The sequence below is a fragment of the Burkholderia sp. AU39826 genome, assembly GCF_020419965.1.
GTDB classification, from domain to species: Bacteria; Pseudomonadota; Gammaproteobacteria; order Burkholderiales; family Burkholderiaceae; genus Burkholderia; species Burkholderia semiarida.
Genome location: NZ_JAIZQG010000009.1, coordinates 1 through 57,671 on the forward strand (window position 1 = coordinate 1; position 57,671 = coordinate 57,671).

Genomic DNA, 57,671 nt, shown 5'->3' on the forward strand with positions numbered 1-57,671 from the left:
ATCAGTTCCGGGTCCAGGTTCAAGCCCTTGCCCGGTTCTACGGTCGCTTCTTCCTTACGTTTGCGTGGCATAACGTGGCTCCTTGGCCATCAGTTTATGCCTCACACACAAAGGTTCGGATAGGCTCCCCTACGCCCCTTGGCAACGAGGCAGCAACGAAAATACCAACGACCTGCCGCGCCAGTTTCTGCCCACGGGGGGACCTGTCAGGCGTCACCCAGATACAATTGAACGACATTACCAATTTGATGAACGGCCGCCCTCGCCAAGCCCTCGACCGGCAACCCCCTGAAGAGGCTATGGCGATGGAATTGGCTGTCGCCGGATTGGATAACCGTTGCATCTGATTCTTGAGACCGCCGTCTAGTTCGTGCCGTACGAGATCCTGGCGCCCCGAGTTGCCGAGGCCAGACTCCTTCACGCCCTTGTAGCGATATTCGCATTCATGGATGACTAGACTTGATTTCTTTAGATACATCATTGTAAACCGCAACTCCCCTCGCCCCGACCCCAAACAACATTAATGGCTAGTTTACTCCCGGCAAGAGCATTTTTGTGAGCGGAAGCAGCTTAACATTGTTGTACGCAGGAACGGTCAGCTAAAGAAGATGTTCTTCAACACCACGTACACGATGAAACCCATCAGGGCGACAAAGACGATAACCCCGACTATCTTTTGCGCACGTGTTTTAGGAGTCGAACCTGGAATTCCAACCATATTTACCACCTAATTCCCGTCTTACCTTGATCATTACTGAACCCGCCACCGACACCACCGACATTGGTGTTCTTCCCTGCGCTAACCCCACCGCCAACACCAATAATAGTCGCCGTTCCATTACCCGGTGAATTCATGATGCCTGCGCCAAATATTGCATAAGCACCAGTCATGCCACCGGCATAGCCTCCAGCGAAGTTATTCGTCTGGCCAGGAGCAACACTCGTTCGATTGAGCCAGCCCGCAGTAATACTTGCCGATGCCTGAACGGGATTGGGAAGCGCCATATTGACACCAGTTCCGAAAAACGCGTTCCCATCCCGCGTAAACGTCCCCCACACACTACCCACGAAATAATCAATCTGGAAGTTCACGAAGTCCGGAGCACGAGCCAAGCCCGGATTCTTGCCCGTCGTCGTCGCGTGATACGCGAACCCGCTACCCTGCGCTCCCTTCACAATATACGCCTGCAAATCCGGATCACCCGGCCCCAGCGATTGCGTCCACACCGTCTGACCGGCCTTGTTCACGCCGTACCGTGTCCACTCCGTCCCGTCTTGCGGCTGGTCGCCCGATGCAACGCGTACATTGCCCGGCAGCACACCACCATCGCTCATCACCAGATCCATTTGCGCCATCTGCTCTTGAATCTGCTGCTCCGTATATTTCCCGCCGCTCTCCGCCGCCAGTTTCTTCGCTAGCGTCTGTTCCTTCGCTTTGCTGTCCTCGTGTAACTGCCGATTAAACCGATCAGCACTCGCCCCAGTCAACGCTCCAGTCCCGCCACCGACCAATGTCCCAGCTCCACCAGCCAGCACATTCGATGTCAGATTTCCCAGCAGTTCGTCGACATTAGCGTTCCCAGTCGGCCCCGCATCCTTGATCGACTGCGCAATCTCATTCAGTTGCGGAGCGAGCTTCGCCGACACACCTGCACCGGCAGCCCCACCAACAGCACCCAAGCCTCCGCCGGTCAACCCACCCGTCAGCGCACCGCCGGCAATGTGTAGCGCAACACGATTGTCACCACCCTCGGCCCAACTATCAGCCTCCTGCTGGTACTGTGCCTTGAGCGTCGGATCAGTCGTGTTGTTTGCATGCGTCTGCGCCTCCTCGCGCTTCTTATCGGCGTAGCTCCCAATCTGCTTTGCAATCGTCTCCGCCGCCGCCTGCGCCGCGTTGATCAAATCCGACTGATTGCTCAACACCTGCTGCAAATCCGGCGTCTTGCCAACCGTCCCATTCAGATTCGACGTCTCACGATTGAGCGTCGCCACATCCTGCTTCTGGTTGGCCTGATCCGTAATCGTGATGGTACCGGCACTGATCGCACTCTTCGTACTCGCGCTGCTGCTGTCGCTCTCGCTCACATACAGCGGCTGACCGCCACCGGTATTCTTCCCGCTCGTCGGCCCGTGCGTCGCATAGTTGTTCCCCCCATCACCCACACCACCACCAGCACTGATCCCGAAGCTACTCGCGTTGTAGCTCGAACTGTTCTGAATATCCGAGAACGACAACGTCCCCGTCGTCAGCTGATTCTTGTCCGGCGTCGCCGTGCTGGCGATATACGCCCCCTTCAGGTCCGTATTGCCCTTCACGTTGATGTCAAAGCCACCGTCCCCGGCCCGAATCCCAGCCTGCTCGTTCACGCCCGCATAGTTACCGCTCGCATGGCCGTTCTGCATGCTGACGCTGGCGCTCGCACCGCCCTGACTGACGCTGAACCCGCCACCCGAACTGCTCTGGTGGGCTTCGCTGCGGCTCGTATCCTGCACCGACGCGAGATTCAGGTTGCCGCCCACATCCGCCATCACCTTGTTGGCGTTGACGTTTGCTCCAACGATATTGGTATCGCCGCCGCTGATGATCGTCGCCGTATTGCTCGCGCTGACGTGTGTATTGTTCTGCGTCGCCGCATCCGAATTCGCATCGCCGTGCGCACGCGACATCGACGCCGAGACACCGAATCCGCCGGTGCCATACGACACCCCCACGCTCGCGCTCTTCGATTCGTTCGTACTCCGCGTGCTGTCGGTATCCGTGCTGTTGACCAGATTGACCTTGTTCGTCGCCTGCAGCAGCACGTCCTTCGCGCTCACGTCCGATCCCTGGATCGTCACGTTCCCTTGGCCCGCGTTCTTGTCGCCCGTCGCGACGAACGCCGCCGTGCCGCCCGCCTTCACGCTGCTGCCGTTGTTCTGCCTGCTGTACTCGGTGAATGTCGTCTTGCTGTGCGAAGAACCGAAACTCAACTCGATCTTCGCCTCCGGCTTGCCGTTCGCATCGCTCAGCGCCTTGGTCATATTGCCCGTCGCGCCGACCAGATCAGCCATGCCGCCGGCCGCCGCAATCGTATGGAACGCGGCGGCACGTAGTCTTTCAACTTATCCTTCGCCCACTGTCGCTCGCCCTAATTCAACTGCCGATTGAAGCGATCCAAATTACGCCGCTAATTGCGCAACAAACGGCCACACGACGAGCACTTCTTCGCCACAAGATCAACATATGGAATCGGATCACCACGAGGAATAACATTGCAGTATGGACACCGATACCAGACACCAATCAATATGAGCAACGTCACAACAATCATCAATACGGTTACCGCAGACAACCATTGATATTGAACCGGCAACAATCCAAAAAAAGGAAACGAAATAAGTCCGCTAGCCAACAAAAAAATTATTACCCATCTAATTCTATTGAACCTTAGTAGAGCGACATCATTATTTTTCACAGAAATCACCTTTTCTTATAACTAAAATCAAAAATATTAAACTTAGCCTCTGCCCCAACGCCAATAGTTGGCGACACACCAATCCCGCCCTTAGATTGCCAATAGAAACCTGTTTCCGGAGTGCCGGTAATATTGGAATACAGCCCGGCGCCCACACCAACTTGCCCCGCAATGGGGCCGAGAACAAGACCAGCACTCGCTGAAGAACCCACTCGATAATCACCAGGGTTTGGATTTCTACCATAGCTGAACAGGTCCACGGAACCTCCCTGACTTGCGCCTTGAATCCATCCATGTGCGCCTACCCCGACACCGAACCCCATGCGCGCGTCCGTAGGTATTAAACCGTTGAACCCAATCTCTGCCTCCATTCCTACGCCATAGTAGACGCCTAAACCGACGGTATAACTCGGTGCCGGAGGCGCGGGTCGCCCGGCATTCAACGCTGTCTGTTCCGGCGTCAACGATCCATTCTTGTTCCCATACTTGAACGGATCGTTGTAGTACTGATCCTTCTGGAACAACCCTCCCGCGTTGCTGCTGATGTAAGCCACCGCAACCTGATCACCGCCCGGGCCCTTGCTAGCCGCCGCATCCACCAAACGATAACCATTCGCCAGCAACATATTCTGCGCTTGTTCAGCCGTTATTTTCTGACCGGTCTTGTCCCCGTAGAACTTCGCGAAGTCTTTCGACCTATCCTTCGCCCACTGTCGCTCGTCCTGATTCAACTGACGATTAAACCGATCAGCACTCCCCCCAGTCAACGCACCAGTCCCACCACCGGCCAACGCCCCAGCTCCACCAGCCAGCACATTCGATGTCAGATTTCCCAGCAGTTCGTCGACGTTAGCGTTCCCGGTCGGTCCCGCATCCTTGATCGACTGCGCGATCTCGCTCAGCTGCGGGGCAAGCTTAGCTGACACGCCCGCACCTGCCGCGCCACCAACCGCACCCAAGCCACCGCCGGTCAACCCACCCGTCAGCGCACCGCCGGCAATGTGCAGCACAACACGATTGTCACCACCCTCGGCCCAACTATCAGCCTCCTGTTGGTACTGTGCCTTGAGCGTCGGATCAGTCGTGTTGTTTGCATGCGTCTGCGCCTCCTTGCGCTTCTTATCGGCGTAGCTGCCAATCTGCTTTGCAATCGTCTCCGCCGCAGCCTGCGCCGCCCCGCTCAAATCCGACTGATTGCTCAACACCTGCTGCAAATCCGGCGTCTTGCTGACCGTGCCATTCAGATTCGACGTATCACGGTTGAGCGTCGCCACGTCCTGTTTCTGGTTCGCCTGATCCGTGATCGTGATGGCGCCTGCACTGATCGCGCTCTTCGTACTCGCGCTGCTGCTGTCGCTCTCGCTCACATACAGCGGCTGACCGCCACCGGTATTCTTCCCGCTCGTCGGCCCGTGCGTCGCATAGTTGTTCCCACCGTCACCCACACCGCCACCAGCACTGATCCCGAAGCTACTCGCGTTGTAACTCGAACTATTCTGAATATCCGAGAACGACAACGTCCCCGTCGTCAGCTGATTCTTGTCCGGCGTCGCCGTGCTCGCGATATACGCTCCCTTCAGGTCCGTATTGCCCTTCACGTTGATGTCAAAGCCACCGTCCCCGGCCCGAATCCCAGCCTGCTCGTTCACGCCCGCATAGTTACCGCTCGCATGGCCGTTCTGCATGCTGACGCTGGCGCTCGCACCGCCCTGACTGACGCTGAACCCGCCACCCGAACTGCTCTGGTGGGCTTCGCTGCGGCTCGTATCCTGCACCGACGCGAGATTCAGGTTGCCGCCCACATCCGCCATCACCTTGTTGGCGTTGACGTTTGCTCCAACGATATTGGTATCGCCGCCGCTGATGATCGTCGCGGTGTTGCTCGCGTTGATGTGTGTATTGTTCTGCGTCGCCGCATCCGAATTCGCGTCGCCGTGCGCACGCGACATCGACGCCGAGACACCGAATCCGCCGGTGCCATACGACACCCCCACGCTCGCGCTCTTCGATTCGTTCGTACTCCGCGTGCTGTCGGTATCCGTGCTGTTGACCAGATTGACCTTGTTCGTCGCCTGCAGCAGCACGTCCTTCGCGTTCACGTCCGATCCCTGGATCGTCACGTTCCCTTGGCCCGCGTTCTTGTCGCCCGTCGCGACGAACGCTGCCGTGCCGCCCGCCTTCACGCTGCTGCCGTTGTTCTGCCTGCTGTCCTCGGTGAATGTCGTCTTGCTGTGCGAAGAACCGAAACTCAACTCGATCTTCGCCTCCGGCTTGCCGTTCGGATCGCTCAGCGCCTTGGTCATATTGCCCGTCGCGCCGACCAGATCGGCCATGCCGCCGGCCGCGGCGATCGCATGCAGCGCGGCGGCACGTCCGTCCTGGCTGCCGCCCGCACCCTGCGCCTGCTGGTTCACGTTCTGAATTGCATCGATCACCGGCGACTTCACCGCCAGCGTGAAACCCGAACTCTTCACCTCGTGCGTTTCTTCGTGATGGCGATCCGTCTGCGACGCATCGATCGTCACTTCCTTCGCGATGCCCGTCACGTCCTTGCCCGCGACAATGTCGGAGCCCGTCACGTGGAGTTTGTTGCCCGCTACCATCGACACGCTGCCGTCGGTGCTGCCGATCAGGCTGCCCTGCGAACCCTTCACCGTGTCGCGGCTGGTATCGATGGTCTGGTTCGTGCCGTACGAAATCCCCGCGCCCGCACTGCCGAGGCCCGACTTCTTCACGTCCTTGTAGTGATATTCGCTCGAGGCCGTGTCCCCTGTCGTAACCGTCAGGTCGTGACCCGCAGAAAGACTCACATCGTCGGTTGCCGCAATCGTCGCGGCCTTCGCCGTCAGGTCATTGCCTGCCTGCACCGCGACGGTATTGCCCGACAACGTCGTGCCCACCGCATTGGTGTAACTACTCGAATCGATCGTGTGCGTCGATTTCGACGACAGGAAGCCGTTTTCCTTGTGATAGTGCTCGTCGTTCGCGCTCGCGCTTTGTTCACCGGCATTCAGATTCACATCATGCCCGGCGCTCACGCCAATCGCACCCTGCGCATTCGCATACGCGGCCGTCGCATTCACGTCATGGCCCGCCACGATCGCCAGATTGCCGCCCGTCGCGATCTGCGTGCCCGTGTCGATCGACGCTGAATGCTCGGCATGATTGCGCGCATCCCACTTCACCGCATCCTGGCTGCTCTGGCGAACCGCATTCAAATTGGCGTCGTGGTTCGCCGCGAGCACGGCATCGCCGGTCGTCGCAATCACCGCCGCATTGGCGTTCAGATCCCGGCCGGCGACGGCTTGAAGCGTACCCGCATTGACCGTCGATATACGGTCGATGCCGGTCGCGCTGCCATTCGCGGCCTTCGCCGAGCTGGTCGTGCTCGTCAGATTGAGGTCGCGGCCAGCCGACAGCGCTACAGTGTTGCCTTGAATCAACCCGCCGAGATTATTGAGGTCCTGGTTCGCGCTCGCGAGCACGGTTCCACCCGATACCGTGCCGCTGTTGTCGATCGAATCGGCATGAATGATCGTGACGTTGCGGCTGGCGATCGTGCCGGAGTTCTTGTACGCGCCATTGGCATCGACCGTGACGTTCTTGCCGGAGATGATCGTGCCTTCGCCAGTCACGTCCGCCGCGTTCGCGCGCAGATATACCTGCGGCACCAGCACCGTCTGCTGACTGCCGTTCGGCAATGTCACCGTCTGATTCACGAGCCACACGATGTCGCTCGTCAGCGCAGCCATCTGCGCGTCGGTCAGCGCCGTGCCGACATTCAGCCCGAACTGCTGCGACGCCTTCACCCCGTTCGCCATCAGTGCTTCGTATTCCTTCTCGTTTCTTCACTTGTTAGCCGCGTAATGATTGGTCTCTCGCGCCGCAATTTATCAAAACACTCGAAAGCACAGTGTCATAAATTGCAATGCCGTACCAATATTCTCAGCCGTGAATGTTCACCCGCCGTGGCTGCATGGTCGGCGATCGCGGCATACTCCAATCAAATATGCACAAGTCAATCCCTCTAAAAAGCAAACAATTTGACACTTCGAAAAGGTTATCCAATAAAAAATCACGTATCAAAAAACGAAGCAGTTCCCGTAGGGAGACCGTGAGGCAAGGAGGCGCCATTACCCTCACATCAGCTCAATAAATCATTGATTTATTTAGACCACTCGCAAATCAACAAGGAGTACCAGGTACATCTCCGTGGAATCGCCCTGCGAGACTTCATCGTTCTCACGAAGATCCAAAAAACCACCCTGAATACTGAGATAGGAAATATCAAAATCGAGCCGATTGACATTCCTCTCCTCCGTTAATCCACTGATCATCGACAAGTGACAGTAGACGTCCGTGCGATACTAAACGTCTCCAATTTGCAACACGATTTTCGCCACACGCCCTGTTTGGCTCCGGAATGTAGAATTTTTGAGACACATATCACTTTCCCGAACACGGCTAGCTGCGGCCGCTCCGCCGATGTACTGTTCAAGGCTGAGCGGGCCGAATCGGTTTTGGGTGTCCGACCTTCCGCAGCGATTACCGGAGAACGCCACGCATGGATCAAGACAACGCATCGGAAGTCGTCGCTTCTTCCCCCGTACACGCGCACAGCGGCGCATCCGCGTCGATCCCGGCCGTCGCGCCATCCAGAACCGCGCTGCTCGTCATGCATTACCAGACCGACATCCTCGGCCTCTTCCCGTCGGTCGCGGCCGAGTTGCTCTCCAATACGCGCAAGCTATGCGACGCCGCACGAGCGGCCGGCGTCGGCGTCTGGTTCGCGAACCTCCGCTTCAGCCCCGGCTATCCGGAAGTCAGCCCGCTGAACAAGAACGGCCAGGGCATCAAGCAACTCGGCCTGTTCATCGACGACGGCCCGTGTCCCGAACTGGCCCGGCAACCCGACGAACCGCTGATCATCGCCCACCGCGCGAGCGTCTTCTTCGGCACCGATCTGCAAGCGAGGCTGATCGCACGAGGCATCGATACGCTGATCATGGTCGGCATCGCGTCGACCGGCGTGATGCTGTCGTCGATCGCTCACGCGAGCGACGCCGATTTCCGCCTCTACACGGTCAAGGATTGCTGCTACGACCCGGACCCGATCGTCCACGAGCATCTGTTCACCACCGCGTTCGAATCGCGCACGACGGTGCTGTCGCTCGCGGATGCGCTGCGGCTGCTGGCGTAACGACGGACTCGTGGCACCGCCGTTCGGAACCGTCCGCCGGACGGCCGCTTACCGAGCCGCCGCCCCGATTCCCGCCAGAATGAGATCGATGCCAGCCAGGAACTGCGCGCGCTCGTCGTGCGCGGCCAATTGCGCCGCCACCTTGCGCACGAACGGGTACTGCGCCGGATCGAGCTGCCCCCACCGCTGGGCAACGGCCGCGACGATCTCCGGCTGACCCGTCTCACGCGGGTGCAGCCGCGCGCCGGCCGCGTACTGGCCGGCCAGCCCGAAGATGTAGTGCATCAGCGCGGACGCGGCGTCGAATTGCGCGGATTCCGGCACGCCCAGCGCCTGAAGCTGCCCGCCGACGTGCTCCAGGATCCGCAGCACCGCGTGCTGCCACGGTTCGCGGAACAACTGCGCCCCCACCCACGGATGCGCGCTGAACGCGTCGAACAGACGCAGCGCGATGCGCCGGAGCGCGTGCGCCGCATCGCCGTCATGCTCCGTCGGCACGTCCGTCAGCGCAGCCGCGATCACTTGATCCGCGGCCGCCGCGAGCAGGTCGTCCTTGTCGGCGACGTGCCAGTAGATCGCGCCGCTTCCGGTCGCCAGGTGTGCCGCGAGCGAGCGAAACGTCAGCGCGCCCTCGCCTGCATGGTCGAGTATCCCGATCGCGGCCTCGACGATCCGCTCTTTCGACAACGCATCCGCGCGCCGCTCGGTCCGGTTGCTGGTTTTCATGCGCGTCAGCTTGACACATCTGGAACATCGTTCCAATATCACACAGATGGAACACCGTTCCATTACTTTTCCGAAGCGGGCGCGATGCCGGGGTACCGCCTTCTCGATCACACCGGGCCGCCCTGGCCTGAAACCGAGCCACCGATGAATCCGCCCGTGACCCATGATGTCGTGATTGCCGGAGCCGGCCCTGTCGGCCTGTTTCTCGCATGCGAGCTGCGCCTCGCCGGTGTGTCCGTGCTGGTGGTCGAGCAGACGGACGATCCCGAATCTCCGCTGAAGCGTCTCCCGTTCGGCATGCGCGGCCTGTCCGCGCCGACCATCGACGCGCTCTACCGTCGCGGCCTGCTCGACGGCATCGCACTGCCGACCCACGCAAAGGACACCGCGCACTGGATGCAGCAAGCACGTCGTCCGGCCGGCCATTTCGCGGGCATCCAGTTCTTCCACGACGACATCGATGCGTCGCGGTGGCCGTATCACCTGCCCGGCCCGGCCGGCACGCACATGGCGACCGACATGGCGCGCGTCGAATCCGTGCTGACCGCCCGTGCGGGCGCAACGGGCGTCGAGATTCGGCGCGGTCTTGCCGTCGAGGGCTTCGATCAGTCGGACGATGGCGTCACGCTGTACGCAGGCGGCGAGACTTTCCGCGCACGCTGGCTCGTCGGTTGCGACGGCGGCCGCAGCGCGGTCCGCAAGGCCGGCGGCTTCGCGTTCACCGGCACCGACGCCGAGTTCACCGGTTATTCGATCGAAGCCGGGTTCGCCGATCCGCGCGCGCTGCCGCCGGGCCGTCACTACACGCCGGCGGGCATGTATACGTACACGCCGCCCGGTACCGTCGCGCTGGTGGAGTTCGACGGCGGTGCGTTCCATCGCAGCGCGCCGGTGACGCTCGAGCATGCGCAGGCCGTGCTGCGTCGCGTGTCCGGCGCCAGCGTCACGTTGAACACGCTTCGGCTCGCCGCCACGTGGACCGACCGCGCGTATCAGGCTGCGACGTATCGCAACGGACGCGTGCTGCTCGCGGGCGATGCCGCGCACATCCACTCGCCGCTCGGCGGCCAGGGGCTCAATCTCGGGCTCGGCGATGCGATGAATCTCGGCTGGAAACTCGCCGCGACGATCCGCGGCGACGCGCCGGCGGGCCTGCTCGACAGCTACACGGACGAACGGCATCCGGTGGGCGCGCGCGTGCTCGACTGGTCGCGTGCGCAGGTCGCGCTGATGCGGCCGTCCTCGGGTTCGCGCGCGCTCGCGGCGATCATGCGCGATCTCGTCGATACGCGCGACGGCGCGACGTACTTCGCCGAGCGCCTGTGGGGCGTGTCGCTCGCGTACGATCTCGGCGGCGGCCATCCGCTCGTGGGCCGCAGCGTTCCGGACTTCGAACTGACTGACGGCACGCGGCTCGGCGAACGCGCGAGGCATGGCAAGGGTGTGCTGCTGGACTTCAATGTCGGCCGGCCACTTCACGCGACGGCAAACCGCTGGCGCGACCGCATCGCCTATATCGCGAGCGACGCGAAAGACCGGTTCGGATTGCGTGCGGTGCTCGTGCGCCCCGATGGTTTCGTCGCCTGGGCATGCGATGACGACGTGGACGCGGACATCGACGCCGCCACGCATGCGCTCACACGATGGTTCGGCACGCCGCGCGCGGCACATTGAGCGCCGCCGCCCGACGCAGGAAGCTGCCGACCGACAAATCTCCATGCGCGCCATCGACGGCACGCCCGACATTCTCGAACGCCCACGCGATCCGCCCTGCCGCAGCCCGGACCGCCCGCGACGTGCGCGACATCGCGCACGTCGGCCGCGTCCGCCTCACTTCGCGATAAACACCCCCGACGTCGGGCACGTGCCCTGCGTATTGCCGTCCGTCACGAGCGACGCCGCGCTCGGAAACTGCGCGGTCGCATTCGTCTTCACGGCGATCCACGCTTCGGTGAAGTAGCTCACGCCGTTCGTCTTCGTGCACTTCAGCGACACCGCGCTGCGCGTGTTGCTGCCGAACGCGCCTTCGAACGCCGACAGCAGCTGGTTGCGCGTGACCGTCTTGCCCGCGTTCGCCTGCAGGAACGCGTTGAACGACGTGTTGCCCAACCGGCTGATCATGCCCGACGCCTGGTTCCAGTAAGCATCGGGCGTCGCCGAATTCGAACACGTGCCGTGCTTGAACCATTCGTGCTTGTCGAGACATGACGCAACGCCCGGCATGTACGTCGACAGCGTGTCGCGGGTCGCGCTGCTGATCGGGTACGTGTCCATGCTGCACCACTGGTGCGCGTTGTCGAGATCGATATCGTTCTGCGGCACGCCGCAGTAGAACGGCTGGTTGCCGTCATAGCGGTTCGGCCACAGCCCGTGCAGCGACAGGCTCGTCGCCGCATACGAGCCGGCGAGGTTCGTGCATTCCGGCGTGTCGTGCGACGCGCAGAAGCCGGGCTCCCACGAGGCGGCGAGCAACAGGTAGTCGTAGCTGGTCTGCGCGGCGGCGTGCAGTGAAACGGAAGCGACGGCGAGTGCGGCAGCGGCGCGGGCGAGCGTCTTCAGCATGGCGTGTTTCCTCGGAAAGGGCTTGCGGGCGCGAGATGCGCCGCAAGGTTGTCGAATGTCTGCTCGCGATTGTTGCTGCCGCAACGTGGCACGAATGTGAAGGTGCACGAAAGAATGCGGGGATCCCTCAGGCGCCGAGCTGCGTGCACGCCCGCGCCGATGCTTGCGGGCCTTCGAGCGCGAGAATCTGCCACACGCCGATGCTGACGCGCCGGCGCGCCGCCGTCGATGCGTCGGCCAGCAACGCCTCGACGCGCGGCGCGACATCGGGCGCCTTCTGCTTCAGCGCCGCATGGTGCCGCGCGCGCGACGCCGGTTCGGGCTCGTACACGTCGCACAGGCGCACCATGCCGGCGAGGCCGGCCAGATCGTCGTCCTTGTCGATCGCACCCGGCTGGACAGGCGCGAGCCCGTTGCGTTCTTCCAGCGGCAGCCTGTTGCGCGCGCCTTCGTCGATCGCCGCGGCGGAAGCCGGCGGCAGGCCGCCCATCGCCGCGACGATCCGGCTGCCCGCGGCGATCATGTCGCCCTGGCATGCGATCTTCTCGGCGGCCGCGACGTTCGAGCAGAACGACACCGACGTCCGGTACACGTCGTCGCTCATGCGCAGCACTTCGTCCGTGTCCGCCTGCGCGAGGCCCGCGCTCGCCAGCGCCAGCGCGGCCGGAATCAGGATGCGGAACGCCCTCGTCTCGTTCATGGTTGTGTCATCCGTGGGTGCTGATGGCGGACAATCTCGCCGGGCCGTGCGCAAGCGCCCCTTGTGATGCCGGGCCCGCGGCCGGCGCCACGCGTTTCACTTCATCGACGCCGCCTCCGATCCGCCAGGCGACAACGCCGCGCTGTCCTGCTCGCGCCACGCGCGGCGCGACGCCATGATCGCGCTCACCGCCGAGCGCGCGACCTTCCACCATGCGAACGGGCGCGGATCGGCGAGCATGCTGAGCGCGCGCGCATAGTCGAGCGTGAGGCCGGGCGTCCACGCCATCGTCACCGCGCGCTTGCGGATCTGCGCGGCCACCCACAGCTCGGGCGTGAGCAGCAGCCGCACGAACGCGCCCCACCCGGCCCGCTCGCCCTTCAGCCGCCACACCGCCCCGTCGAGCGCAGCCTCGAGCGCATTCGACACGGTACTCGAGCAGTTGCGGTGCGTGAGGTTGTACGTCGTGTTCTGCCGGTACGACGACCAGAACGCGTCGAGCTTGGCCGGATCGTAGTTGCGGATGCGCACGCGCACGGTCGACGGGCACCACGCTTTCGACTCGGTCGCATAGTCGGGCTGGAACAGGCCGGGCACGTCGTTCTCGCGCGTCGCACGCAGGATGCGCGTGAATTCGTCCGGAGAACGATCGATTTCGACGCCCGGATACAGGCTGATGTAGATGCCCTCCGGCGATTCCAGCGCCGCATGGCCGGTCGAGATCACGCCGTTGACGTCCACCGCCGCGATGTAGCGGTCGATCATCGGATAGCGCTGCGCTTCGGCCTTCGACGTGCCGGTCGGCGTCCATACATGCACGGTGAGCGCCCGCTCGCCGTCGGCCGGCGGGCCGTCCCATTCGGATTGCGCGAACTGCGGCAGGCCCTGCGCATCGTCGAGATCCGGCGCGGGCGACGTCGCGAACGCCGGGTTGCGCGTCAGCCGGCGCACGCGTGCGGCGAGGCTCAGCATGTGCATTCCACCGAACATCAGCAGCAGGCCGAGGCAGTACGGCACGGTGCCCGCGTAGTGCGTCGGGTACGGCTGGAAGAAGAAGATCGCCAGCAGGATCTCGACGACGCCCCACGCGAACGCGACGTGCCAGCGGCGATAGCGCACCATCCACGCGGACGTGCACTGCAGCAGCCCGTCGACGAGAAACAGCGTGCCGAAGATCATCGACAGCAGGAAGTGGCCGTGATGATGGCCGGCGAACACGAGCCCCGCGGCCACCACGACGGCGACGCCCTTCACGTAGCGCAGGATGCGCTGCCCGCCGACCCCGCTGCCGGCCACCGCGAGCGTCGCGAGCCCTTCGATCAGGAACAGCCACGCGAACAGCTCGATCGGGAAATGCAGCGCGCCGTCGAGCGCGTCGAGGAAAATGCCGACGCCCGCGGCCACCCACAGCCAGCCGAGCACGGTCAACCCGCGCCAGCGGGTTCGCAGATATTCGATGCCCAGCAGCAGCAACACCAGTCGTACCATTGCGCCCTCGTTTTTTCGGGATACGCGCGGCCTCGCGTTCCCGGTCGTTTCGGCCGCGCATGGTGCGACGCGCCTGCCGGATGGCGGTCATCGTTGCCGGCGCGTCATGCCGTCGACATGACCGATGGCGGCCGGCACGCGCCGCTCTGGCCGAATAATAAGATATGACGGAGCCGGGTGAAAGCGCCGCGAAAACGTTTTCGACGGGCGCGAACGCGCGCGGCCGCCCGCTGCCGCGGCAGACTTCCGGTTCGACAACGTGCGGCGGATACGCGAGAATCCGGCTTCCGAGGGCGAAAGCCACTGAACTGAAGCGAACCGCACGGACGGCGTAGCCGTCGCGACGTGCGCCGCGCGACGGCAGCATCGACCGGAGCACCACCATGCCCGCCTCCCCGCTTCATCCCCCGCCGCTCGGCCCGCAACTCAGGCGCTGGCGCGCGCTGCACCGCGTGAAGCAAAGCCACGCAGCCGAACTGTTCGGCGTCGCGCAATCGACGATCTCGCGCTGGGAGGCCGGCCTTCAGCAGATGTCGCCCGACGAGCGCGCAACGGCCGAACGGCTGCTCGCCGCGCGCCTCGACTCCGCGGGCGACCACGCGCTCGCGCGGCTGATCGCCGGCAGCGCGGGCCGCATGCATCTCGTGTGCGACCTCACGCACCGGCTGCTGGCCAGCTCGCCGGCGCGCGCGGCCGAATTCTCGCAGCCGCTTTCGGCACTGCTCGGCACGTCGCTGTGGCGCTACGCGACGCCGGAAATCGTCCGCATGGAAGCCGCGCTCGATCCGCTCGGCTGGCACGACCGCGCGGGGCCGCCGAGCGTCGAGTTCGACACCGGCGCGAATGCGTCGCGCGTCGTGCCGATTCGCGGCAGCCGGTGCCGGTGGACGCGGATGACGCTGTCGGACGGCTCGGCCGTGCGGCTCGTTGAAACGCTCGACGCGCGCTGACGCACGCGCATATTTCATGCGTGGACGAAGCGCGTCCGGCCGGCGTACGCTTGGCGGTTCATCGCAAGGACGCCGATCATGAATCCCGATACGATCCACGCGCGGCTCGCTTTCCTGCGCGAAGCCGAGCGCCTGAAGGACGTGCTGCGCAGCGGCCATACGTCGGCCGGCCGTGCGGAAAGCACGGCCGAGCACAGCTGGCGGCTGTGCCTGATGGCGCTCGTGTTCGCCGACGCGCTGCCCGGCGTCGACGCGCTGAGGCTGCTGAAACTGTGCGTCGTCCACGACCTCGGCGAGGCGCTGCATGGCGACATCCCGGCGATCGAGCAGGCCGCGCACCCCGACAAGAGCACGCACGAACGCGACGACCTGCTGACGCTAACCGCGTCGCTCGACCGCACGATGCGCGACGAGATCGTCGCACTGTGGGACGAATACGAGGCAGCCGCGTCGCCGGAAGCCCGCGCGGCGAAGGCGCTCGACAAGCTCGAAACGATCCTGCAACACAATCAGGGCCGCAATCCGCCCGATTTCGACTACGCGTTCAATCTCGGCTACGGGCGACGCTACACCGACGCGCAACCGCTGTTCAGCGCGATCCGCGCGATCGTCGACGCCGATACGCAACGCCGGATCGACGCGAGCGGCCAGCGCGCGTAAGCTCGCGGGATCGGGCAGCCGGCCGGCCCGCCCCCGCACGAAAGCCGCCGCATGACTCAGAACATCTACGACGACCCCGCCTTCTTCGAAGGCTACAGCCGCCTGAACCGCTCGATTCACGGGCTCGACGGCGCCCCCGAATGGCCGGCGCTGCGCGCGCTGCTGCCCGACCTGCGCGGCCGCCGCGTGCTCGATCTCGGCTGCGGCTACGGCTGGTTCAGCCGCTGGGCCGCCGACCAGGGCGCGGCGAGCGTGCTCGGCATCGACGTGTCCGAGCGGATGCTCGAACGCGCGGCATCGAGCGCCGCGCATCCGGCGATCGCGTACCGTCGCGCCGACCTCGAAACACTCGCGCTGCCCGATGCGGCGTTCGATCTCGCGTACAGTTCGCTCGCGTTCCACTACATCGTTCACCTCGACACGCTGCTGCGTACGATCCATCGCGCGCTCGTGCCGGGCGGCCGGCTCGTGTTCTCGATCGAGCATCCGATCCATACGGCGCCGCGCCGGCCCGGTTTCGTCGTCGATGCGCAGGGCCGCCGCTCGTGGCCGCTCGACGGCTATCAGCGCGAAGGCGAGCGCGTGACCGACTGGCTCGCGCCGGGCGTCGTCAAGCAGCATCGCACGCTCGGCACGCTCGTGAACCTGCTGATCGGCAGCGGCTTCGCGCTCACGCATCTGGACGAATGGGGGCCGACGCCCGAACAGGTCGTCGCACAGCCCGCGCTCGACGAGGAACGCGACCGGCCGATGATGGCGATCGTCGCCGCGCAGCGCTAGCACCGGGCGCCGCACGCGCGGCTGCCCCGTTCCGCAGATCGCGACAAACTCGCCGTTTCGCCCGCCCGATGGTGCGGCGTCCACACAATTCAGCACAATTTCCACACGATTTGGCGCGAATTCCTCGCTTACCATGAGCGCCTGATTCGATTCGGCCCGCCCGCGCGATGCGTACGCGGAACCCGTCGCGGGCAACACGCCCGGCACGAGATGCCTCCCGGATCGTTCCGCCCGGCCGCACGCATCGCCGGCGCCCGCTTCATCCTCGCTGCATGCTCATGACCCAGAAGACCCATCGCCGCCGGCGCATCGTGCTGGCCACCCTCGCCGTCGTCGCGATCGCCGCCGGCGTCACGCTGAAGGCCTGCGCGCCCGACAAGCATCCGCAGTACCTGTCCGCGCCGGTCACGCGCGGCAACCTCGAGAACGCGGTGCTCGCGACCGGCGCGCTGCAGGCGTTCAGGCAGGTCGACGTCGGCGCGCAGGTGTCGGGGCAGTTGAAGACGCTGAAGGTCAAGCTCGGCGACAAGGTCACGAAGGGCCAGTGGCTCGCCGAGATCGACCCGGTGATTTCGGAAAACGCGCTGCGCCAGGCGCGCGCCAGCGAAGAAAGCCTGCGCGCGCAGCAGCAGTCGACCGCCGCGCAGCTCACGCAGGCCGAACTCGCGTTTCGCCGCCAGCAGGCGATGCTGCCCGACGACGCGACGTCGCGCGAATCGTTCGAGGCCGCGCGCGCAACGCTGGACGTGCAGCGCGCGACGCTCGCGTCGCTCGCCGCGCAGATCCGTTCGGCCCGCATCCAGATCGAGACCGCGCAGGCCAACCTCGGCTACACGCGCATCGTCGCGCCGATCGACGGGGAAGTCGTCGCGATCGTCACGCAGGAAGGCCAGACCGTGATCGCGCAGCAGCAGGCGCCGGTGATCCTGAAGCTCGCGAATCTCGACACGATGACGGTCAAGGCGCAGGTGTCGGAAGCCGACGTGATCCGCGTGAGCGCCGGCCAGACCGCGTATTTCACGATCCTCGGCGAACCGGACAAGCGCCACTACGGCAAGCTGCGCGCGATCGAACCGGCGCCGCAGAACTACGCGGAAGCGCAGAGCGCGCTCGGCGGCGGGGGTAGCGGCGGCAGCACGAAGCCGAACAGCGCCGTGTTCTACAACGCGCTGTTCGACGTGCCGAATCCCGGGCATCGGCTGCGCATCGCGATGACCGCGCAGGTCAACATCGTGCTCGGCAACGCGCGCAACGCGCTCAGCATTCCGGCCGCCGCGCTCGGCGACAAGCGCAAGGACGGCACCTACGCGGTGCGCGTGCTGCGCGCCGACGGCGGCACGGAAACGCGCCACGTGCGCATCGGCATCAACAACAACGTGCGCGTCGAAGTGCTGGCCGGCCTGAAGGACGGCGAACGCGTGGTGATCGGCGAGGCGTCGCCGGACGAGCGCGCGCCGCTGGCGGACGCGGTATGACGATGAGAAGCCAGCCCCTGCTCAAACTCGCCGCCGTCACGCGACGCTTTCCGGCCGGCGACAAGGACGTCGTCGTCCTGAACAACGTGAACCTGTCGATCGACGCGGGCGAGATCGTCGCGATCGTCGGCGCGTCGGGCTCCGGCAAGTCGACGCTGATGAACATCCTCGGCTGCCTCGATCATCCGAGCGAAGGCACGTACACGGTCGGCGGGCGCGACACGCACATGCTCGACAGCGACGAGCTCGCGCAGTTGCGCCGCGAGCACTTCGGCTTCGTGTTCCAGCGCTATCACCTGCTGCCGCACGTCGACGCGGTGGCGAACCTCGAAATGCCGGCGATCTACGCGGGTACGCCGCGCGCCGAGCGGCACGCCCGCGCCCGCGCGTTGCTCGCGCGCCTCGGGCTCGCGGATCGCGCGCATCACCGGCCCGGGCAACTGTCCGGCGGCCAGCAGCAGCGCGTGAGCATCGCGCGGGCGCTGATGAACGGCGGCCAGGTGATCCTCGCGGACGAACCGACCGGCGCGCTCGACACGAAAAGCGGCCAGGACGTGATCCGCATCCTGCACGAGCTGAACGCGCTCGGCCATACGATCGTGATCGTCACGCACGACAAGGCCGTGGCGCGCCATGCGCGGCGCATCATCGAGATCAGCGACGGCGAGATCATCGCCGACCGGCCGAACCGCCACTACGCGGAAGCGCTTGCGGAAGCGCTTGCGGACGCGCCCGCCGAAGCGCTCGCGGAAGTGGGCGCCGACGCGGCCGCGAGTACGCCGTCCGCGCCCGCCGCTGACGATGCACGGCCACCCGTCGGCGCCGATCCCGTCGCCAATGCCGATCCCGCGCCACCCGCCCGCCGCTTCGCGGCAGGCACCGGCCGCTTCGCCGAGGCGTGCCGGATGGCGTGGATCGCGCTCGTGTCGCATCGGCTGCGCACGCTGCTGACGATGCTCGGCATCATCATCGGCATCACGTCGGTGGTATCGATCGTCGCGGTCGGCGAAGGCGCGAAGCGCTACATGCTCGAAGAGATCGGCAGCATCGGCACCAACACGATCAACATCTATCCGGGCACCGACCGGGGCGACAGCCGCGCGGACACGATCCAGACGCTCGTGCCCGCCGACGTCGCCGCGCTCGCGGAGCAGCCGTACGTCGACAGCGCGACGCCCGAAACGTCGCGCACGCTGCTGCTGCGCTACCGCAACATCGACGTCAACGCGCTCGTGAGCGGCGTCGGCGATCGCTACTTCCAGGCGCGCGGGATGCGCTTCGCGCTCGGCGTCGCGTTCGACGACGATGCCGTGCGCCGCCAGGCGCAGGTGGCCGTGATCGATCAGAACACGCGCCGCAAGCTGTTCGGCGCGACGCGCAATCCGGTCGGCGAAGTGATCCTGGTCGACAACGTGCCGTGCGTCGTGATCGGCGTGACCGCCGACAAGAAAAGCGCATTCGGCAGCGTGAAGAGCCTGAACGTGTGGGTGCCGTACACCACCGCGAGCGGGCGCCTGTTCGGCCAGCGCTATCTCGACAGCATCACCGTGCGCGTGCGCGACGGGCAGCCGAGCGCCGCGGCCGAGAAAAGCCTCGAGAAGCTGATGATCCAGCGCCACGGCCGCAAGGACTTCTTCACGTACAACATGGACAGCGTGGTCAAGACCGTCGAGAAGACCGGCCAGTCGCTGACGCTGCTGCTGTCGCTGATCGCGGTGATCTCGCTCGTCGTCGGCGGGATCGGCGTGATGAACATCATGCTGGTGTCGGTCACCGAGCGCACGCGCGAGATCGGCATCCGGATGGCGGTCGGCGCGCGCCAGTCGGACATCCTGCAGCAGTTCCTCGTCGAGGCCGTGCTCGTGTGCCTGCTCGGCGGCACGATCGGCATCGCGCTGTCGTTCGGGCTCGGCGCGCTGTTCTCGATGTTTGTCACGCAGTGGAAGATGGTGTTCTCGGCCGGCGCGATCGTGACCGCGTTCGTGTGCTCGACGCTCACCGGTGTGATTTTCGGGTTCATGCCCGCGCGCAACGCGTCGCGGCTCGACCCGATCGATGCGCTCGCGCGCGACTGACGAAACATGGCCATCATCACGCACGCCTCCCCGCTTCACCGTCTCGGCGCATTCGCGTGCGCGGCCGCGCTGCTCGCCGGCTGCGCGGGTGCGCGCCACGCACCGCCGCCGGCCGTCGCGATGCCCGCGAACTGGGCCGCGCCGGTCGCGGCCGACGCGCCGGCCGCCACGCGCGACTGGTGGCGCAGCTTCGGCGATCCGCAACTCGACGCGTTGATCGACGACGCGCTGCGCGCCAACAACGACCTCGCGATCGCGGCGATCCGCGTGTATCGCGCGCAGTTGCAGGCCGGGCTCGTCGATACGAACCTCACGCCCAGCGTGACGCTCGGCGCGAACGGCGCCGTGTCGCGCACGCTCGATACGCACCGGATGAGCCGCTCGAGCGGCCTCAACGGTTCGCTCAGCTACGAAATCGACCTGTGGGGCCGGCTCGCCGCGCTGCGCGATGCCGCGCGCTGGGAAGCCGACGCGACGGCCGCCGATCTGGAAGCCGCGCGGCTGTCGCTGATCGGCACGACCGCGGCGCTGTACTGGCAAATCGGCTATCTGAACCGGCAGATCGCGCTCGGCGACGCGAACATCGCGTATGCGCAGCGCACGCTCGCGCTCGTCCGGTCGCGGCACGCGGCCGGCGCCGTGTCGGGGCTCGATCTCGCGCAGGCAGAACAAAGCCTCGCCGCGCAACGCGCGGCGCAGACGCAACTGATCCAGCAGCGCACCGAGAACCGCCACGCGCTCGCGATCCTGTTCGACCGGCCGCCGCAGCAGCGCGCGGCCGAACCGTCGGCGCTACCCGACGCGGCGCCGCCCGAGGTCGCGGCCGGCCTGCCCGCGAGCCTGCTCGGCCGGCGCCCCGACCTGCGTGCGGCGGAATTCCGGCTGCGCGAGTCGCTCGCGCAGGTCGACGCGACGCGCACGAGCTTCTACCCGACCTTCACGCTGACCGGCAGCGCCGGCACGACGAGCACGAGCCTCGAGCGCGTGCTGACGAATCCGGTCGGCACGCTCGGGCTCGGCCTCGCGCTGCCGTTCATCCAGTGGAACACGATGCAGTTGCAGATCCGGGTGTCGAAGTCGCAGTACGAGGAAGCGGTGGTCGGGTTCCGCCAGCGGCTCTACACGGCGCTCGCGGAAGTCGAGAACGCGCTGTCGGCACGCGTGCAGCTCGAACGCGAAGCCGAACAGCGCGCGCTGTCGCTGGCCCAGGCGCAGCGTGCCGAACGGCTGGCCGCCGCGCGCTTCGCGGCCGGCGCGACCGCAGTGCAGCCGTGGCTCGACCAGCAGCAGGTGCTGAGGAGTGCGCAGAGCGCCGACGAACTGACGCGCCTGAACCGGCTCAACAACCAGATGAAGCTCTACCGCGCGCTCGGCGGCGGAACCTCCTGACCGGCCGTCACCCGTCATACGCCGCGCGCCGCCCGCGTCATTCGCACACGGCCGCCCCGCGCCGCACTGGCGCGAACGCCACCGCGCTCGCGGTCGCGAGCACGGCCACGCCCGCCGCGCCGTACAGCATCACCCAGCCGAAGCCGTGCACGAGCGCCGCATGCAGCGCCGCGCCGCTCGGATCGGCCTGCGCGAGCGCCGGCGCGATCGCCTGCAGCCCGTCGGTGCGGCCCGCTGCGATTTCCTGCGCGAGCCGGCGCAGCGCCGCGTCGCCGATCGCGCCGGCCGGCCCGCCCTGCAGGCTCGCGACGATCCCCGCCACCAGCACGAAGCCCATCGTCGCGATGTTCAGCGCGAGCGAGATCATCCGCGCGCTCATGTCGATGCCCGACGCCATGCCGGCGCGCGCACTCGGCACCGCGCCCGTCGTCGTGTTGGTGACGGGCGTGTTGGTCAGCCCGAGCCCGATGCCGGCGATCATGCAGCCCGGCAGCATCGTCAGCCAGCTTGCGTGAACGGCCGCGCTGCCGAGCCGCATCAGCACGAAACCGGCCGCGATCGTGAACAGGCCGCCCGGAATCACGACGCCAGGCCCGTACCGCAGCGCAAGCCGTTCGCCGAACGGCGGCGCGATCAGCGTCGGCAGCGTGTACGCGAGCAACGCGAGGCCGGCCGTCACGCTGTCGTAGCCGAGCGCGACCTGGAACCAGATCGGCAGGTAGATCATGAACGGCCAGAAGCTGAAATTCATCCCCATCGAGCCGAAGATCGCGCCGGTGAATGCGCGGATCCGGAACACCGAAAAGTCGAACATCGGCCGCGCGCTGGCGCGCTCCGCGATGAAGAAACCGATCAGCGCGAGCACGGTCGCGCCGAGCACGCCGAGGCCGGCCGCGCTCGCGAGCCCGAGTTCGGCGCTCTGGGTGATGTAGAAGGCAAGGCCGAGCACCGCGAACGACAGCGTGACGATGCCCGCGACGTCGAGCGTGCCCGCATGCGGATCGCGCGATTCCCGCACCGCGCCGCCGATCAGCACGAGCGCGACGGCCGCGAGCGGCGCATGAACGAGAAACACCCACGGCCAGCTCGCGAGCGCGACGATCGCGCCGCCGACGATCGGCCCGAAACCGAGCCCGATGCCGAACACGATCCCCCAGATCCCGAATGCGCGGCCGCGCTCGCGCCCTTCGCGGAACTGGTGCGACAGCACGGCGATCTGGCAGATCAGCATCGCGCCGCCGCTCGCGCCCTGCAGCAGCCGGCCCGCGACGAGCACCGGCACGTTCGGCGCGAGCCCGCACAGCAGCGACGTCGCGCCGAACAGCACGGTGCCGATCACGTACACGCGTTTGCGGCCGAACCGGTCCGCGAGCGTGCCGGCCGCCATCAGCACCGTCGTACAGGCGATCGTGTACGCGTTCATGATCCACTGCATGCCGTTGAAATCACCATGCAGCACGTGTTCGAGCGTCGGCAGGATCACCGGCACGCTCGAGATCTCGAGGCCGAACATCAGCGACGTAAGACAGACGGCCGCGAGCGCGACCGCATTCCTGCGGGAGTCGGATAGCGTCATGCGTATTTGCGCGGCGGCCCGGCAACGGGCCGCGCGCCTCCAGGTCAGTAGGATTCGCCGCGCGCGGCCGGCGACGCACGCTGGGCGGGAATCGGTACTATAGTGAGAATTCACCTCCCCATTGACGCACGCATTTCCACGCACTGGGGAATTTACGGACCCAATCGACGCAACGCGATGACCGACAGACTCGACGGCGTAACGACCTTCGTCCAGGTGGTGGAATCAGGCAGCTTCGCGCTGGCCGCGGAGCGGCTCGACATGACGCGCTCGGCGGTCGGCAAGGCGATCGCGCGGCTCGAGAAGCGGCTCGGCGCGCGGCTGCTGCAGCGCACGACGCGCAGCCAGAGCCTGACCGACGACGGCCAGGCATACTACGACCGCTGCGTGCGCGCGCTCGCGGAACTGGAAGCGGCGGAAGCCGATCTCGACTGCGGCCGCCACGAGGCACGCGGCAAGCTGCGGCTGAGCGTGCCGCTCGCATTCGGGCACCACTGCGTGACGCCGATCGTGCTCGATCTCGCGCGCAGCTATCCGCACCTGCGCATCGACGTGTCGATCACCGACCGATTCGTCGATCTCGTCGAGGAAGGGATTGACCTCGCGGTGCGGATCGGCACGCTCGCGGACAGCACGAGCCTCGCGGTGCGGCGGCTCGGCACGCAGTACGGCAGCCTCGGCGCGGCGCCGTCGTATCTCGCGCGCCATGGTGTGCCGAAGACGCTCGACGATCTGAAGCACCATCGCACGATCGCGTATTCGCGTTCGGGCGTGGTGCAGCCGTGGGATTTGCGCGCGCCGGACGGCTCGACGGTGCGCATCGACATGCCGCATCAACTGAGTTTCGACGACGTGCAGGCGATCGCCGCGGCCGGCGCGGCCGGGTTCGGGATTGCGTGGGTGCCGAGCTGGCTGCTCGATCAATACGTGAAGCGCGGGGAGATGGTGGTTGTGCTCGATCGCTGCTTCGTGTGTGAAGGCGACATTCACGCGATCTGGCCGAAGACGCGCTACCTGCCGCGCAAGACGCGCTGCGTGATCGACGCGCTCGCGCAGGCGATTCCGCCGATGATCGAGCGCGCGGACGAACCGCGATGAGATGAATGGAAACCGACGCGCCGCACGGGCGCGTCGGACCATCACGCAAGGATCACGCCGCGCCGAGATCGGCGAGCGGATGCGCGAACAGCTTCCATGGCGACGTCAGGAAATGCCGCACGCGTTCGGCGCGCAACTCGACGAGCGACGCGGGCGCCCAGCGCGGCTTGCGATCCTTGTCGACGAGATGCGCGCGCACGCCTTCGCAGAAATCGCCTTCCTCGATCGCACGCGCGACGATGCCGAGCTCCATCCGGAACGATTCCGCGAGCGTCATCTGCCGGCCGCGCAGCAGCGCCTCGCGCGTCACCGCGAGCATCGTCGGCGAATGGCTCGCTAGCGCGTCGAGCGTCGCCTGCAGCCATTGGCGATGCTCGCGCGCGAGTTCGTCGCGCGCCAGATCCTGCGTGAGCGTCGCGACGATCCGCTCGACGGTCGAACGCTTGTCGAAGTGGCGGACGATCCACGGCATCTGGCTGTCGAGCGCCGCATGCGGCACGACGTTGCACGGCGGCTCGAACACCTTGCGCAGCAGTGGCAGCACATCGCCGTCCCACTTGACGCTTTCGATGCGCGTCTCGAACGTGTCGAGCCACGCGGACGGCACGCAGAGGTCCGCGAGCTTCGCGGCGAGCGCGTCGGCGCCCGACAGCATCGCGCCGGTCAGCCCCACGTACAGTTCGAGTTCGGCCGGCATGCGCGACAGGAAATGCGTCGCGCCCACGTCGGGCACGAGGCCGATGCGCGTCTCCGGCATCGCGATCTTGCTGCGCTCGGTCGCGACGCGCAGCGCCGCGCCCTGCGCGAGGCCCATGCCGCCGCCCATCGTGATGCCGTCCATCAGCGCGACGACCGGCTTCGCGAACGTGTGGATCGCGTAGTCGAGCCGGTATTCGTCGACGAAGAACGGCAGCCAGGTTTCGCGCTGCGCGACCATCCGGTACAACGCGCGCACGTCGCCGCCCGCGCAGAAGCCCTTCTCGCCCGCGCCGCGCAGCACGACCGCGACGATCCGGTCGTCGCGGCGGCAACGCTCGAACAGCGCGGCCAGCTCGCCGATCATCGCGTACGACAGCGCGTTGAGCGCGGCCGGCCGGTTCAGCGTGATCAGCGCCACGCGGTTCACCACGCGAAACAGCACCTCGGGCGCATGCTCCGCGAATGCATCGTGATTCGTCACCGGCGTGCTCATCGTTGCGGCTCTCCCTCGGTGCGCCACTGCGGCGCGCGCTTGCCCAGGAACGCCGCCACGCCTTCGCGCGGATCGGCCGTGTCGAACAGATCGACGAAGCGTTCGCGCTCGACCGCGAGCGCCGCGCCGCGTGGCACGCCGCGGCGCGCGAGGCCGATCAGTTCCTTGCTGTAGGCCACGGCATGCGGGCTTTGCCGCGCGACGTTGCGAGCCAGCGCGAGTGCCGCCTCGCGCGCGGCGCCGCTTTCGACCACGTCCTCGACGAGGCCGATCCGCAGTGCGGTGGCCGCATCGACGCGCGCACCGGTCAGGATGATCTTCTTCGCCCAGCCCTCGCCGACGAGCCAGGGCAGCGTCTGCGTGCCGAGCCCGCACGGCAGCAGCCCGACCGACGGCTCGGGCAGCGCCATCTGCGCATGCGTCTCCGCGATCCGCAGGTCGCACGCGAGTGCGCATTCGAGGCCGCCGCCCATCGCATAGCCGTTGATCGCCGCGATCGTCACGACGCGTGCGTCGTGCAGCGCCTCGAACGCCGCGCCGAAGCGCGACGCCATCGCACGCGCGACCGCGCGATCGCCGTCGGCGAACGTGTTGAGGTCGGCGCCCGCGCTGAAGAACTTCGGGCCGTCGCCGGTGATCACCAGCGCGCGCACGCGCGGGTCCGCATTCAGTTCGGCGACGGTTTGCTGCAGTTGCCGCAGCCCGTCGGCGGTAAAGGCGTTCGCGGGCGGACGCTTGAGCGTCGCGCACGCGATCGCGCCGTCGTCGACGTAGTCGAGTTCGATCATCATGCGTCCTTCTTCGTGGCCGGTTGGTACAGGCGGATCACCGCCGAGAAATCGAGCTGGCCGTCGCCGCGGCTGCTCATTGTCTGATACAGCTGCTGCGCGAGCGCGCCGAGATAGACGGGCTGGCGCGCCTGCTTCGCCGCGTCGTTCGCGAGGCCGAGATCCTTCAGCATCAGGTCGGTGCCGAAGCCGCCCGAGTAGCCGCGCGACGAAGGCGCGGTCTCGATCACGCCCGGATACGGGTTGTACGTGTCCGAGCTCCAGCAGCGGCCCGTCGACGTGTTGACGATGCCGGCCAGCACCTTCGGGTCGATGCCGAGCGCGACGCCGAGCGACATCGCCTCCGACACCGCCGCCATCGAGATGCCGAGCACGAGGTTGTTGCACACCTTCGCGACCTGCCCCATGCCCGTCGCGCCGCAGTGGACGATGTTCTTGCCCATCCCGGCGAGCACCGGTTTCACGCGCTCGAAATCCGCGTCGCTGCCGCCGACCATGAAGGTCAACGTGCCTGCCGCCGCGCCGCCGGTGCCGCCCGACACCGGCGCGTCGACGAACGCGCCGCCGTGCTCGCGCACCAGCGCGCCGAACGCCTGCGCGCTCGCCGGGTCGATCGTGCTCGAATCGATCACCGTCGCGCCCGCGCCGAGGCCGGCCAGCACGCCGTTCTCGCCGGCGAGCACCGAGCGCACGTGCGGCGCGGCCGGCAGCATCGTGATCACGAACGTCGCGCCCGACGCCGCATCGCGCGGCGACGCGGCCACCTGCGCGCCGGCGTCCTGCAGTGCGCGCAATGCGTCGGCGCTCAGGTCGAACGCGTGCACTTCGTGGCCGGCTTTCAGCAGGTTCAGCGCCATCGGCGCGCCCATGTGGCCGAGGCCGATAAATCCGATTTTCATGGTGGTGTCCTCCGCCGCTCAATGCAGCCGGATCGTCGTGTTCACCGGGCCGGCCGTCGTATCGTCGTCGAACCAGCGCGCGGTGACCGTCTTGGTCTGCGTATAGAACTGCACGACCTGCTTGCCGTACGGGCCGAGATCGCCGAGCTTCGAGCCGCGCGAACCGGTGAAGCTGAAGAACGGCACCGGCACCGGGATCGGAATGTTGATGCCGACCTGGCCGACGTCGATCTCGCTCTGGAACCGGCGCGCGGCCGCGCCGCTCTGCGTGAAGATGCCCACGCCGTTGCCCATCGGATTCGCGTTGACGAGCGCGATCGCCTCGTCGAGCGTGTCGACTTCCATCACGACCAGCACCGGCCCGAAGATTTCATGCGTGTAGATCGTCATGTCGGTCGTCACGCCGGAGAAGATCGTCGGCCCGATGAAGTTGCCTTCCTCGAAACCGGGCACCTTCACGTCGCGGCCGTCGAGCTCGAGCTTCGCGCCTTCCTTGATGCCCATGTCGATCAGCGACAGGATGCGCGCCTTCGCGCCGCGCGACACGACCGGCCCGACGTCGGTGCCCGCTTCCGAGCCCGCGTTGACCTTCAGCGTCTTCGCCTTCGCGACGATGTCCGGCAGCCATTCGCGCGCCTTGCCCACCAGCACCGCGACGGACGTCGCCATGCAGCGCTGGCCGGCCGCGCCGAAACCCGCGCCGACGAGCGCGTTGATCGCCTGTTCGCGGTTCGCGTCGGGCAGCACGACCGCGTGGTTCTTCGCGCCCATCATCGACTGCACGCGCTTGCCCTGCGCGCTGCCGAGGTTGTACACGTGCGTGCCGACCGTGGTCGAACCGACGAACGAGATCGCCTTCACGAGCGGATGCGTGCAGATCGCGTCGACGACGTCCTTGCCGCCGTGCACGACGTTCAGCACGCCTTTCGGTATGCCGGCTTGGAGCGCGAGCTCGACGAGCTCCATCGTCGACATCGGGTCCTGCTCCGACGGCTTCAGCACGAACGTGTTGCCGCACACGATCGCCATCGGGAACATCCACAGCGGAATCATCGCGGGGAAATTGAACGGCGTGATGCCCGCGCACACGCCGAGCGGCTGGCGCAGCGTGTAGGTGTCGACGCCGCCCGCGACGTTCTCCGCGAATTCGCCGAGCTGCAGCGTGCCGATCGAGCACGCGTGCTCGACCACTTCGAGGCCGCGGAAGATGTCGCCTTCGGCGTCGGGAATCGTCTTGCCCTGCTCGGCCGTCAGCGTCCTGGCGATGCGCTGCTGGTTCGCGCGCACCAGATCCTGGAACTTCAGCATGATGCGCATGCGCGCGGAAATCGGCGTGTTCCTCCACGTCGCAAACGCGGCGTGCGCGGCCTGCACGGCCGCGTCGACTTCCGCGACGGTCGCGAACGGCACGCGCGCGAGCACCTGTTGCGTCGCCGGGTTGACGATGTCGCGCCACTCGCTCGTGGCGGACTCGACGAAGGCGCCGTCGATCAGCAGCTTGACCGTCGGCACGTCTTGCCCCGTACGGGGCGTCGGATTCGCGTTCATCAGTGCAATCTCCTTGCAGTGGGCCGCGACGTAACGGCATGCCGCCGCGCGACCGTTTCAATTCGGCTGCGGGCGGCCGCCGCGGCATGCGGCGCGCGCGGCCCGCGGCCGGTCATTTCAGTTCGGCTGCGAAATCTTCTTCCCAGTACTCGCCGGGCATGCGCGCGCTCGCGTCGTCGCCGCGTTCGATTTCGCGGCGGCGCAGCTCGACGCGACGGATCTTCCCCGAGATCGTCTTCGGCAGCTCCGCGAACTGCAGGCGGCGAATGCGTTTGTACGGCGCGAGCTTCTCGCGCGAGAAGCGAAAGATCTCCAGCGCGAGCGCGGGGCTTTCTTCATAGCCCTGGCGCAGCGTGACGAACGTCTTCGGCACCGACAGCCGCACGGGGTCCGGGCTCGGCACGACGGCCGCTTCCGCGATCGCCGGATGCTCGATCAGCACGCTCTCCAGCTCGAACGGGCTCAGCCGGTAGTCGGACGACTTGAACACGTCGTCCGCGCGGCCGATGTACACGTAGTAGCCGTCGTCGCGACGCATCGCGATGTCCGACGTGCGGTAGTGGCCGTCGCGCATCGCATGGGCCGTCGCGTCGGGATTGTTCGCGTAGCCCTTCATCAGCCCGACCGGGCGCGCGACGCCATCGCCGATCGGCAGCGCGACCTCGCCTTCGGTCACCGGCGCGCCGTCCGGGTCGAGCAACGCGATCCGGTAGCCGGGCAGCGGCCGGCCCATCGAGCCCGCGACGACCGGCTGGCCCGGCGAGTTGCCGATCAGGCAGGTCGTCTCGGTCTGGCCGTAGCCGTCGCGAATCGTGATGCCCCACGCGTTCTTCACGCGCTCGATGATCTCGGGATTCAGCGGCTCGCCCGCGCCGACGATCTCGCGCAGCTTCACGTCGAACGACGCGAGCGGCTGCTGCACGAGCATGCGCCACACGGTCGGCGGCGCGCACAGCGTGGTCACGCGGTATTTGACGAGCGCATCGAGCACGGCCTTCGGCTCGAAGCGCGCGTAGTTGAATACGAACACGCACGCCTGCGCATTCCACGGCGCGAAAAAGCAGCTCCACGCGTGCTTCGCCCAGCCCGGCGAGCTGATGTTCCAGTGGATGTCGCCGGGCTGCAGGCCGACCCAGTACATCGTCGACAGGTGCCCGACCGGATAGGTGCGGTGCGTATGCTCGACGAGCTTCGGCTTCGACGTCGTACCCGACGTGAAGTACAGCAGCATCGGATCGTTCGCGTGCGTCACGGCGTCCGGCTTGAACGCGGCGCTCGCCGCATAGCCGTCGTTCATCGCGAGCCAGCCTTCGCGCGGCGCGCCGGCGACGATCTTCTGCTCGAGGCCGAGGCCGGCCTGTTCGAACTTCGCGGTTTCGTTCTCGTCGACGATCGCGTAGGTCGCGCCGCCGATCTGCACGCGGTCGCGCACGTCGTCGGGCGACAGTTGCGTGGTGGCGGGCAGCACGATCGCGCCGAGCTTCATCGCCGCGAGCATCGCGTCCCACAGCTCGACACGGTTCGGCAGCATCAGCAGAATGCGGTCGCCGCGCACGACGCCGATCGAGCGCAGCCAGTTCGCGATCCGCGACGAACGCTCGGACATCTGCGCGAACGAATACGGGTCGCCCGTGCCGGTTGCCGCATCGACGATCCACAGCGCGGGCTGGTCGTTGCCGCGCGCCATCGGGTCAAAATAGTCGAGCGCCCAGTTGAACGCGTCGAGCACCGGCCATGCGAAATCGCGATACGCGGTGTCGTAGTCGGTGCGATGGCGCAGCAGAAAGTCGCGCGCGTCGAGGAATGCCTGTACCGTCATGTGTCGTCTCCGTCCAGTCTCCATGCCCAGCGGTCAACCGGCGCAGGTGCTGCAGCACCTGCCCGGTTCCGTGTCGCCCGGCGCACGGTCACGTCGCTGCGTGCCGCGTTTGCCGCGCTGCCCTCGTGCCTGCGTTGTATGCCTGCTCGTTCGACCGTTTGTTCGACTGCGTGATGCCGGATGGGCGCGCGCCGCGACTCACAGCTGCCGCGCGATCACCATCCGCTGCACTTCGCTGGTGCCTTCGTAAATCTGCGTGATGCGCGCGTCGCGATAGTGGCGCTCGACTTCGTAATCGGCGAGATAACCGTAGCCGCCGTGGATCTGGATCGCATCCGAGCACACGCGCTCGGCCATCTCGGACGCGAACAGCTTCGCCTGCGATGCTTCGGACAGGCACGGCAGCCCGGCCGTGCGCAGCTTCGCCGCGTGATGCACGAGCAGGCGCGCGGCGTTGATCTGCACGGCCATGTCGGCGAGCTTCTGCTGGATCGCCTGGTGCTCGGCGATCGGCTTGCCGAACTGCACGCGCTCGCCCGCATAGCGGCGCGCCTTGTCGAACGCGGCGCGCGCGATGCCGAGCGCCTGCGCGGCGATGCCGATGCGGCCGCCTTCGAGGTTCGACAACGCGATCTTCAGCCCTTCGCCGCGATTGCCGAGCAGGTTCTCTTCGGGAATCGCGCAGTTCTCGAACGTGATCGGGCACGTATCCGACGCGCGGATGCCCATCTTCTTCTCGGGCTTGCCGACGATGAAGCCCGGTGTGTCGGTCGGCACCAGGAACGCGGAAATGCCGCGCTTGCCCGCTTCCGGATCGGTCATGGCAAAAACGATCGCCACGCCCGCGCGCTGGCCGTTGGTGACGAACTGCTTCGCGCCGTTGAGCACCCATTTGCCGTCGCGCAATTCGGCCCGCGTGCGCAGGTTGTTCGCCTCGGAACCGGCCTGCGGCTCGGTCAGGCAGAATGCGCCGATCACGCGGCCGGCCGCCATGTCGGCCAGCCAGCGATCCTTCTGCGCGGGCGTGCCGAAGCCGAGGATCGGCCCGCAGCCGACCGAGTTGTGCACGCTCATCATCGTCGCGCACGCGGCGTCGCCGGCCGCGACTTCCTCCATCGCCAGCGCATAGGCGACGTAATCCGTATACGAGCCACCCAGTTCCTGCGGCACGATCATCCCGAGCAGCCCGAGCTCGCCGAGCTGCGCGACGATCGCGTCGGGCAGGTGCGCGTCGTGGTCCCACTGCGCCGCGTTCGGCGCCAGCCTCTCGGTGGCGAACGCGCGCGCGGCGTCGCGGATCATCCGCTGGTCTTCGGTGTAAAGCTCATCCATGGTGCTGCTGTCTCCCGCGGCCGCCGGGCGCGACCGTCCTTGCGTTTCGATGGAACAAGTGTAGGCAAGCACGCGCGACTGTTCGATGCTCGCGCCGCTCATTTACACTGAGCGTTTTTGCCATACCGGCGACACCGATGAAGCAGGAAGACAAGGGAACCGTCGCGATCAGCCTCGTCGCGTACAGCGTCGCGCTGGCCACACGGCGCGGCGTCGCGGCCGAGCCGCTGCTCGCGCAGGCCGGCATCGCCCCGGCGCTGCTCGGTCAGCCGCGCGCACGCGTGTCCGCGCAGCAATACGGCGCGCTGTGGAACGCGATCGCCCGCACGCTCGACGACGAGTTCTTCGGGCAGGACAGCCACCCGATGCGCAGCGGCAGCTTCATCGCGATGAGCCAGGCGGCGCTATCCGCGCGCGACGGGCTGCACGCGATGGCGCGCGCGGTGAACTTCATGCACTGCGTGCTCGACGACCTGCACGCGGAGCTCGACGCGAACCCGCAGCGCGTGCGGCTGCGTTTCGTGCACCGCAACAACGGCGCGACGCCCGCGATGTTCACGTACGCGACCTATTTCATCATCGTGTACGGGCTCACCTGCTGGCTGATCGGGCGGCGCATCCCGCTGCTGCATGCGAGCTTCCGCTGCGACACGCCGCCCGCCGACCACGAATACCCGTCGATGTTCTGCGACGACATGCGCTTCAACGAGCCCGATTCGTATGTCGATTTCGATCCCGAATTCGCGACGCTCCCGGTCGTGCAGAACGCGAAGACGCTGAAAACGTTTCTGCGCAACGCGCCGGCCAGCTTCATCGTCAAGTACCGCAACCCGAACGCGCTCGCGCAGCGCGTGCGGGCGGTGCTGCGCGGAATGCCGCCGGCCGCATGGCCGGGCGCAGGCGGGATGGCCGCGCGGCTGCACGTGGCCGAGGCCACGCTGCGCCGCAAGCTGCATCAGGAAGGCCACGCGTACCAGTCGATCAAGGACACGCTGCGGCGCGATCTCGCGTTCGAGGCGCTGGCCGACCCCGCCCGCACGATCGCGGACGTCGCGGCCGCGACCGGGTTCGCGGAGCCGAGCGCGTTCTACCGCGCGTTCCGCAAATGGAGTGGGCGCAGCCCGGCCGACTATCGCGACGAAGTGCTCGCGCGCGGCGGCGGCGCAAGCTGACGCCGGCCGGTGCGGCCGCAACTTCGCGCTTTCGGCCGAAACCGCCTAATCTTCAAGCATCGGGCCCACGCCCTTTTCGCGAGCCGGACGGCACGCGGCCGTGCGCCGCCCGGACGTCCCGATGCGTTTTCACCGTCATGAGCCGCCGCCCGCGCCTGCCGCCGCCGACGGCCGCCCCCGTCACCCGCTGTCCGCGCGGGTCGCGCGCGCCGCGCTGTTCGCGGCGCTGCTCGTCGTATGCGCCGCGGTCGCCGCGCCGCCATCGGCCGACGCGCCCGCCGCGCATCCGGTCGTCGTGATTCCCGTCAACGGCGCGATCGGCCCGGCCAGCGCCGATTTCATCGTGCGTTCGCTCGCGCGCGCCGCTCGCGAGCACGCGCCGCTCGCAATCCTCCAGCTCGACACGCCCGGCGGCCTCGATACGTCGATGCGGCAGATCATCAAGGCCATCCTCGGCTCGCCGGTGCCGGTCGCCGCATTCGTCGCGCCGGGCGGCGCGCGCGCGGCGAGCGCGGGCACCTACATCGTCTATGCGAGCCACTTCGCGGCGATGGCGCCCGGCACCAATCTCGGCGCGGCGTCGCCCGTGCAGTTGGGCATCGGCGGCGCCGCGCCGCCGGGCGCGCCCCCCGCTGCGCCCCATCCCGCCGGTGCGTCAGGTGCATCGGGTGCGTCCGCCACGCCGGCCGCGCTGCCGACCGATACGCAATCGACCGAGATCCGCAAGGCGATGCAGGACGCTTCCGCGTACATCCGCGGCCTCGCGCAGTTGCGCGGACGCAATGCCGAATGGGCCGAGCGCGCGGTGCGCGAGGCCGTGAGCCTGTCGGCGAACGAGGCGCGCGCGCAGCACGTCGTCGACCTGATCGCGCAGGACGCGGCCGATCTCGCGCGCCAGCTCGACGGCCGCGCGGTGACGACCACCGCCGGCACGCTGCGTCTGGCGACCGCGCACGCGCCGCTCGTCGCGCTCGCGCCCGACTGGCGCAGCCGCTTCCTCGCGATCATCGCCGATCCGAACGTCGCGCTGATCCTGCTGACGATCGGCATCTACGGCCTCTTCTTCGAATTCGCGAACCCCGGTTTCGTGCTGCCGGGCGTGGCCGGCACGATCTGCCTGCTGGTCGGGCTGTTCGCGATGCAGTTGCTGCCGGTCAGCTATGCGGGCCTCGGCCTCGTGCTGCTCGGGCTCGGCTGCCTCGTCGCGGAGGCGTTCCTGCCGACCTTCGGCGTGCTCGGGTTCGGCGGAATCGTCGCGTTCACGATCGGCGCGCTGATGCTGATCGACACCGACGTGCCCGGCTACGGGATTCCATGGCCCGTGATCGCGAGCCTCGCGCTCGGCGGCGGGCTGCTCGTCGCGGGCGTGTCGGGCGTCGCGCTGCGCGCGCGGCGCCGCCCGGTCGTGACGGGTGCCGAGGCGCTGCTCGGCAGCATCGGCGAAGTGCTCGACGACGGCCTGCAGCCGGACCAGCCGCCGGGCGCGGCCGGCGCCGTGCCGTCGGCCGCCGGCTGGGCGCGCGTGCATGGCGAGCGCTGGCGCGTGGCGAGCAGCACGCCGCTGGCCGCCGGCTGCCGCGTGCGCGTCACCGGCCGCCACGGGCTGACGCTGACGGTCGCGCCGCTCTACGACGTGCCCGCGCCGGTCCATCCCCAGGGAGAACCTTCATGATCGGTTACACGTTCGGCTTCAGCAGCGTCCTCATCGTCTTCGTCGTGGTGCTCGTCGCATCGTCGATCCGCATCTTTCGCGAGTACGAACGCGGGGTCGTGTTCATGCTCGGCCGGTTCTGGAAAGTGAAGGGGCCGGGGCTCGTGCTGATCATCCCGATCGTCCAGCAGGTCGTGCGGATCGACCTGCGCACCGTCGTGTTCGACGTGCCCGCGCAGGACGTGATCACGCGCGACAACGTGTCGGTGAAGGTCAATGCGGTCGTGTATTTCCGCGTCGTCGATCCTGAGAAGGCCGTGATCCAGGTCGCGCGCTTCTTCGAGGCGACGAGCCAGCTCGCACAGACAACGCTGCGCGCGGTGCTCGGCAAGCACGAACTCGACGCGCTGCTCGCCGAGCGCGAACAACTGAACGCGGACATCCAGAAGACGCTCGATGCGCAGACGGATGCGTGGGGGATCAAGGTGTCGACGGTCGAGATCAAGCACGTCGACCTGAACGAGACGATGATCCGCGCGATCGCGCGGCAGGCCGAAGCCGAGCGCGAGCGGCGCGCGAAGGTGATTCACGCGGAAGGCGAATTGCAGGCGTCGGAAAAGCTGCTGCAGGCCGCGCAGCGGCTCGCGCTGCAGCCGCAGGCGATGCAACTGCGCTACCTGCAGACGCTGACGACGATCGCCGCGGACAAGAACTCCACGATCGTGTTTCCGTTGCCGGTCGATCTGCTGGGGGCGTTGCTGGATCGGTTGGGCCCCGCGCGCGAGCGTTGAGACGCGCGCGTGCCGGGCCACATGACGCCGCGGCCGGTGCCGATGGGCGCGGGGGCCGACGCCCCGCCGCCCGGCGCCCTGCCCGCGTCAGGCCAGCAGCTTGCGCTCGGCCTTGCCGTACTTGATCGACTTCTCGTCCGGAATCATCAGGCCCGTGTGCTCGTCGCGGCCCTGCAGCAGGAAGCGTGCGTCCGGGTTGCCGATCTGTTCGGCCGCGAGCTTGCTGTCCGCGCCGATCTCGCCCTTCTTCATCCGGTTGACGATCACGCCGGCCGCGGTGTCCTTGAAATCGCGCAGCATCCACGCGTCGCCGTCGCTGTCGCCGAACACCAGCAGCGGGCCGTAGCCCTTCTTCGACGCGAGGACGTTGCGAATGCCCACCGTCTTGCCGGGCCCCCAGTTGAAATGCCAGCCGGCCGGATAGGTGCTCGTGTACTTGCCGTCCTGCATGTCGAGACGCAGGCCGATCACGTTCTCGGGCGGCACGCCGTAGCCGTAGTTCGGATTGCCGGCAAATACGCGCACGACGTCGTCGAGCGACGCGGTGCTCACGTACACGTCGATGCCGTTCGCGCGCAGCGTATGCATCACCGCGCGGATTTCCTCGTGAATGCGGATGCCGTGGAAATGCGTGTCCGCGACCACGCCGGCCTTGCCCGGCAGCGTCTTCGGGCTTTCGTAGCGGACCTTGCGCAGCGCGTCGCCGATACCGTAGTTGTTCGACGCTTCCGCCATCGCCTGCAGCTCGGCGGTCGTCATGTTCTTGTAGAAGTAGATGATCCACTTGTAGCCGACTTCGAGCGGATGCGTGTCGCAGATCGCGTCGTACATGAAGTACAGCTTCGCGCGAAAATCCTTGAACTGGTCGGTCTCGCGGATCTCGTCGAGGCTCTTGTCGCCGCCGAGGCCCTTGTAGTTCGCATGGAGCCAGCGGTAATCGGACTCGACGTCGGCGGCGAGGTCCTCCATCGTCACCGGCTTGCCGTCGAGGGTCGTGTAGTCCTTCATGAACGCGCCCTTCGGCACGTCCTTCCACATCACGCCGACGAATTCATCCGGCGTCAGCTTGTACTGCAGATGGTTGATCTGGTACATCAGCAACGCCTCTTCACAGTCGTTCATGATGCACGTGTTGTCCCAGTCGAACACCGCATACGGGCGGCGCTTTCCGTCGTAGTGCGCGCTCGCGACACCATGCCGGTCGAGCACCGCCTGCAGGCGCGCGGCGTTGAACGGCGACCAGCGGCCCGGGTCCAGCGCGTCCGGCGCGGCTACGCTCTTCGCGCCGGACCTGCCGGCCCTGAGCATCAGCGGCGTCGCGGCGGTCGCCGCGGCAAGGGTGTTCATGAACCGGCGGCGCTGCATGGTCTCTCTCCGTGGAAATGTCGAATCGGCTTCGGTCGCCCCGCGCGACGCGCGACACACCGGCCCCGCGAAGCAGCAAAGGCTTCGAATCCGGGCGCATGATGTGACGAAATTATTTCGGCAATTTGACAGCGTCGCACCGCGACGCGACGGAGAGTTGATCCGGCGCGACATCCTGGGCCCGCGCGAAACCCCGCGCGGCGCTCCCCGGCCGGCTCCCGCCCTTCGAAACACGTGCGCAGCGATGGCCATCCGGCCCTGACCGCCGGAAACCTAGAGCAACCCCTCCATTTCGGCCCTTCATTAGGAGAAGCCCTCATCTCCGGGGGCTGGCGCGCGACGTCGAACCGGCTATTATCGTTACATCACACAATGGCACATTAAATGCTGACTGAATAATCCGCCTCCGAATCACCGGCGGAAGCGTTTCGGATCAGCGCCCAGCCTTGCACAAGGACCCGCATCGCGCCGACACGCAAACGCGGGCCGACACATGGAGACGCATCATGACCGCCCACCATCCGCTGCCGGAAGTCCACCTCGACGAGCTGCCGCAATTCCGCGCGGTCCAGCAACTGGCCTACCGCTGCGTCGAGACCGTCGGCGCGATGCTCTACCCCGGCATCACCGAGAAGGAAGCGGCGCGCCTGCTGACCGAATGGCTGCAGGACCACGGCGTGCACGACTGGCTGCACAAGCCGTTCGCGTGGTTCGGCGACCGCACCGCGTTCGACGGCTTCTCGGGCCTCAAGCACATGGGCGGCTTCAATCTCGCGTTCTTCCCGAGCAACCGTCAGCTCGAAACCGACATGCCGGTGATCCTCGACGTCGCGCCCGTGCTCGACGGCATCGTCGCCGATGTCGGCTACGCGCACTGCGTCGGCCGCAACCCGATCCTCGAGCAGTTGCAGGACGACCTGATGGACCATCGCGACATGATCGTGCGGCTCGTGAAGGCGCGCCGGTCGATGGCGGAGGTCGCGCAGGAAGTCGACGCGCTGTGCCGCCGCCAGGGCGTCGACCCGCGCCATAAGGCCTATCCGTTCAAGGTGCTCGCGCATCGTGTCGCGAAGATCCACAAGCTGTCGAAGCCGCGCTTCGTCGCGCGCTTCGGGCTGAACGCGACGCGCAACCTGCTGCTCGACCAGGGCCGCGCGGCGAAGCAGCAGGGCTGGTCGCCGCTGTGGTCGATCGACCGCCGCTCCGAGCATGCGCCGGTGCCGGGCCTGTGGGCCGTCGAGCCGCATCTCGGCTTCGCGGGCATCGGCGCGAAATTCGAGGAACTGCTCGTGATCACCGACGACGACGCGTACTGGCTCGACGACGACCTGCCGCACGTGCGCCGCTGGCAGCGCCGCCAGGCCGAGCGCGCGCAGGCGGCGGCGAACGTGCCGGCCGCTGCTTGACACGCACGTCACGCGCCCTCCTCCCGACTCCCTGAACGACGGACTCACGATGCAGCCTCTTTCCGACGAAGCGCCGCTGGCCCTGTTCGAATCGGTTCACAGCGAAACGGCGGTCGCCTCCGGCGACCTGACGCTCGCGGTGCGCACCTGGGGCGACCCGGCCCGCTCGCCGGTCGTGCTGGTGCACGGCTATCCCGACGACAGCAGCGTCTGGCGGCACGTCGCGCCGCTGCTTGCGCGCAAACACTACGTGATCGCGTACGACGTGCGCGGCGCGGGCCTGTCCGGCGTGCCGACGCGCACGGCCGACTATCACCTCGCGAAGCTGACCGACGATTTCGTCGCGGTGATCGACGCGCTCTGCCCCGGCCGCGCGGTGCACCTCGTCGCGCACGACTGGGGGGCGATCCAGGGCTGGGAATTCGTCACCGATCCGCGCCTGGCCGGCCGCATCGCGTCATATACGTCGTGCTCGGGCCCGTGCCTCGACCACGTCGGGTTCTGGCTGCGCGAACGCGTGCTGCACCCGACGCCCGCGTCGCTGGCCAGGCTCGGCGGCCAGCTCGTGCGCTCGTGGTACGTCTACCTGTTCCACCTGCCGCTCCTCCCCGAACTCGGCTGGCGGCTGTGGCTCGGCCGCGCGTGGCCGGGCCTGCTGCGCCGGATCGAGAAAACGCCCGCCACGCCGCGCCCGACGCAGGCCGACGACGGCGCGCGCGGCGTGCGCCTCTACCGTGCGAACTTCATCCGCTGCCTGTTCGCGCCGCGCGAACGCTATGCGCATGCGCCGGTGCAGACGATCGTGCCGCTCGGCGACAAGTACGTGAGCCCCGCGCTGTCCGAGAACCTGTCGCGCTGGGTGCCGCGGTACTACCGCCGCGAAGTCGCGGCCGGCCACTGGCTGCCGCTCGCCGATCCCGCGCGCTTCGCGGATCTCGCCGGGCAATTGATCGATTCGGTCGAATCCGGCGACGAACCGCCCGCGCTCGCGAACGCGCGCCGCCGCGCGACCAGCGGGCGCTTCAGCGGCAAGGTCGCGGTCGTCACCGGCGCGGGCAGCGGCATCGGCCGCTGCGCGGCGCTGGCCTTCGCACGCGAAGGCGCGACGGTCGTCGCCTGCGACATCGATCTCGCGAGCGCCGAGCGCACCGCGCTGCTCATCGGGCTGACCGGCGCGCACGCGCATGCGAAACGCGTCGACGTCGGCTCCGCCGACGAAATGGAAGCGCTCGCGACCTGGGTCGGCAGCGAACTCGGCGGCGCGGACGTCGTGATAAACAACGCGGGCATCGGGATGGCCGGCGGCATCCTCGACACGAGCACGCGGCACTGGGAGCGCATCCTGCACGTGAACCTGTGGGGCGTGATCCACGGCTCGCGGCTGTTCGCGCAGCAGATGGCCGCGCGCGGCGCCGGCGGGCACATCGTCAACACCGCGTCGGCCGCCGCGTTCGGGCCGTCGCGCGACTTGCCCGCGTACGCGACGACGAAGGCCGCGGTGCTGATGCTCAGCGAATGCATGCGCGCGGAACTCGCGGAGCAAGGCATCGGCGTGACGGCCGTGTGCCCAGGTTTCGCGGAAACCGGAATCATGGCGTCGACGCACTACGCGGGTGCGAGCGCCCAGGACGAAGCGCGGCTGCGCAAGCGCGCGACCAGGCTATACCAGATGCGCGGCCTGAAACCCGAAACCGTCGCGCAGGCGATGATCGACGGCGTGCTGCGCAACCGCCCCGTCGTCGCGGTCGGCGGCGAAGCGCACGCGATGCGCTTCGTCGGCCGCTTCATGCCGTGGCTGGGCCGGATGATCGCCCGCGTCAGCATGGCATCGCATTGACGGCGCACGACGCCGCACAGGGAGACGACATGACCGATACCGCCGACTACCACAAGATCAGGGCCCGACACGTGAAGTTCGACTTCAGCGACACGCCGGTCACCTGGGTGCCGAACGATCCGGGCAGCACGCACATCATCAACACGCTGAACCTGCTGTTCCCGGAGGGCGAGCTGTGGTTCTGCCGCGTCTACAACAAGGCGCTGCCGTTGATCGCCGATGCGCGACTGCGCGACGAAGCCGAAGGCTTCCTGCGCCAGGAAGCCGTGCACTCGCGCTCGCACGGCGGCGTGCTGAAGCACTACTACGACCGTCACGGCATCGACACGAAGCCGTTCACGCAAAAGCTCAACCGGTTGTTCACGCGCGTGCTCGGCGAACGGCCGCTCGGGCTGAAGATCGGCCATACGCGCTTCTGGCTGCGGCAGCAACTGGCCGTGATCGCGTCGCTCGAGCATTTCTTCGGCTATCTCGGCAACTGGGTGCTCAACGCGCACGGCCTCGACGAAGGCCGTGCGGACCCGACGATGGTCGACCTGCTGCGCTGGCATGGCGCCGAGGAAGTCGAGCACCGCACCGTCGCGTTCGACATCTACCGGCACCTGGGCGGCACCTATCCGGAGCGCTGCGTGCACATGGCGTTGGTGATCCTGCTGCTGCTCCACTACATCACGACCGGCGCGAAGTTCATGTACCTGCGCGATCCGGACGCCGGCCGCTACCCGGGCTTCGTGCTCGCGTGGTGGCGGGGTTCGCGGCGCGGGCACCTGCCGTCGTTCTGGAAGGTGATCGGCGCGGCGCTGCGCTATTTCAAGCCCGGCTATACGCCGCACCACGAAGGCTCGACCGAGCAGGCGCTCGCCTATCTCGCCCGCTCGCCGGCCGCGCAGGCGGCCGCGCACGGCGGCAACTGGGGCACGACGAAAGGCGCGTGACCGGGTTGCCGGCCGGTTCGGCGGGCGGCGCCCGCCGAAATGCGTACAATCGCGGCTTCAATTTCCCGGAGGTGCCGCGATGGCCATGAAGAAAACCGATCTCGAAAAGAACAAGGCGCTCAAGCTGACGCACGCGATGAAACAGTCGAGCTCCGCGCGTTTCGGCAAGGGCGCCGAAGAAGCGGCCAAGCTGGACCGCCGCGCGCAGCGCAAGCTCGACCAGGAACAGGGCCTCGTGCCGTTCGCGTGCAAGCTCAACGCGGAGCTGGTCGAACAACTGAAGGCACGCGCGGCCACGCACCCGGAAGGGATGACGGGCCTGCTGTCCGAGCTGCTCGTGAACGGCCTCGCGCAACGCGACGCGTAATTGCGACGTATCTCGAAATTTCCGTTGACAGGGCTGCGCGGCCACGACACACTCGTTCGCATGCCTATGCTCAAGCCCATCGCCATCGCGCATCAAAAACGAGTGAACGCCCATACGTGGCGATCGCCGGAGGCGCTTGTGCATTAGCATCGAGATTTCAGTCATGCATGTCACGAGGCCTCGCCGGAACCGGATGAGGCCTTTTTGTTTTGTTGCGCGTCATCCCGCCCGGCTCAACGATGGAGATGACGATGGACCAGGCAAGCCGGCTGGTTGTTTGCCCCGATCGGTGCCGCACCGATACGATCTCGTTGCCGAGAGTCGAGTTGCATTTCACGGTCGCGCCGCGCAAGACGCATGCATCGTTGCCCGCGCAACCGCGGTGCGCGACGGCATCGTGGAACGCCGGCCGCACGGCAACGCACCGCGCCCTTGCGCATATCCCGAAAATAGTCGTTGACAACGCCACACGCCGACAACAAAATCGTTCGCATGCCTACGTTCAAGCTCATCGCCATCGCGATTCATTGCCCGGTGAACATTCGAAAGAATGGATCACGGGAGGCGCTTGTGCGTTAGCAATCGAGCAGTACCGCATGTCACACGAGGCCTCGCCGGAAACGGATGAGGCCTTTTTGTTCTGGTGCACGTCATCCGTCCGGCTCACTGAATGGAGAAGACGATGGACCAGGCAAGCCCGCTGTTCGACCGCCGCGACCGGCGCCCCGCCGGCACGATCGCGTTACCGACCGTCGTGATCCGTTTCGCGATCGCACCACGCACGACGATGACGTGGCGCGCGCCGCGGGATGCGGAGATCCGCGCACACGACGCGGCGCTGTGGATCACGCGCCCGCCGAGCGTCGACGATTACTGGGTGCGGCCCGGCGACGTGCTGCGCATCGCGCGCGGTGAGCGCATCTGGCTCGGCGCCGACGGCGACCGGTCGGCGCAGGCGTCGATCACGACCGCGTACGTGCGGCGCGGCGAACGCGTCAGGCGCGCGCTCGCGCAAGTGCAACGTTTGCTCGTGAAGGTGTGGAGAAGGAGCGGATGAGCGGCGCGCCGTTACACGCACGATACGCGGAACGGCCGCGACCGGAAACGGGCGCACCCGCGGCGCGATGCGCCGCGGGTGCGCATCGAAGAACGCGGCACGCCGGTGCGTACCGCGAGCGATCGCGCGCCATGCGCAACGAGAGGATGCTGCAGGTGCATCAGGTGCTGGCGGCGAGACGCGGGCCCGTGCTTCGTGGAGTGGAATCGAGGTCGGGGCGTTGCGCAGCCTGCGAGGTCACCCACGGATCGATGCCCTGCTTCTGCACCTCTTCGAGGAATGACACACGTGTGCGCCAGTAATCCGCCTGTAATTTCGCATCGATGACGCGCTGTTCGGCTGCGAACAGTTCCATGCGCGCCGTCACGAGCATCGACGCGGCGGTTTTTTCCGGCGTGGGGGCGTGTCGCATCGCCCAACGGCTGATCCAGTTCAACATGCTGACCTCCGTGATTACGGACGAACCCGCATCGGGCAATCGCAATCGGCCGTGCCTGACCGGCCGTGCCTAACCGGCCATGGCTGCCCGAACGCGCAACGGCCTTGACCGCCATTCACCGCCTGGCCTGCACGGACTGCGACTCCCCCGCGTCGGCAATGATCGGCCGGCGTGTGTATGAGCGGTGTATCTATCCTAGAAAGACTTGCCGGTTTACGCGATGGGGTCTTGCATTCTTTTACACAGAAACCACAGTCGCCCCCGCATCGCGAAATGACAGTTGCGGACGGGACGGCTTCGGCGCACGATAACCCGATCCCTGCCGCCGCCTGGACAGACGAATGGCCGCCGCACGCGGTTGCCTGGTCGTGTGTCCGCACCGGCGGCACACGTGCGTTCGCACGAACGCGCCGCCTGCACCGCATTCGTGCAGCATGCGGGCGCTGCGTTTCAGTCGCATGTCGTCGTGTACCGGCCGCGCGCGACGCCGCCGGCATGCCGTTGCGCACGCATCGGCTGGTTTCGCCCGCCTGCGGGGCGCCCCTTCCGTTCGTTTCCTTCGTTCCCGCCGTTTCGGCCATTTCCGCCGGCCGGTGCCGCATGAACCGGTAAAATGCGCGCCTTCGTCGCGCGGGCGGGCTGCCGGACCGTTTGCGCGCAGGCAACCGATCGTGCCCTCCAACTATATCGTCCGAGCTATCCACGCTATTACAATCCGCCGATAGCCGGACAATAGTGGCTGGTTACAGTTAGCCGGCCGCGCTGCCTGTACAACAATTCGGCACAACAATCAACACGACAACCCGACCGGAGAAACGCCTTCATGGAATCCATCAAGCGGTATTTCGGCTTCGCTGAAGCCGGCACCGATTTCCGCACCGAAATACTCGCGGGCGTCACCACGTTCCTGACGATGGCCTACATCATCTTCGTCAACCCCGCGATCCTCGGCGACGCCGGCATGCCGAAGGAATCCGTGTTCGTCGCGACCTGCCTCGTCGCGGCGCTGGCGTCGATCATCATGGGGCTGTACGCGAACTACCCGATCGCCTGCGCGCCCGGCATGGGCCTGAACGCATATTTCGCGTACACGGTCGTCAAGGGAATGGGCTTCACGTGGCAGGCCGCGCTCGGCGCGGTGTTCATCTCCGGCTGCCTGTTCCTGCTCGTTACGCTGTTCCGCGTGCGCGAGGCGATCGTCAACGGCATTCCGAAATCGCTGCGGATTTCCATTACCGCCGGCATCGGCCTGTTCCTCGGCATCATCTCGCTGAAGACGTCGGGCGTGATCGTCGGCAACCCGGCCACGCTCGTCACGCTCGGCGATCTGCACAAGCACGAGACGATCCTCGCGATCGTCGGCTTCTTCGCGATCGTCACGCTCGACCACCTGCGCGTGCGCGGCGCGATCCTGATCGGCATCATCGGCGTGACGATCCTGTCGTTCTTCTTCGCCGGCAACCAGTTCCACGGCGTGTTCTCGGCGCCGCCGTCGATCGACGCGACGCTGTTCAAGCTCGACATCGGCGCCGCGCTGTCGACCGGCATCATCAACGTGATCCTCGTGTTCTTCCTCGTCGAGCTGTTCGACGCGACGGGCACGCTGATGGGCGTCGCGAATCGCGCGGGCCTGCTCGTCGAAGGCAAGATGAACCGCCTGAACAAGGCGCTGCTCGCCGACAGCACGGCGATCGTCGCGGGCTCGGTGCTCGGCACGTCGTCGACCACCGCGTACATCGAAAGCGCATCGGGCGTGCAGGCCGGCGGCCGCACCGGCGTGACGGCCATCACCGTCGCGGTGCTGTTCCTCGCGTGCCTGTTCATCGCGCCGCTCGCCGGCGTCGTGCCGGGCTACGCAACCGCACCGGCACTGCTCTACGTGTCGTGCCTGATGCTGCGCGAGATGGTCGAGGTGCCGTGGGACGATGCGACGGAAGCCGTGCCGGCCGCGCTGACCGCGCTGCTGATGCCGTTCACGTACTCGATCGCGAACGGCGTCGCGTTCGGCTTCATCGCGTACGGCGGCCTCAAGCTGCTGACGGGCCAGGCGCGCACGGTCAAGCCGATCGTGTGGATCATCGCGGCCGTGTTCCTGTTCCGCTTCTTCTATCTCGGCAGCGAGTAAGCGCGGAACGCACGCCGGCGCGACGCACGATGAAAACGCCACCTTCGGGTGGCGTTTTCGTTTTCGCACGATTGCTCTGCGATCCTCATGAATCGACGTGCACGAGCGCGCCGACGCTCGGGCAATCCCGCACGGCCCGCATACGAAAATGCCGCGCGGCCCCGCCGAACGGCATTGCGTGAAGGCAATGTCCTCGCGTGCGCCGCGCTCGAGCGCATGCGCCGCCGGACGGGCGTCGTGTCGTCAGCGCCAGTTGGCCTCGTAGAAGCGCACGTAGCCGCTGCGCAGCGTCACGCATTGCGCACGTGTTTCCGACAGCAGGCGCCGTGCGGCCGCCTCGATGCGCTCGCGGTGCTGATCGAATGCGCCGACCATGTCCTCGAAGCGCGGCGATGCGGCGCCGAAGTGGTCTTCCAGCGCCTCGGCGGTGATCTGGCACTGGACGCGCTCGCCATTGACCAGTGCCGTGAACCCCAGCATCAGGTCACGCCCCGAATACTCCGGCTTCTCGTTCGTGAAATGGATCTGCATGGAGCCGCCTCGACCGGTAGAAAACGAATGACCGCGTCCGTCGTCCGCTACCGGCCGGACGAAATGCACGCGGGCTCGCCGGCGGAGGCCCCGGCCGCGGAGTGTGGCGCGGTCGATGCATGCCGGTTGAATTCCACTTTAGACGGTTTCGCGCGGGAGACAAAAATTTCGGTGTGCGTCGTTCCGACGCGCATTTCGTCTGATCTGCGCGGCATCCGGCACTGTTTCGCCAACGGACGTCAGTGCGGATCGGTCGGCCAGACGTTGAGCGCGATCGCGGCGGTCGTGACGCCCACCGCAATCGCGGCCGCCCCGTATCTCACCGCATCGGTCAGATCGAACAGCAACCCGTGGATCGCCACGGCAATGCCGCCCAGCATGATGAAAGTGGCGATGGCCGCCAGCACGACTCTCAGTTCCGCCCGAACCATGATGCGTCTCCCGAACGGATGCATGTCGCGTCGCATGCATGTTGCACCGCGGAACACGGCGCGCGCGTGCTCCATTTCCATCATTGCAGGCGGGCGCTTAAAAGCAAGGGGATTTTGTTGGCAGTCGCGCATCGCACGTGGCGCTTGTATGATGATGCGTACCCGGCCGGACGGCTGGCGCGCCGAATGGTGCGCCGCGAGCGGAGCCGCACTCCGCCGCCGATGCCGATCCGGTTGCCCCGGCGGCCCCGGGAACAGGAGACAAGCCATGCCGCAACCCTTCGTGCTGCCCGCCACCGCGGGACGTACCGACCTGCTCGCGCAGGCGCATGCGCGTTCGACCGCGGTCGGCCTGCGCGCGCACGAACGCCCCGATTTCTCGCCGCTGTCGCGCGTCGCGCTGCGCGAACTGCTCGACACGAATCACACGCTGTTCTCGCACGCGCGACCGGTGATGGAGGACCTCCACGCGCAGATCGCCGATACGCAAAGCCTCGTGCTGCTGACCGACGCCGACGGCGTGATCCTGCACAGCATCGGCGACGCGGACTTCATCGAAAAAGCGAACCGCGTCGCGCTGTGCGACGGCGTGTCGTGGGCCGAAGGCGCGCGCGGCACGAACGCGATCGGCACCGCGCTCGCGTCCGGCCAGGCCGTCGTCGTGCACGGTTCCGAACATTTCCTGCGCGCGAACCATATCCTCACCTGCGCCTGTGCGCCGATCGTCGATCCGTTCGGCCGCACGCTCGGCACGCTCGACGTGAGCGGCGACCCGCGCGGCTCCAGCCCGCATACGCTCGCGCTCGTGCGGATGTCCGCGCAACTGATCGAGAACCACCTGTTCGCGAACCAGTGCGGTGAAGCGCTGCGGCTGCGCTTTCACGCACACGAGGATTGCGTCGATTCGCTGTTCGCCGGGCTCGTCGCATTCGGCGCCGACGGCAGGCTGATCGCCGCGAACCGCAGCGCCCAGTTTCAGCTCGGCGCGTCGTTCGACACCCTGCAGCACCAGGCCAGCGACGCACTGTTCAGCATGCGCTTTGGCGAGCTCGCGCGGCAGGCCGCCCGCGCGCCGGGCGCCACGTTCCGCCTCACGCTGTCGACCGGCGTGCGCGTGCTCGCACGCTGCGAATTCCCGGAAGCGCAGAAAACGACCGTCGCCGTCACGCCGCCCACGCCGGCCGCACGCATGCGCGCACCGGACCCCGATGCGATCACGTTCGCGACGCTCGACACCGGCGACGCGCGCATGGCCGCCGTGCTCGAACGCGTCGCGAAGATCCGCGGGCGCGACCTGCCGTTGCTGATCCTCGGCCAGACCGGCACCGGCAAGGAATGGCTCGCCCGCGCGCTGCACCAGGCGTCGCCGCGTGCGGACGGCCCGTTCGTCGCGGTCAACTGCGCGGCGCTGCCCGATTCGCTGATCGAGGCCGAGCTGTTCGGCTATGAAGACGGCGCGTTCACCGGCGCACGCAAGCGCGGCAGCCCCGGCAAGATCGCGCAGGCCGACGGCGGCACGCTGTTTCTCGACGAGATCGGCGACATGCCGCTCGCGCAGCAGGTGCGGCTGATGCGCGTGCTGCAGGAGCGCGCGGTGATGCCGCTCGGCGGCGCACGCGCGGTGCCGGTCGACGTGCGCGTGGTGTGCGCGACCCACCGTGACCTGCGCGCGATGATCGCGGAGGGCACGTTCCGCGAGGATCTGTTCTACCGGATCAACGGGCTCGCGGTCACGCTGCCGGCGCTCGCGACGCGCACCGACCTGCCCGCGCTCGTCGAACGGATCCTCGCGCGGCTCGCGCGCAGCGAGCCGATGCCGCGCCGCCTCGCGGCCGACGTGCTCGACGCATTCGCGCGCCACCGCTGGCCCGGCAACCTGCGGCAGATGACCAACGTGCTGCGCACGGCCGGCATGCTCGCCGAAGACGAAGCGGAAATCACGCTCGCGCATTTGCCCGACGATTTCTGGCTCGACTGCGACGATGCGCCGGCTGCGCCGGCGGCAGCCGCATCGGTCCCGTCGGCGGGCAGGCGCGAAGGCACGACGCTGCAGAGCCATCAGGCCGCGATGATCGACGCGGTGCTCGCGCGCCATGGCGGCAACGTATCGGCGGCCGCGCGCGAGCTCGGCCTCGCGCGCAATACCGTGTACCGGTATCTGCGGCGGCACTGACACCCGCGGCGGGCGGCCGTCGGCCGCCGGCGGGTTCGGGTATCCTTGCCGCGTTGCCGCCGAACCGCCGCCCGCTTCAGTCATGACCGATCCAGAACACCCGCCTCTCGTGCGCATCGACCCGCTCGGCGCAACCTTCGACGCGCCCGATTCGCTGACCGTGCTCGAAGCCGCCGCGTTCGCGCGCGTGTCGCTGCCGCGCTCGTGCCGCAACGGCACGTGCCGAAGCTGCCTTTGCCGGATCGTCAGCGGCAGCGTACGCTATACGATCGAATGGCCGGGGCTCTCCCGCGAGGAAAAGGCCGACGGCTATACGCTGCCGTGCGTGGCCGTCGCCACGTCGGATCTCGTGCTCGACGTGCCCGACGCGGTCATGCTCGACTAGACGCGGCGTGCGCCCGCGCACGTCGTCCTGCAACGCTCGATCCTGCATGGAGAACGTGATGGCCCAGCCAACCGATCGCATCGAAAAACAGACGCTGCTCGCCGCACCGCCCGACCGCGTCTGGGCGGCCGTCAGCGATTCCGACGAATTCGGCCAGTGGTTCGGCGTCGCGTTCGACGGCCCGTTCGAGGCCGGCCAGCCGCTGTTCGGCCGCATCACGCCGACCCGCGTCGACGACGACGTCGCCAAGGCGCAGGAGCCCTACGCTGGCACCGTGTTCGAAATCGTCGTCGATCGTATCGAGCCAAAACGACTGTTCTCGTTTCGCTGGCATCCGTTCGCGATCGATCCGAATGTCGATTACGCGTCCGAGCCGATGACGCTCGTCACGTTCACGCTCGCGGCGCAAGCCGGCGGTACGCTGCTCACGGTCACCGAAACAGGCTTCGACCAGTTGATCGAAGCGCGTCGCGCGACGGCGCGCGACATGAACGACCAGGGCTGGGCCGCGCAGATGACGCTGATCGCGAAGTATCTGGCGAAGCACGCGTAGCGCGCCGCGATGCCGCACGCGCCGGCCGACTCGCGAATCGACGTGCGTGGCATAATCCGCTCCATCGTCGTCCACCCGCCGCCGCGCATCGCATGCTGAGTCGTCGTCTCCGGAAGATCGGCAGTCTGATCGGGATGCTCGCCATCCTGATGACGGCGCTCGCGCCGACGATCTCGCAGGCGCTGACCACGCAAGGGCGCGTCGACGCACTGCTGGCCGGCTACTGTTCGGCCGCGCCGGCCGCTGGTGACCGCTCCGCCGACGCGTCGACGAAAAACCTGCAGGCCCATCTCCAGGCATGCGGCTACTGCAGCCTGCTTGCCCACACGCCCGCGCTGCCCGCGCCCGAGTTGACGTTCGCGGCCCACGTGCACGCGATCGAGCATCGCGCGGCGACCCGCTTCGAAAGCCTGCGCCGCGCGCTGCCGCTCACGGCCGCGCAACCGCGCGCCCCGCCGTTCGCGTCCTGATCCGTCGTCATTTAGCGTGATGCCGCAGCGCATCGCGCAGCCTGCGCACGCCGCCCGCGTGCGCGACATGTCACGTTTCGAAGGACGATCATCATGTGTCACCCTGCTGCGCGCGGCGTCGTGCCGGGCGCGTGGTTGGCCGTCTGCGGCCCGGATGGCCGCGCCTGCATTCGCCCGCATGCGAATGTCCGGACGCGCACGTTCGTACCGACCGCCACCGGCCGCGATGCCGCGCGCGCAGCCGTCCGTCGAATCCGTCTGTTCCATCCGATTCGTCACTCGCTCATCCACCCATGAAAACCGCCACTTTCGCTCGCGGCGCACTCGCCGCGCTCGGCTTCGTCGTCATCCACGCCGCCCATGCGCATGCGCTTCCGAAAACGCAGGACCCGGCCCCCAACGCCACGCTGTCGAGCGCGCCGCACGCGGTCACGATCGATTTCGGCGAGGCGCTCGAGCCGGCGTTCAGCTCGATCGCCGTGACCGACAGCCACGGGCAATCGGTCGTCGACGGGAAGTCGGCCGTCGATGCCGGCAACCGGAAGCGGATGCGCGTCGCGCTGACGAGCCTGAAGCCCGGCACCTACACCGTCGCGTGGATCGCGGTGGCCAGCGACGGCCATCGCACGCACGGCCGCTACGCATTCACGCTGAAGTAACGCATGTCACCCACGCGATGCGCGTCGGCGCTCGATGCCGGGCGCATTCGCATCGATGCCCTCGGCATCGCACCCGACAAGGAGAACACACGATGAAACACTCGATTCCGACCGGCCTGCTCGCGGCGCTGGCGCTGCACGCGTCCGCCACGTTCGCCGCGCCGGCCATCCAGGCCGATGCTTGCTGGATCCGCACGATGCCGGCGACCGTACCGTCCTCCGGCTACTTCACGCTGAAGAACGACGGCGACGCACCCGCGACGCTGACCGGTATCGACACGCCCGCATACGGGATGGCGATGGTGCATGAAACGCGGACGAGCGGCAGCACCGCGAAGATGGTTCACGTCGACTCGGTGGTCGTACCCGCGCATGGCACGCTGACGTTCAAGCCGAAGAGCTATCACGTGATGCTGGAGGAGCCGCGCCAGGCCGTCGCGCCTGGCGCGAAGGTGCCGGTCCGGCTGCATTTCGCGGACGGCTCGACCGTGTCCGTGACCTGCGACGCGAAGGCGCCGACCTACGCCGGCCAGTAACGCCGCCGGCTCACGACAGAAGGAGATGCTGATGAAAAACCGCTTGCCGCTGGCCGACCTGATCGTCCGCTACCGGACGCCGCTGAATGTCGCGGTACTGATCGCCTGCGGGTCATGGGCCGCGTGGATCGCGTGGATGACGCGGCCTGCCGCGATCGACACGCCGCCGCCGATTCCCGCGTACTGCATGCGCGACGCGCGCTGACGCGCGGCGCGGCACGGTTCCGGCAGCGGCGCGCGCCATTATTGGCGTGGCACCATCGCTTCACCCCAACCGCCGGAACCGCCTCTCGGAGCGCCGCATGTCCGTTCAGACCTGGATGCTGTTTGCCGCCGCCTATCTCGCCACGACGCTGTCGCCGGGGCCCAACGTGCTGCTCGTGATCCGCAACACGGTGCGCTACGGCGCGCACGGCACCGCCGCGACGATCGCCGGCAACCTCGTCGCGCAGGGCGTGGTCGTGCTGCTCGTCGCGCTCGGCGTCGGCGCGGTGCTGGCCGCGATGCCGCCGCTATTCGTCGCGATGAAGGTGATCGGCGCCGCGTACCTGATCTTCCTGGGTGTCCGGCAGTTGCGCGGCGACCGCCGCGCCAGCGCATCGAGCAGCGCCGCGGAGATCGCCGTGCCCGATCGCCGGAAGCTGTTCCGCGAAGCGCTGCTCGTGTCGGGCAGCAATCCGAAGACGATGATCTTCCTGTCCGCGTTCATGCCGCAGTTCATCGTGCACGACCGCCCGCTCGCGCTGCAGTTCGTCGTGATGTACGCGACGATCGCCTGCATGGTCGTGGTCGTTCACAGCGTCTATTCGGCCGGCGTGCGCCGCCTGCATCGCGGTGTCGGCATGAGCCGCGCGGTGCGCGCGCTCAAGCGCGCGAGCGGGCTGCTGTTCGTCGGGCTCGGCATCAAGCTGCTGACCGCGCGGCACGCGTAAGCCGGCGCCACCCGTCAGCGCATCCGAGCGGCCAGCGCGGCCGTGATCTCGTCGAACGACGGCCGCGCATCGACGTCCTCGTTCACGCACGCCGCCGCCAGCGCGTCGAGCGCGCCGGTGCGCGATTCGCAGCGTTCGAGCAATTCGCCGAGCAGATAGCCGAATGCGCGCACTTCGAGCCGCTCGAACCTTGCGCCGCGCGTGCGCTCGTTCACGTCGTACAGCGAAGCCGCCCCGAAATCGCCGAGCAGCGCGCCGCCCGCGCCGTCGTGCAGGATGTTGTGCGCATACAGGTCACCATGCATGATGCCGCGCGCGTGCAGATGGCCGGCCGCCGACGCGATGCCGTGCGCGATCCGCAGCGCTTGCGCCGGATCGAATGTCGCATCGGCGGCATAGACGTCTCGCGTGCACGACGCGAAGCTCGGCGGCCCGGCGAGGTTCGTCAGCGCAGGATCGACCCGCTCCATCACGAGGCCGTGCGTGCCGTCCGGATGCCCGCGCACCTTGCCGATCACCGGAATCAGGTTCGGGTGGCGGCCGGCATGCAGGCACGCGGCCATTTCGCAATCGGGCAGGCCGTCGCTCGTCACCGCACCCTTGAACAGCTTCACCGCGACCGTCCGTGGCGGATGGCCGTCCGCACGCCATTGCGCGCGGTAAATCACGCCCGACGCGCCCTCGCCCAGTTTCTGTTCGCACGACAGCGCGGCCCAGTCGATCTCCGCGACGTCCGGCCCGGCGGACGCCGCGGCCTCCGGCGCCGCGCCGAACGGATTGCCGGCCACCGCAAGCCATGCGAGACGCGGCAGGCGCGGCAGCCAGTCGGGCAACGCATCGAGCCGGTTCGCCGACAGGCGCACCAGTTCCAGCGCGCGGCAGGCGGCCATTTCCACGGGTAGCGCACGCAACTGGTTGCCGGCCAGCATGAGCTTCTGCAAGCGCGCACAGTCGCCGATATCGGCCGGCAGTTCGTCGATCGCGTTGTCGGTCAGGATCAGCCAGCGCAGCGCACGCGGCAGCGCGCCGCGCGGCACGGTGCGGATCCGGTTCGCCTTGAAGCCGATCATGTCGAGCCGATCGCACGCGCCGAGCACGTCGGGGAACGCGGTAAAGCGGTTGCCCGACGCGAACAGGATGCGCAGCCGATGCAGCCGCGGCAGGTCGTCCGGCAGCGCGGACAGCGCATTGCCGGTCAGGTCGAGCACTTCGAGCGTATCGGCCAGATCGAAGATCTCGCGCGGAAATTCGGTCAGTCCGCACGCGAGCTTCAGTTGCCGCGCGCCCGACAGTTGTCCGGCCTGCAGTTGTTCGAGGGTGTGGGTCACGGGGAGAAAAACGGGTGGCGGTTGCGGGGACCCGTCGGGTCGATCGGACGAATTCTACCGGGATCGATCGGGCGCCCGTACACGACCTTGCCATACCCCCTTCACAAACGCGCGATGTGACGTTAGAATTGCGCCCCTTGCAGTGCCGACGTGGTGAAATTGGTAGACACGCTATCTTGAGGGGGTAGTGGCGAAAGCTGTGCGAGTTCGAGTCTCGCCGTCGGCACCAGATGCGTTTTCCTCGCATTCCCGCATTTCCGAAACCCGCGACAGCACTTGGCTTCGCGGGTTTTTTGTTGCCCGCTACGCGAGCAGCAGAAAATTCCGCACCACCGCGGACGGCTCGTCGCACCGCGACGCAATGGCGAGCCTCGCGCGAAACCGGTTGCCCGCGAACGGCCGGTATACGACCCCGGGCACCTGCACCTGCGTAATCGCCTTCGGCACGACCGATACGCCGAGGCCAGCCGCCACCAGCGTCACCGCGGACGCGATCTGCGGCGCCGGTTGCCCCATGCGCGGCTCGAACCCGGCAGCCTTGCACGCCGCGACGATATCGTCGAACAGCGCGGCGCCGGCCGCGCGCGGCACCTGCACGAACGACTCGTCGGCGAGTTCCGCCAGTTCGACGCGCCGCCGCTGCGCCAGCCGGTGCGCGACGGGCAGCGCGACGAACATCGGCTCCTCGTCCCAATCGGATACCCGCAGCGTCGCGGCGACACGGCGCTCCGGCCGCACGATCGCGACGTCGAGGCGCCCGGCCTCCAGCGCCTCCAGCAGCACGCCCGACGTCGCTTCCTGCAACGTCAGTTCCGCATCCGGAAACGCCTCGCGAAAGCGGCGAATCAGATCCGACACTTTCGGATTGAATGCAGCCGTCCCGGTGAAGCCGACGCGCAGATGGCCGGTTTCCCCGCGCGCGGCGCGCCGGGCCGCCCGTGCCGCGCGCTCGGCATCGTCGAGCACGCGCCGCGCCTCTTCCGCGAAAACTTCGCCCGCCAGCGTCAGCTCGGCGCCGCGCGCGGTGCGTTTGAACAGTTCCACGCCGAGCTCGTTCTCGAGCGCCTTGATCTGCTGGCTCAACGGCGGCTGGCCGATGCCGAGTGCTTCGGCGGCCTTCGTGAAATTCGACGCGGCCGCGACGGCCAGAAAGTAGCGCAGATGCCGGAGTTCCATGCGTGACGTGACCTCGCGATGAGTCGGGCTGGCCGGTCAGCCAGTGTTAAAACATATTGCTGCGGTTCATTTCATATATTGGACATATACATGACCGTGCGCAAGAATTCGTGTATTCCGTCGCACATCGAGTGCCCTCATGTCCTCCGCTTCGATTTCCCGCTCCATGCCCGGCACGCAGAACACCACGCCCGATGCGCTGCCGGCCGGCGTGTCCCCGCGCTCGGCCGCGTACAAGCGCATCGCGTTCGCGCTGTTCCTCGCCGGCTTTGCCACCTTCTCGCTGCTGTACTGCGTGCAGCCGCTGCTTCCCGCCTTTGCACGCGAGTTCAACGTCGGCGCGGCGTCGAGTTCGCTGTCGCTATCGCTGTCGACCGGAATGCTCGCGGTGTCGATCCTGTGCGCCGGCGCGCTGTCCGAACGGGTCGGGCGGCGCGGGCTGATGTTCGCGTCGATGACGCTGGCCGCGCTGTTCAACCTGCTCGCCGCGTGGTCGCCGAGCTGGCACCTGCTGCTGCTCTGTCGTGCGCTCGAAGGCTTCGCGCTCGGCGGCGTGCCGGCGGTGGCGATGGCCTATCTCGCGGAAGAAATCGCCGCCGACGGGCTCGGCCTGTCGATGGGGCTCTATGTCGGCGGCACCGCGTTCGGCGGCATGATCGGACGGATCGGGATGAGCGCGCTCGAGGAGCACTTCTCGTGGCGCACGGCGATGCTGTCGATCGGCGTCGTCGATCTGCTCGCGGCGCTCGCATTCGTGATGCTGCTGCCGGCGTCGCGACGCTTCGTGAAGCGCACCGACCTGACGCTGCGTCACCACCTGCGGCTGTGGCACGCGCAATTGCGCCACGCACGCCTGCCGTTCGTGTTCTCGATCGGCTTCCTCGTGATGGGCGCGTTCGTGACGATCTACAACTACGCCGGATTCCGGCTCATGGCCGCGCCGTTCAACCTGGGCCCGACCGCGTGCGGGCTGATCTTCGGCGCGTACCTGTTCGGCATGGTGTCGTCATCGAGCGCCGGCGCGCTCGCCGATCGCCTCGGGCGCGCGCCGGTCCTGGTGAGCGGCATCGTCGTGTTCGCGGCGGGCCTCGCGCTGACGCTGTCGCATTCGCTCGTCGCGATCGTCGTCGGCATCGTGCTCGTGACGATCGGCTTCTTCGTCGCCCATTCGGTCGCGAGCGGCTGGGTCGGCGCGCTCGCGGGCGCCGCGAAGGGGCATGCGGCTTCGCTGTATCTGCTCGCCTACTATGTCGGGTCGAGCGTGCTCGGCTCGGTCGGCGGCGCGTTCTGGCAACACGGCGCGTGGACGGGCGTCGCCGCGTATGTCGCGGTGCTGCTCGTCATCGCATTGCTGGCGGCGCGGCGCTTGAGCCGCGCTTGAGCCGCACGCGATGTGGCGCGCTACGGCACGGTGCGCACCCCGCACCGTGCACCGTGCACCGGCCGCGCAGCCGTCACGACACCAGCGCATCGTCCCCCTTCATCGCATACGCGGCCTCGCGCCGCCGCAGCTTCATCGCGATCAGCGCCGCCAGCACCGCCAGCGCGACGCCGGTGAGAAACCCGCCCGTATAACCGACCTTCGCGGTCAGCGACAGGATCGTCGACGACGCGATCAGCTCGCCGAGATCGCGCGTGCTCTGCACGGCCGTCACGTCGGTGCCTGCCTGATCGCTGCCGCCCGCGAAGCGCATGCCGGCCGTCATGATCGACACGGACGTGATGCCCGTCGCCAGCGAGCCGAGCACCGTGCAGAGCCATGCCCACGACGGCGACACCGGCAGCCACCCGCTCGACTGCGCGAACCACAGCAGCGCCGCCGCGCCCGCGCAGCTCACGCCGGCCGTAAACGCGCGCCACAGGCCGAGCGCCCTGACGAGCCACGCGCCGCCGCCGCATCCGAGCACGACCGTCACGACACCGCCGGCCATCCCGAGTTTGCCGATCGCGTCGAGCGACCAGCCCGCGTCGTTGAGGAACAGCTTCGACAGGCCGAAGCCCGATACGGCCGTCATCGCCGACAGCAGCGCGAGCGACAGCAGCGACCACGAGCGCGGCCGCTTCGCGAAGCGCACGAGGCTCGCCGCGTGTTCGGGCCGGGCGCGGGCACGATCCGCGTCGCGCGGCAAGAGCCACAGCACGCAGACGAGGCTCGCGAGCGGGACGGCCGCCAGCGCGAGAAACGCGGTTGACTGGCCGAACAGGCCGATCAGCGTCAACGTGCCCGCGCCGCCGCCGAAGAAGCCGATCATCACGCCCGCGATCTGGATCGCGTTGATCCTCGCGAGCGTGTCGCCGCTGAAATGCTCGGCGGCCATGCCGTCGTTCGCGATGTCCTGCGTCGCGCTCGCGAACGACGCGACGGCCAGCAGCCCGACCGCCCAGCCCGCCGTCGCGACCGTCATCCCGATCTGCGCGAGGCTGACGAGACACAGCACGACGATCGTCTGCATCGGCAGCATCCAGCTGCGCCGGCGGCCGATGCGGGGCGACCAGCGGTTGTCGACGACCGGCGCCCACAGGAATTTCACGACCCACGGCAGGCCGACGAGCGGCAGAAACGCGAGTGCGTGAAGCGGCGCGCCGTCGTGGCGCAGCAGCGTCGGCATCGCGTCCATCGCGATGCCGATCGGGATGCCCTGTGACAGGTACAGCAGCGTGATCGTGATGACCAGGCGGCGATGTTCGAGCAGATCGCGCATCGGAGTCTCCAGTTGCATGAGGTTAAAAAGGTTCGGCGCCGGCCGGCATGCGCGCCGGCTGCATCGCGTCGCGCCGCGGACGGCGCGCCGCCCGCAGCAGCAACGCGCCGAATGCGACGAGCGCCAGGTCGATCGGCCAGTACACGGGTTGGCCCACGCTCAGCAGCGCGAGCGCGCAATGGGTCGCGCCGGCGAGCGCGTAGGCGGCGCCGGCCGCACGCATCAGCACACGCAGCCATGCCGCGCGATCGGCGACACACGCGGCGAGCGCAATCGCGCCGCCCCACACGGCCCAGAACAGCAGCGCGAGCGCATGATCGACGTGCACGCCGTCGGGCAACGCACGGCCAGCGAACAGCAGCACGCCGCCCGCGAGCACCAGCCCGCCGCACACACCGACCGCGGCGGCGGCCAGCAAGTGCGCCGAGCGATCGCGCTGCGCGCGCCGCCGCTCGATCCACAGATGCAGCCCCGTCGCGCACAGCGCACACGCGGCGAGCCCCATCAGGAAATGCAGCACGCGCAGCACTCCACCCGCCGCACCGACCCAGCCGTATTGCGCGAAATGCAGCGGCTGCACCGCGATGAACGCGCGCAGCCAGAAGCCGCGGCCGCGCGACGTCGCATCGGCAAGCCATTGCCCGTCCGTCGCGCGGTACAGGTGGCGCTCGAACACGGCCGTGCTCGGCAGGCCCGCGCGCGTGCCGGCGATCTCGACGCGCGCATTCACATCGCCCCAGCGATGCAACGCAACGGCTTCGGGCCGGAAATCCGGCCGGCGCGCCGCGTCGCGCCGCAGCAGCGCATCGAGATCGGGCGCATGCCGCCACGGGCCGCCGGCCTCGACGGGCGGCGGGCCGCCGAGCAGTTCCGCGAACGCACGCTGCGGCTGCCCCGGATACGCGATGCCCGCGAGCGACACCGTGCCGAGCGCG

Annotated in this window: 47 protein-coding genes, 1 tRNA gene and 1 pseudogene (1 of these 49 running past the window's edge); 28 read left to right on the forward strand and 21 right to left on the reverse strand. The window is 67.5% G+C overall.

Annotated elements, in window-relative coordinates:
* Positions 1 to 720: 720 nt before the first annotated feature.
* Entirely contained in the window at positions 721 to 3,024 is a 2,304-nt protein-coding gene (locus LGM42_RS17450) for a hemagglutinin repeat-containing protein (protein WP_413227419.1), read from the reverse strand.
* 864 nt (positions 3,025 to 3,888) lie between these two features.
* A pseudogene (locus LGM42_RS17455) lies at positions 3,889 to 7,303 on the reverse strand (hemagglutinin repeat-containing protein); the annotation flags it as partial.
* A gap of 719 nt (positions 7,304 to 8,022) precedes the next feature.
* On the opposite strand from LGM42_RS17455, the gene LGM42_RS17460 reads away from it, so the two are divergent.
* Complete coding sequence (locus LGM42_RS17460) at positions 8,023 to 8,658, forward strand: isochorismatase family cysteine hydrolase (protein WP_226232742.1); 636 nt, start codon at positions 8,023 to 8,025, stop codon at positions 8,656 to 8,658.
* Between the two features lie 48 nt (positions 8,659 to 8,706).
* On the opposite strand, the gene LGM42_RS17465 is transcribed toward LGM42_RS17460, so the two are convergent.
* Positions 8,707 to 9,495, reverse strand: a complete 789-nt coding sequence (locus LGM42_RS17465; protein WP_226232743.1) for a TetR/AcrR family transcriptional regulator — start codon at positions 9,493 to 9,495, stop codon at positions 8,707 to 8,709.
* A gap of 33 nt (positions 9,496 to 9,528) precedes the next feature.
* Here LGM42_RS17465 and LGM42_RS17470 point away from each other — a divergent pair, with 33 nt between their 5' ends.
* On the forward strand, positions 9,529 to 11,058 hold the full coding sequence (locus LGM42_RS17470; protein WP_226232744.1) for an FAD-dependent monooxygenase: 1,530 nt from the start codon (positions 9,529 to 9,531) through the stop codon (positions 11,056 to 11,058).
* Positions 11,059 to 11,214: 156 nt separating this feature from the next.
* Here LGM42_RS17470 and LGM42_RS17475 read toward each other — a convergent pair whose 3' ends face one another.
* The 3 genes from LGM42_RS17475 to LGM42_RS17485 all read right to left on the reverse strand — a co-directional run bounded on the left by LGM42_RS17475 (position 11,215) and on the right by LGM42_RS17485 (position 14,134).
* Complete coding sequence (locus LGM42_RS17475; protein WP_226232745.1) at positions 11,215 to 11,946, reverse strand: ribonuclease T2; 732 nt, start codon at positions 11,944 to 11,946, stop codon at positions 11,215 to 11,217.
* Positions 11,947 to 12,073: 127 nt separating this feature from the next.
* Complete coding sequence (locus LGM42_RS17480) at positions 12,074 to 12,646, reverse strand: hypothetical protein (protein ID WP_226232746.1); 573 nt, start codon at positions 12,644 to 12,646, stop codon at positions 12,074 to 12,076.
* A 96-nt stretch (positions 12,647 to 12,742) separates the two neighbouring features.
* Positions 12,743 to 14,134: an HdeD family acid-resistance protein gene (locus tag LGM42_RS17485; protein WP_226232747.1), complete on the reverse strand. Its 1,392-nt coding sequence runs from the start codon at positions 14,132 to 14,134 to the stop codon at positions 12,743 to 12,745.
* Between the two features lie 383 nt (positions 14,135 to 14,517).
* Between LGM42_RS17485 and LGM42_RS17490 the strand changes: the two genes are divergently transcribed.
* The 6 genes from LGM42_RS17490 (at position 14,518) to LGM42_RS17515 (ending at position 21,463) form a co-directional block, all read left to right on the forward strand.
* Entirely contained in the window at positions 14,518 to 15,084 is a 567-nt protein-coding gene (locus tag LGM42_RS17490) for a helix-turn-helix domain-containing protein (RefSeq protein ID WP_060310589.1), read from the forward strand.
* A gap of 78 nt (positions 15,085 to 15,162) precedes the next feature.
* Complete coding sequence (locus LGM42_RS17495; RefSeq protein ID WP_059584536.1) at positions 15,163 to 15,744, forward strand: HD domain-containing protein; 582 nt, start codon at positions 15,163 to 15,165, stop codon at positions 15,742 to 15,744.
* Positions 15,745 to 15,795: 51 nt separating this feature from the next.
* A complete protein-coding gene (locus LGM42_RS17500) occupies positions 15,796 to 16,524 on the forward strand; it encodes a class I SAM-dependent methyltransferase (RefSeq protein WP_060310587.1) in 729 nt (242 codons plus the stop codon).
* 278 nt (positions 16,525 to 16,802) lie between these two features.
* Entirely contained in the window at positions 16,803 to 17,999 is a 1,197-nt protein-coding gene (locus LGM42_RS17505) for an efflux RND transporter periplasmic adaptor subunit (protein WP_059640876.1), read from the forward strand.
* Positions 17,996 to 20,074 carry a MacB family efflux pump subunit gene (locus tag LGM42_RS17510; protein WP_226232748.1) on the forward strand — a complete coding sequence of 693 codons (2,079 nt, stop codon included), beginning with the start codon at positions 17,996 to 17,998 and terminating at the stop codon, positions 20,072 to 20,074. Before LGM42_RS17505 ends, LGM42_RS17510 begins: the two co-directional genes overlap by 4 nt.
* Before the next feature lie 6 nt (positions 20,075 to 20,080).
* Positions 20,081 to 21,463, forward strand: coding sequence for an efflux transporter outer membrane subunit (locus LGM42_RS17515; RefSeq protein WP_060310586.1), 1,383 nt, complete (start codon positions 20,081 to 20,083; stop codon positions 21,461 to 21,463).
* Between the two features lie 37 nt (positions 21,464 to 21,500).
* Here LGM42_RS17515 and LGM42_RS17520 read toward each other — a convergent pair whose 3' ends face one another.
* Entirely contained in the window at positions 21,501 to 23,039 is a 1,539-nt protein-coding gene (locus tag LGM42_RS17520; protein WP_226232749.1) for an MFS transporter, read from the reverse strand.
* Between the two features lie 177 nt (positions 23,040 to 23,216).
* Here LGM42_RS17520 and LGM42_RS17525 point away from each other — a divergent pair, with 177 nt between their 5' ends.
* Positions 23,217 to 24,137 (forward strand): LysR family transcriptional regulator, encoded by a 921-nt coding sequence (locus LGM42_RS17525; RefSeq protein ID WP_060310584.1) that lies wholly within the window; start codon positions 23,217 to 23,219, stop codon positions 24,135 to 24,137.
* A 52-nt stretch (positions 24,138 to 24,189) separates the two neighbouring features.
* On the opposite strand, the gene LGM42_RS17530 is transcribed toward LGM42_RS17525, so the two are convergent.
* The 6 genes from LGM42_RS17530 to LGM42_RS17555 form a co-directional block, all read right to left on the reverse strand.
* Entirely contained in the window at positions 24,190 to 25,329 is a 1,140-nt protein-coding gene (locus LGM42_RS17530) for an enoyl-CoA hydratase/isomerase family protein (RefSeq protein WP_060310583.1), read from the reverse strand.
* Complete coding sequence (locus LGM42_RS17535) at positions 25,326 to 26,117, reverse strand: enoyl-CoA hydratase (protein ID WP_226232824.1); 792 nt, start codon at positions 26,115 to 26,117, stop codon at positions 25,326 to 25,328. Before LGM42_RS17535 ends, LGM42_RS17530 begins: the two co-directional genes overlap by 4 nt.
* Positions 26,117 to 27,016, reverse strand: a complete 900-nt coding sequence (gene mmsB, locus LGM42_RS17540) for a 3-hydroxyisobutyrate dehydrogenase (RefSeq protein ID WP_060011849.1) — start codon at positions 27,014 to 27,016, stop codon at positions 26,117 to 26,119. The genes LGM42_RS17535 and mmsB overlap by 1 nt, the downstream gene beginning before the upstream one ends.
* Positions 27,017 to 27,034: 18 nt before the next feature.
* Positions 27,035 to 28,564, reverse strand: a complete 1,530-nt coding sequence (locus tag LGM42_RS17545; RefSeq protein ID WP_226232750.1) for a CoA-acylating methylmalonate-semialdehyde dehydrogenase — start codon at positions 28,562 to 28,564, stop codon at positions 27,035 to 27,037.
* Positions 28,565 to 28,676: 112 nt separating this feature from the next.
* The gene (locus tag LGM42_RS17550) at positions 28,677 to 30,383 is read right to left on the reverse strand and encodes an AMP-binding protein (RefSeq protein WP_226232751.1); all 1,707 of its coding nucleotides are present in this window, start codon (positions 30,381 to 30,383) and stop codon (positions 28,677 to 28,679) included.
* A 198-nt stretch (positions 30,384 to 30,581) separates the two neighbouring features.
* A complete protein-coding gene (locus tag LGM42_RS17555) occupies positions 30,582 to 31,715 on the reverse strand; it encodes an acyl-CoA dehydrogenase family protein (RefSeq protein WP_059584519.1) in 1,134 nt (377 codons plus the stop codon).
* Positions 31,716 to 31,852: 137 nt separating this feature from the next.
* On the opposite strand from LGM42_RS17555, the gene LGM42_RS17560 reads away from it, so the two are divergent.
* The 3 genes from LGM42_RS17560 (at position 31,853) to LGM42_RS17570 (ending at position 35,329) form a co-directional block, all read left to right on the forward strand.
* Complete coding sequence (locus tag LGM42_RS17560) at positions 31,853 to 32,887, forward strand: AraC family transcriptional regulator (protein ID WP_059584518.1); 1,035 nt, start codon at positions 31,853 to 31,855, stop codon at positions 32,885 to 32,887.
* A 121-nt stretch (positions 32,888 to 33,008) separates the two neighbouring features.
* Positions 33,009 to 34,559 carry an NfeD family protein gene (locus tag LGM42_RS17565; RefSeq protein ID WP_226232752.1) on the forward strand — a complete coding sequence of 517 codons (1,551 nt, stop codon included), beginning with the start codon at positions 33,009 to 33,011 and terminating at the stop codon, positions 34,557 to 34,559.
* Entirely contained in the window at positions 34,556 to 35,329 is a 774-nt protein-coding gene (locus LGM42_RS17570; protein WP_059584516.1) for a slipin family protein, read from the forward strand. The genes LGM42_RS17565 and LGM42_RS17570 overlap by 4 nt, the downstream gene beginning before the upstream one ends.
* 87 nt (positions 35,330 to 35,416) lie before the next feature.
* Here the strand turns inward: LGM42_RS17570 and LGM42_RS17575 are convergent, their stop codons facing one another.
* Positions 35,417 to 36,694 carry a haloacid dehalogenase-like hydrolase gene (locus LGM42_RS17575; RefSeq protein ID WP_226232753.1) on the reverse strand — a complete coding sequence of 426 codons (1,278 nt, stop codon included), beginning with the start codon at positions 36,692 to 36,694 and terminating at the stop codon, positions 35,417 to 35,419.
* Between the two features lie 506 nt (positions 36,695 to 37,200).
* Between LGM42_RS17575 and LGM42_RS17580 the strand changes: the two genes are divergently transcribed.
* The 5 genes from LGM42_RS17580 to LGM42_RS17600 all read left to right on the forward strand — a co-directional run bounded on the left by LGM42_RS17580 (position 37,201) and on the right by LGM42_RS17600 (position 42,296).
* A complete protein-coding gene (locus tag LGM42_RS17580) occupies positions 37,201 to 38,100 on the forward strand; it encodes a M24 family metallopeptidase (protein ID WP_226232754.1) in 900 nt (299 codons plus the stop codon).
* A gap of 49 nt (positions 38,101 to 38,149) precedes the next feature.
* Positions 38,150 to 39,937, forward strand: coding sequence for an SDR family oxidoreductase (locus tag LGM42_RS17585; protein ID WP_226232755.1), 1,788 nt, complete (start codon positions 38,150 to 38,152; stop codon positions 39,935 to 39,937).
* Positions 39,938 to 39,966: 29 nt separating this feature from the next.
* Complete coding sequence (locus LGM42_RS17590; protein WP_226232756.1) at positions 39,967 to 40,872, forward strand: metal-dependent hydrolase; 906 nt, start codon at positions 39,967 to 39,969, stop codon at positions 40,870 to 40,872.
* Positions 40,873 to 40,951: 79 nt separating this feature from the next.
* Positions 40,952 to 41,239: a hypothetical protein gene (locus LGM42_RS17595; RefSeq protein WP_059525440.1), complete on the forward strand. Its 288-nt coding sequence runs from the start codon at positions 40,952 to 40,954 to the stop codon at positions 41,237 to 41,239.
* Between the two features lie 682 nt (positions 41,240 to 41,921).
* Positions 41,922 to 42,296: a DUF2917 domain-containing protein gene (locus tag LGM42_RS17600; RefSeq protein ID WP_226232757.1), complete on the forward strand. Its 375-nt coding sequence runs from the start codon at positions 41,922 to 41,924 to the stop codon at positions 42,294 to 42,296.
* A gap of 160 nt (positions 42,297 to 42,456) precedes the next feature.
* Here the strand turns inward: LGM42_RS17600 and LGM42_RS17605 are convergent, their stop codons facing one another.
* Positions 42,457 to 42,735: a hypothetical protein gene (locus LGM42_RS17605; protein WP_006480752.1), complete on the reverse strand. Its 279-nt coding sequence runs from the start codon at positions 42,733 to 42,735 to the stop codon at positions 42,457 to 42,459.
* Between the two features lie 823 nt (positions 42,736 to 43,558).
* Between LGM42_RS17605 and LGM42_RS17610 the strand changes: the two genes are divergently transcribed.
* Positions 43,559 to 44,860, forward strand: coding sequence for an NCS2 family permease (locus LGM42_RS17610; RefSeq protein WP_059584507.1), 1,302 nt, complete (start codon positions 43,559 to 43,561; stop codon positions 44,858 to 44,860).
* 243 nt (positions 44,861 to 45,103) lie between these two features.
* Here LGM42_RS17610 and LGM42_RS17615 read toward each other — a convergent pair whose 3' ends face one another.
* Positions 45,104 to 45,391, reverse strand: a complete 288-nt coding sequence (locus LGM42_RS17615; protein WP_006486743.1) for a DUF1488 domain-containing protein — start codon at positions 45,389 to 45,391, stop codon at positions 45,104 to 45,106.
* Between the two features lie 239 nt (positions 45,392 to 45,630).
* A complete protein-coding gene (locus tag LGM42_RS17620; protein WP_226291178.1) occupies positions 45,631 to 45,906 on the reverse strand; it encodes a DUF2964 family protein in 276 nt (91 codons plus the stop codon).
* Between the two features lie 184 nt (positions 45,907 to 46,090).
* Here LGM42_RS17620 and LGM42_RS17625 point away from each other — a divergent pair, with 184 nt between their 5' ends.
* The 8 genes from LGM42_RS17625 to LGM42_RS17660 all read left to right on the forward strand — a co-directional run bounded on the left by LGM42_RS17625 (position 46,091) and on the right by LGM42_RS17660 (position 51,530).
* A complete protein-coding gene (locus LGM42_RS17625) occupies positions 46,091 to 47,995 on the forward strand; it encodes a sigma-54-dependent Fis family transcriptional regulator (protein WP_226232758.1) in 1,905 nt (634 codons plus the stop codon).
* Positions 47,996 to 48,077: 82 nt separating this feature from the next.
* A complete protein-coding gene (locus LGM42_RS17630) occupies positions 48,078 to 48,380 on the forward strand; it encodes a 2Fe-2S iron-sulfur cluster-binding protein (protein WP_226232759.1) in 303 nt (100 codons plus the stop codon).
* Between the two features lie 58 nt (positions 48,381 to 48,438).
* Positions 48,439 to 48,933 (forward strand): SRPBCC family protein, encoded by a 495-nt coding sequence (locus tag LGM42_RS17635; protein WP_059585090.1) that lies wholly within the window; start codon positions 48,439 to 48,441, stop codon positions 48,931 to 48,933.
* 92 nt (positions 48,934 to 49,025) lie between these two features.
* Positions 49,026 to 49,403: a DUF2946 domain-containing protein gene (locus LGM42_RS17640; protein WP_226232760.1), complete on the forward strand. Its 378-nt coding sequence runs from the start codon at positions 49,026 to 49,028 to the stop codon at positions 49,401 to 49,403.
* A 293-nt stretch (positions 49,404 to 49,696) separates the two neighbouring features.
* Complete coding sequence (locus LGM42_RS17645; protein ID WP_226232761.1) at positions 49,697 to 50,062, forward strand: copper resistance protein CopC; 366 nt, start codon at positions 49,697 to 49,699, stop codon at positions 50,060 to 50,062.
* A 92-nt stretch (positions 50,063 to 50,154) separates the two neighbouring features.
* Positions 50,155 to 50,598 (forward strand): copper chaperone PCu(A)C, encoded by a 444-nt coding sequence (locus tag LGM42_RS17650; protein ID WP_059584498.1) that lies wholly within the window; start codon positions 50,155 to 50,157, stop codon positions 50,596 to 50,598.
* Positions 50,599 to 50,629: 31 nt separating this feature from the next.
* A complete protein-coding gene (locus tag LGM42_RS17655; protein WP_167351648.1) occupies positions 50,630 to 50,803 on the forward strand; it encodes a hypothetical protein in 174 nt (57 codons plus the stop codon).
* Between the two features lie 97 nt (positions 50,804 to 50,900).
* A complete protein-coding gene (locus tag LGM42_RS17660) occupies positions 50,901 to 51,530 on the forward strand; it encodes a LysE family translocator (protein ID WP_060310576.1) in 630 nt (209 codons plus the stop codon).
* Positions 51,531 to 51,544: 14 nt separating this feature from the next.
* Here LGM42_RS17660 and LGM42_RS17665 read toward each other — a convergent pair whose 3' ends face one another.
* Positions 51,545 to 52,858, reverse strand: coding sequence for a leucine-rich repeat-containing protein kinase family protein (locus LGM42_RS17665; RefSeq protein WP_226232762.1), 1,314 nt, complete (start codon positions 52,856 to 52,858; stop codon positions 51,545 to 51,547).
* Positions 52,859 to 53,002: 144 nt separating this feature from the next.
* Here LGM42_RS17665 and LGM42_RS17670 point away from each other — a divergent pair.
* Positions 53,003 to 53,087 (forward strand) — tRNA-Leu (locus tag LGM42_RS17670).
* A 74-nt stretch (positions 53,088 to 53,161) separates the two neighbouring features.
* On the opposite strand, the gene LGM42_RS17675 is transcribed toward LGM42_RS17670, so the two are convergent.
* Entirely contained in the window at positions 53,162 to 54,034 is an 873-nt protein-coding gene (locus LGM42_RS17675; protein WP_060011876.1) for a LysR family transcriptional regulator, read from the reverse strand.
* 139 nt (positions 54,035 to 54,173) lie between these two features.
* Here LGM42_RS17675 and LGM42_RS17680 point away from each other — a divergent pair, with 139 nt between their 5' ends.
* The gene (locus LGM42_RS17680) at positions 54,174 to 55,415 is read left to right on the forward strand and encodes an MFS transporter (RefSeq protein ID WP_226232763.1); all 1,242 of its coding nucleotides are present in this window, start codon (positions 54,174 to 54,176) and stop codon (positions 55,413 to 55,415) included.
* A gap of 73 nt (positions 55,416 to 55,488) precedes the next feature.
* On the opposite strand, the gene LGM42_RS17685 is transcribed toward LGM42_RS17680, so the two are convergent.
* Positions 55,489 to 56,736, reverse strand: coding sequence for a RhtX/FptX family siderophore transporter (locus LGM42_RS17685; protein ID WP_226232764.1), 1,248 nt, complete (start codon positions 56,734 to 56,736; stop codon positions 55,489 to 55,491).
* 22 nt (positions 56,737 to 56,758) lie between these two features.
* Positions 56,759 to 57,671: the 3' portion of a PepSY-associated TM helix domain-containing protein gene (locus LGM42_RS17690; RefSeq protein WP_226232765.1), read on the reverse strand. 599 nt of this gene lie beyond the right edge of the window; the window shows 913 of its 1,512 coding nt (coding positions 600-1,512); the start codon falls outside the window, past its right edge; its stop codon occupies positions 56,759 to 56,761.

Bases quoted from the DNA above. Each gene is read 5' to 3' on its own strand.
- LGM42_RS17635 (WP_059585090.1), top strand. From the start codon at position 48,439: ATGGCCCAGCCAACCGATCGCATCGAAAAACAGACGCTGCTCGCCGCA.
- LGM42_RS17590 (WP_226232756.1), top strand. From the start codon at position 39,967: ATGACCGATACCGCCGACTACCACAAGATCAGGGCCCGACACGTGAAG.
- LGM42_RS17655 (WP_167351648.1), top strand. From the start codon at position 50,630: ATGAAAAACCGCTTGCCGCTGGCCGACCTGATCGTCCGCTACCGGACG.
- mmsB (WP_060011849.1), bottom strand. From the start codon at position 27,016: ATGAAAATCGGATTTATCGGCCTCGGCCACATGGGCGCGCCGATGGCG.
- LGM42_RS17545 (WP_226232750.1), bottom strand. From the start codon at position 28,564: ATGAACGCGAATCCGACGCCCCGTACGGGGCAAGACGTGCCGACGGTC.
- LGM42_RS17570 (WP_059584516.1), top strand. From the start codon at position 34,556: ATGATCGGTTACACGTTCGGCTTCAGCAGCGTCCTCATCGTCTTCGTC.
- LGM42_RS17530 (WP_060310583.1), bottom strand. From the start codon at position 25,329: ATGAGCACGCCGGTGACGAATCACGATGCATTCGCGGAGCATGCGCCC.
- LGM42_RS17450 (WP_413227419.1), bottom strand. From the start codon at position 3,024: ATGACCAAGGCGCTGAGCGATGCGAACGGCAAGCCGGAGGCGAAGATC.
- LGM42_RS17680 (WP_226232763.1), top strand. From the start codon at position 54,174: ATGTCCTCCGCTTCGATTTCCCGCTCCATGCCCGGCACGCAGAACACC.
- LGM42_RS17580 (WP_226232754.1), top strand. From the start codon at position 37,201: ATGACCGCCCACCATCCGCTGCCGGAAGTCCACCTCGACGAGCTGCCG.
- LGM42_RS17660 (WP_060310576.1), top strand. From the start codon at position 50,901: ATGTCCGTTCAGACCTGGATGCTGTTTGCCGCCGCCTATCTCGCCACG.
- LGM42_RS17595 (WP_059525440.1), top strand. From the start codon at position 40,952: ATGGCCATGAAGAAAACCGATCTCGAAAAGAACAAGGCGCTCAAGCTG.
- LGM42_RS17470 (WP_226232744.1), top strand. From the start codon at position 9,529: ATGAATCCGCCCGTGACCCATGATGTCGTGATTGCCGGAGCCGGCCCT.
- LGM42_RS17640 (WP_226232760.1), top strand. From the start codon at position 49,026: ATGCTGAGTCGTCGTCTCCGGAAGATCGGCAGTCTGATCGGGATGCTC.
- LGM42_RS17495 (WP_059584536.1), top strand. From the start codon at position 15,163: ATGAATCCCGATACGATCCACGCGCGGCTCGCTTTCCTGCGCGAAGCC.
- LGM42_RS17600 (WP_226232757.1), top strand. From the start codon at position 41,922: ATGGACCAGGCAAGCCCGCTGTTCGACCGCCGCGACCGGCGCCCCGCC.
- LGM42_RS17565 (WP_226232752.1), top strand. From the start codon at position 33,009: ATGCGTTTTCACCGTCATGAGCCGCCGCCCGCGCCTGCCGCCGCCGAC.
- LGM42_RS17500 (WP_060310587.1), top strand. From the start codon at position 15,796: ATGACTCAGAACATCTACGACGACCCCGCCTTCTTCGAAGGCTACAGC.
- LGM42_RS17485 (WP_226232747.1), bottom strand. From the start codon at position 14,134: ATGGTACGACTGGTGTTGCTGCTGCTGGGCATCGAATATCTGCGAACC.
- LGM42_RS17610 (WP_059584507.1), top strand. From the start codon at position 43,559: ATGGAATCCATCAAGCGGTATTTCGGCTTCGCTGAAGCCGGCACCGAT.
- LGM42_RS17575 (WP_226232753.1), bottom strand. From the start codon at position 36,694: ATGCAGCGCCGCCGGTTCATGAACACCCTTGCCGCGGCGACCGCCGCG.
- LGM42_RS17550 (WP_226232751.1), bottom strand. From the start codon at position 30,383: ATGACGGTACAGGCATTCCTCGACGCGCGCGACTTTCTGCTGCGCCAT.
- LGM42_RS17615 (WP_006486743.1), bottom strand. From the start codon at position 45,391: ATGCAGATCCATTTCACGAACGAGAAGCCGGAGTATTCGGGGCGTGAC.
- LGM42_RS17620 (WP_226291178.1), bottom strand. From the start codon at position 45,906: ATGATGGAAATGGAGCACGCGCGCGCCGTGTTCCGCGGTGCAACATGC.
- LGM42_RS17555 (WP_059584519.1), bottom strand. From the start codon at position 31,715: ATGGATGAGCTTTACACCGAAGACCAGCGGATGATCCGCGACGCCGCG.
- LGM42_RS17625 (WP_226232758.1), top strand. From the start codon at position 46,091: ATGCCGCAACCCTTCGTGCTGCCCGCCACCGCGGGACGTACCGACCTG.
- LGM42_RS17650 (WP_059584498.1), top strand. From the start codon at position 50,155: ATGAAACACTCGATTCCGACCGGCCTGCTCGCGGCGCTGGCGCTGCAC.
- LGM42_RS17560 (WP_059584518.1), top strand. From the start codon at position 31,853: ATGAAGCAGGAAGACAAGGGAACCGTCGCGATCAGCCTCGTCGCGTAC.
- LGM42_RS17505 (WP_059640876.1), top strand. From the start codon at position 16,803: ATGACCCAGAAGACCCATCGCCGCCGGCGCATCGTGCTGGCCACCCTC.
- LGM42_RS17685 (WP_226232764.1), bottom strand. From the start codon at position 56,736: ATGCGCGATCTGCTCGAACATCGCCGCCTGGTCATCACGATCACGCTG.
- LGM42_RS17645 (WP_226232761.1), top strand. From the start codon at position 49,697: ATGAAAACCGCCACTTTCGCTCGCGGCGCACTCGCCGCGCTCGGCTTC.
- LGM42_RS17475 (WP_226232745.1), bottom strand. From the start codon at position 11,946: ATGCTGAAGACGCTCGCCCGCGCCGCTGCCGCACTCGCCGTCGCTTCC.
- LGM42_RS17630 (WP_226232759.1), top strand. From the start codon at position 48,078: ATGACCGATCCAGAACACCCGCCTCTCGTGCGCATCGACCCGCTCGGC.
- LGM42_RS17490 (WP_060310589.1), top strand. From the start codon at position 14,518: ATGCCCGCCTCCCCGCTTCATCCCCCGCCGCTCGGCCCGCAACTCAGG.
- LGM42_RS17510 (WP_226232748.1), top strand. From the start codon at position 17,996: ATGACGATGAGAAGCCAGCCCCTGCTCAAACTCGCCGCCGTCACGCGA.
- LGM42_RS17535 (WP_226232824.1), bottom strand. From the start codon at position 26,117: ATGATCGAACTCGACTACGTCGACGACGGCGCGATCGCGTGCGCGACG.
- LGM42_RS17585 (WP_226232755.1), top strand. From the start codon at position 38,150: ATGCAGCCTCTTTCCGACGAAGCGCCGCTGGCCCTGTTCGAATCGGTT.
- LGM42_RS17675 (WP_060011876.1), bottom strand. From the start codon at position 54,034: ATGGAACTCCGGCATCTGCGCTACTTTCTGGCCGTCGCGGCCGCGTCG.
- LGM42_RS17525 (WP_060310584.1), top strand. From the start codon at position 23,217: ATGACCGACAGACTCGACGGCGTAACGACCTTCGTCCAGGTGGTGGAA.
- LGM42_RS17515 (WP_060310586.1), top strand. From the start codon at position 20,081: ATGGCCATCATCACGCACGCCTCCCCGCTTCACCGTCTCGGCGCATTC.
- LGM42_RS17460 (WP_226232742.1), top strand. From the start codon at position 8,023: ATGGATCAAGACAACGCATCGGAAGTCGTCGCTTCTTCCCCCGTACAC.
- LGM42_RS17520 (WP_226232749.1), bottom strand. From the start codon at position 23,039: ATGACGCTATCCGACTCCCGCAGGAATGCGGTCGCGCTCGCGGCCGTC.
- LGM42_RS17480 (WP_226232746.1), bottom strand. From the start codon at position 12,646: ATGAACGAGACGAGGGCGTTCCGCATCCTGATTCCGGCCGCGCTGGCG.
- LGM42_RS17605 (WP_006480752.1), bottom strand. From the start codon at position 42,735: ATGTTGAACTGGATCAGCCGTTGGGCGATGCGACACGCCCCCACGCCG.